The sequence below is a fragment of the Virgisporangium aurantiacum genome (genome assembly GCF_016863635.1).
GTDB lineage: Bacteria > Actinomycetota > Actinomycetes > Mycobacteriales > Micromonosporaceae > Virgisporangium > Virgisporangium aurantiacum.
This window is the reverse complement of record NZ_BOPG01000063.1, coordinates 1-55,617: the sequence shown is the minus strand read 5'-3', so window position 1 is coordinate 55,617 and position 55,617 is coordinate 1. Positions and strand designations below refer to the sequence as shown.

General features: G+C 72.3%; 58 protein-coding genes (1 of these 58 only partly in view). 21 read left to right on the top strand and 37 right to left on the bottom strand.

Annotated features, from left to right (window positions below; all coding sequences use genetic code 11):
- Positions 1-254 carry the start of a hypothetical protein gene (locus Vau01_RS42840; protein WP_204005788.1) on the bottom strand. Its footprint begins 1,000 nt before the window's first position, so only the first 254 of its 1,254 coding nucleotides appear in the window; its start codon is at positions 252-254; its stop codon lies off the left edge, out of view.
- Positions 251-709 (bottom strand): nuclear transport factor 2 family protein, encoded by a 459-nt coding sequence (locus Vau01_RS42835; RefSeq protein WP_204005786.1) that lies wholly within the window; start codon positions 707-709, stop codon positions 251-253. Before Vau01_RS42835 ends, Vau01_RS42840 begins: the two co-directional genes overlap by 4 nt.
- Positions 710-781: 72 nt before the next feature.
- Between Vau01_RS42835 and Vau01_RS42830 the strand changes: the two genes are divergently transcribed.
- Positions 782-1,315 (top strand): TetR/AcrR family transcriptional regulator, encoded by a 534-nt coding sequence (locus Vau01_RS42830; protein WP_204005784.1) that lies wholly within the window; start codon positions 782-784, stop codon positions 1,313-1,315.
- Here the strand turns inward: Vau01_RS42830 and Vau01_RS42825 are convergent.
- The 5 genes from Vau01_RS42825 to Vau01_RS42805 form a co-directional block, all read right to left on the bottom strand.
- Complete coding sequence (locus tag Vau01_RS42825) at positions 1,304-2,314, bottom strand: glycoside hydrolase family 26 protein (protein ID WP_204005782.1); 1,011 nt, start codon at positions 2,312-2,314, stop codon at positions 1,304-1,306. The two genes, Vau01_RS42830 and Vau01_RS42825, sit on opposite strands and share 12 nt — an antisense overlap.
- A 30-nt stretch (positions 2,315-2,344) precedes the next feature.
- The gene (locus tag Vau01_RS42820; protein ID WP_204005780.1) at positions 2,345-3,154 is read right to left on the bottom strand and encodes an SDR family oxidoreductase; all 810 of its coding nucleotides are present in this window, start codon (positions 3,152-3,154) and stop codon (positions 2,345-2,347) included.
- The gene (locus Vau01_RS42815) at positions 3,151-4,806 is read right to left on the bottom strand and encodes an FAD-binding dehydrogenase (RefSeq protein WP_204005779.1); all 1,656 of its coding nucleotides are present in this window, start codon (positions 4,804-4,806) and stop codon (positions 3,151-3,153) included. The genes Vau01_RS42820 and Vau01_RS42815 overlap by 4 nt, the downstream gene beginning before the upstream one ends.
- A 71-nt stretch (positions 4,807-4,877) precedes the next feature.
- Positions 4,878-6,245: a GGDEF domain-containing protein gene (locus Vau01_RS42810; RefSeq protein WP_204005778.1), complete on the bottom strand. Its 1,368-nt coding sequence runs from the start codon at positions 6,243-6,245 to the stop codon at positions 4,878-4,880.
- A 130-nt stretch (positions 6,246-6,375) separates the two neighbouring features.
- Positions 6,376-6,852 carry an NUDIX domain-containing protein gene (locus tag Vau01_RS42805; protein ID WP_204005777.1) on the bottom strand — a complete coding sequence of 159 codons (477 nt, stop codon included), beginning with the start codon at positions 6,850-6,852 and terminating at the stop codon, positions 6,376-6,378.
- Between the two features lie 60 nt (positions 6,853-6,912).
- Here Vau01_RS42805 and Vau01_RS42800 point away from each other — a divergent pair, with 60 nt between their 5' ends.
- Positions 6,913-7,263 (top strand): ribosomal protein bL12, encoded by a 351-nt coding sequence (locus Vau01_RS42800; RefSeq protein ID WP_239152303.1) that lies wholly within the window; start codon positions 6,913-6,915, stop codon positions 7,261-7,263.
- Between the two features lie 184 nt (positions 7,264-7,447).
- Here the strand turns inward: Vau01_RS42800 and Vau01_RS42795 are convergent, their stop codons facing one another.
- Positions 7,448-9,442 carry an AfsR/SARP family transcriptional regulator gene (locus Vau01_RS42795; RefSeq protein WP_204005776.1) on the bottom strand — a complete coding sequence of 665 codons (1,995 nt, stop codon included), beginning with the start codon at positions 9,440-9,442 and terminating at the stop codon, positions 7,448-7,450.
- 34 nt (positions 9,443-9,476) lie between these two features.
- Between Vau01_RS42795 and Vau01_RS42790 the strand changes: the two genes are divergently transcribed.
- Entirely contained in the window at positions 9,477-10,352 is an 876-nt protein-coding gene (locus Vau01_RS42790; RefSeq protein ID WP_204005775.1) for an alpha/beta fold hydrolase, read from the top strand.
- Here Vau01_RS42790 and Vau01_RS42785 read toward each other — a convergent pair.
- Positions 10,339-11,553 (bottom strand): NAD(P)-binding domain-containing protein, encoded by a 1,215-nt coding sequence (locus tag Vau01_RS42785; RefSeq protein WP_239152302.1) that lies wholly within the window; start codon positions 11,551-11,553, stop codon positions 10,339-10,341. The genes Vau01_RS42790 and Vau01_RS42785 overlap by 14 nt on opposite strands.
- Positions 11,546-12,097 (bottom strand): OsmC family protein, encoded by a 552-nt coding sequence (locus tag Vau01_RS42780; protein WP_204005774.1) that lies wholly within the window; start codon positions 12,095-12,097, stop codon positions 11,546-11,548. The genes Vau01_RS42785 and Vau01_RS42780 overlap by 8 nt, the downstream gene beginning before the upstream one ends.
- 80 nt (positions 12,098-12,177) lie before the next feature.
- Between Vau01_RS42780 and metX the strand changes: the two genes are divergently transcribed.
- Genes metX through Vau01_RS42765 form a run of 3 tightly spaced genes read left to right on the top strand, consistent with a single transcriptional unit; the run spans position 12,178 to position 15,147 of the window.
- Positions 12,178-13,353: a homoserine O-acetyltransferase MetX gene (gene metX / locus Vau01_RS42775; RefSeq protein WP_204005773.1), complete on the top strand. Its 1,176-nt coding sequence runs from the start codon at positions 12,178-12,180 to the stop codon at positions 13,351-13,353.
- A complete protein-coding gene (locus Vau01_RS42770; protein WP_204005772.1) occupies positions 13,350-14,666 on the top strand; it encodes an O-acetylhomoserine aminocarboxypropyltransferase/cysteine synthase family protein in 1,317 nt (438 codons plus the stop codon). Before metX ends, Vau01_RS42770 begins: the two co-directional genes overlap by 4 nt.
- A gap of 1 nt (position 14,667) precedes the next feature.
- A complete protein-coding gene (locus Vau01_RS42765) occupies positions 14,668-15,147 on the top strand; it encodes a CoA-binding protein (RefSeq protein WP_204005947.1) in 480 nt (159 codons plus the stop codon).
- On the opposite strand, the gene Vau01_RS42760 is transcribed toward Vau01_RS42765, so the two are convergent.
- Positions 15,119-15,817, bottom strand: a complete 699-nt coding sequence (locus Vau01_RS42760) for a hypothetical protein (protein ID WP_204005771.1) — start codon at positions 15,815-15,817, stop codon at positions 15,119-15,121. The two genes, Vau01_RS42765 and Vau01_RS42760, sit on opposite strands and share 29 nt — an antisense overlap.
- A 23-nt stretch (positions 15,818-15,840) precedes the next feature.
- On the opposite strand from Vau01_RS42760, the gene Vau01_RS42755 reads away from it, so the two are divergent.
- Positions 15,841-16,491, top strand: a complete 651-nt coding sequence (locus tag Vau01_RS42755) for an HAD hydrolase-like protein (RefSeq protein WP_204005770.1) — start codon at positions 15,841-15,843, stop codon at positions 16,489-16,491.
- Here Vau01_RS42755 and Vau01_RS42750 read toward each other — a convergent pair.
- Both Vau01_RS42750 and Vau01_RS63885 read right to left on the bottom strand, forming a co-directional pair.
- Positions 16,463-17,617, bottom strand: a complete 1,155-nt coding sequence (locus Vau01_RS42750) for an FAD-dependent monooxygenase (RefSeq protein ID WP_204005769.1) — start codon at positions 17,615-17,617, stop codon at positions 16,463-16,465. The two genes, Vau01_RS42755 and Vau01_RS42750, sit on opposite strands and share 29 nt — an antisense overlap.
- 244 nt (positions 17,618-17,861) lie before the next feature.
- Positions 17,862-18,257, bottom strand: coding sequence for a TFIIB-type zinc ribbon-containing protein (locus Vau01_RS63885; RefSeq protein ID WP_373320387.1), 396 nt, complete (start codon positions 18,255-18,257; stop codon positions 17,862-17,864).
- A 93-nt stretch (positions 18,258-18,350) separates the two neighbouring features.
- On the opposite strand from Vau01_RS63885, the gene Vau01_RS42740 reads away from it, so the two are divergent.
- Complete coding sequence (locus tag Vau01_RS42740; RefSeq protein ID WP_204005767.1) at positions 18,351-18,992, top strand: GntR family transcriptional regulator; 642 nt, start codon at positions 18,351-18,353, stop codon at positions 18,990-18,992.
- Between the two features lie 11 nt (positions 18,993-19,003).
- Entirely contained in the window at positions 19,004-20,008 is a 1,005-nt protein-coding gene (locus tag Vau01_RS42735) for a 1-aminocyclopropane-1-carboxylate deaminase (RefSeq protein WP_204005766.1), read from the top strand.
- Here the strand turns inward: Vau01_RS42735 and Vau01_RS42730 are convergent.
- Positions 19,990-20,379 (bottom strand): BlaI/MecI/CopY family transcriptional regulator, encoded by a 390-nt coding sequence (locus Vau01_RS42730; RefSeq protein ID WP_204005765.1) that lies wholly within the window; start codon positions 20,377-20,379, stop codon positions 19,990-19,992. The genes Vau01_RS42735 and Vau01_RS42730 overlap by 19 nt on opposite strands.
- Positions 20,380-20,435: 56 nt before the next feature.
- On the opposite strand from Vau01_RS42730, the gene Vau01_RS42725 reads away from it, so the two are divergent.
- Positions 20,436-21,353 carry a M48 family metalloprotease gene (locus tag Vau01_RS42725; RefSeq protein ID WP_204005764.1) on the top strand — a complete coding sequence of 306 codons (918 nt, stop codon included), beginning with the start codon at positions 20,436-20,438 and terminating at the stop codon, positions 21,351-21,353.
- Positions 21,354-21,358: 5 nt separating this feature from the next.
- On the opposite strand, the gene Vau01_RS42720 is transcribed toward Vau01_RS42725, so the two are convergent.
- The gene (locus Vau01_RS42720; RefSeq protein ID WP_204005763.1) at positions 21,359-22,117 is read right to left on the bottom strand and encodes a class I SAM-dependent methyltransferase; all 759 of its coding nucleotides are present in this window, start codon (positions 22,115-22,117) and stop codon (positions 21,359-21,361) included.
- A gap of 58 nt (positions 22,118-22,175) precedes the next feature.
- On the opposite strand from Vau01_RS42720, the gene Vau01_RS42715 reads away from it, so the two are divergent.
- Complete coding sequence (locus Vau01_RS42715) at positions 22,176-22,970, top strand: endonuclease/exonuclease/phosphatase family protein (RefSeq protein ID WP_204005762.1); 795 nt, start codon at positions 22,176-22,178, stop codon at positions 22,968-22,970.
- A 340-nt stretch (positions 22,971-23,310) separates the two neighbouring features.
- Here the strand turns inward: Vau01_RS42715 and Vau01_RS42710 are convergent, their stop codons facing one another.
- From Vau01_RS42710 to Vau01_RS42700, 3 genes are all read right to left on the bottom strand, one after another.
- A complete protein-coding gene (locus Vau01_RS42710; protein WP_204005761.1) occupies positions 23,311-23,796 on the bottom strand; it encodes a GNAT family N-acetyltransferase in 486 nt (161 codons plus the stop codon).
- Positions 23,797-23,904: 108 nt separating this feature from the next.
- Entirely contained in the window at positions 23,905-26,793 is a 2,889-nt protein-coding gene (locus tag Vau01_RS42705) for a hypothetical protein (RefSeq protein ID WP_204005760.1), read from the bottom strand.
- Positions 26,790-28,157: an SWIM zinc finger family protein gene (locus Vau01_RS42700; protein ID WP_204005758.1), complete on the bottom strand. Its 1,368-nt coding sequence runs from the start codon at positions 28,155-28,157 to the stop codon at positions 26,790-26,792. The genes Vau01_RS42705 and Vau01_RS42700 overlap by 4 nt, the downstream gene beginning before the upstream one ends.
- Before the next feature lie 76 nt (positions 28,158-28,233).
- On the opposite strand from Vau01_RS42700, the gene Vau01_RS42695 reads away from it, so the two are divergent.
- Together Vau01_RS42695 and Vau01_RS42690 are read left to right on the top strand one after the other, a co-directional pair.
- Complete coding sequence (locus Vau01_RS42695; protein WP_204005757.1) at positions 28,234-29,547, top strand: serine hydrolase domain-containing protein; 1,314 nt, start codon at positions 28,234-28,236, stop codon at positions 29,545-29,547.
- Between the two features lie 13 nt (positions 29,548-29,560).
- A complete protein-coding gene (locus Vau01_RS42690; RefSeq protein ID WP_239152301.1) occupies positions 29,561-30,310 on the top strand; it encodes a MerR family transcriptional regulator in 750 nt (249 codons plus the stop codon).
- On the opposite strand, the gene Vau01_RS42685 is transcribed toward Vau01_RS42690, so the two are convergent.
- Positions 30,283-30,798, bottom strand: coding sequence for an NUDIX domain-containing protein (locus tag Vau01_RS42685; protein ID WP_204005756.1), 516 nt, complete (start codon positions 30,796-30,798; stop codon positions 30,283-30,285). The two genes, Vau01_RS42690 and Vau01_RS42685, sit on opposite strands and share 28 nt — an antisense overlap.
- A gap of 9 nt (positions 30,799-30,807) precedes the next feature.
- Entirely contained in the window at positions 30,808-31,761 is a 954-nt protein-coding gene (locus tag Vau01_RS42680) for a GlxA family transcriptional regulator (RefSeq protein ID WP_204005755.1), read from the bottom strand.
- 93 nt (positions 31,762-31,854) lie between these two features.
- Here Vau01_RS42680 and Vau01_RS42675 point away from each other — a divergent pair, with 93 nt between their 5' ends.
- The 3 genes from Vau01_RS42675 to Vau01_RS42665 all read left to right on the top strand — a co-directional run bounded on the left by Vau01_RS42675 (position 31,855) and on the right by Vau01_RS42665 (position 33,200).
- Positions 31,855-32,304: a hypothetical protein gene (locus tag Vau01_RS42675; RefSeq protein WP_204005754.1), complete on the top strand. Its 450-nt coding sequence runs from the start codon at positions 31,855-31,857 to the stop codon at positions 32,302-32,304.
- A 5-nt stretch (positions 32,305-32,309) separates the two neighbouring features.
- Entirely contained in the window at positions 32,310-32,540 is a 231-nt protein-coding gene (locus Vau01_RS42670; RefSeq protein ID WP_239152300.1) for a DUF3817 domain-containing protein, read from the top strand.
- An 87-nt stretch (positions 32,541-32,627) separates the two neighbouring features.
- Positions 32,628-33,200, top strand: coding sequence for a dihydrofolate reductase family protein (locus Vau01_RS42665; protein ID WP_204005753.1), 573 nt, complete (start codon positions 32,628-32,630; stop codon positions 33,198-33,200).
- On the opposite strand, the gene Vau01_RS42660 is transcribed toward Vau01_RS42665, so the two are convergent.
- The gene (locus Vau01_RS42660) at positions 33,182-33,892 is read right to left on the bottom strand and encodes a helix-turn-helix domain-containing protein (protein ID WP_204005752.1); all 711 of its coding nucleotides are present in this window, start codon (positions 33,890-33,892) and stop codon (positions 33,182-33,184) included. The genes Vau01_RS42665 and Vau01_RS42660 overlap by 19 nt on opposite strands.
- Before the next feature lie 33 nt (positions 33,893-33,925).
- On the opposite strand from Vau01_RS42660, the gene Vau01_RS42655 reads away from it, so the two are divergent.
- Positions 33,926-34,570, top strand: coding sequence for a hypothetical protein (locus Vau01_RS42655; protein WP_204005749.1), 645 nt, complete (start codon positions 33,926-33,928; stop codon positions 34,568-34,570).
- Positions 34,571-34,591: 21 nt separating this feature from the next.
- Complete coding sequence (locus Vau01_RS42650; protein ID WP_204005747.1) at positions 34,592-35,551, top strand: FAD-dependent oxidoreductase; 960 nt, start codon at positions 34,592-34,594, stop codon at positions 35,549-35,551.
- Here Vau01_RS42650 and Vau01_RS42645 read toward each other — a convergent pair.
- The 4 genes from Vau01_RS42645 to Vau01_RS42630 are packed head-to-tail and all read right to left on the bottom strand — an operon-like array spanning position 35,526 to position 39,867.
- Positions 35,526-36,797: a DUF2786 domain-containing protein gene (locus Vau01_RS42645; protein WP_239152299.1), complete on the bottom strand. Its 1,272-nt coding sequence runs from the start codon at positions 36,795-36,797 to the stop codon at positions 35,526-35,528. The genes Vau01_RS42650 and Vau01_RS42645 overlap by 26 nt on opposite strands.
- Positions 36,680-37,825 (bottom strand): AI-2E family transporter, encoded by a 1,146-nt coding sequence (locus tag Vau01_RS42640; protein ID WP_204005746.1) that lies wholly within the window; start codon positions 37,823-37,825, stop codon positions 36,680-36,682. Before Vau01_RS42640 ends, Vau01_RS42645 begins: the two co-directional genes overlap by 118 nt.
- Before the next feature lie 18 nt (positions 37,826-37,843).
- Positions 37,844-38,686 carry an LLM class F420-dependent oxidoreductase gene (locus Vau01_RS42635; RefSeq protein WP_204005745.1) on the bottom strand — a complete coding sequence of 281 codons (843 nt, stop codon included), beginning with the start codon at positions 38,684-38,686 and terminating at the stop codon, positions 37,844-37,846.
- On the bottom strand, positions 38,683-39,867 hold the full coding sequence (locus tag Vau01_RS42630) for an MFS transporter (protein WP_204005744.1): 1,185 nt from the start codon (positions 39,865-39,867) through the stop codon (positions 38,683-38,685). Before Vau01_RS42630 ends, Vau01_RS42635 begins: the two co-directional genes overlap by 4 nt.
- Before the next feature lie 55 nt (positions 39,868-39,922).
- Between Vau01_RS42630 and Vau01_RS42625 the strand changes: the two genes are divergently transcribed.
- A complete protein-coding gene (locus Vau01_RS42625) occupies positions 39,923-40,678 on the top strand; it encodes an AraC family transcriptional regulator (protein WP_204005743.1) in 756 nt (251 codons plus the stop codon).
- 44 nt (positions 40,679-40,722) lie between these two features.
- On the opposite strand, the gene Vau01_RS42620 is transcribed toward Vau01_RS42625, so the two are convergent.
- Positions 40,723-41,436: an extensin family protein gene (locus tag Vau01_RS42620; RefSeq protein ID WP_204005742.1), complete on the bottom strand. Its 714-nt coding sequence runs from the start codon at positions 41,434-41,436 to the stop codon at positions 40,723-40,725.
- A gap of 13 nt (positions 41,437-41,449) precedes the next feature.
- Entirely contained in the window at positions 41,450-42,511 is a 1,062-nt protein-coding gene (locus tag Vau01_RS42615) for a hypothetical protein (protein ID WP_204005741.1), read from the bottom strand.
- Positions 42,512-42,794: 283 nt separating this feature from the next.
- Here Vau01_RS42615 and Vau01_RS42610 point away from each other — a divergent pair, with 283 nt between their 5' ends.
- Positions 42,795-42,986, top strand: a complete 192-nt coding sequence (locus tag Vau01_RS42610) for a hypothetical protein (protein WP_204005740.1) — start codon at positions 42,795-42,797, stop codon at positions 42,984-42,986.
- 33 nt (positions 42,987-43,019) lie between these two features.
- Complete coding sequence (locus Vau01_RS42605) at positions 43,020-43,823, top strand: DUF817 domain-containing protein (protein WP_204005738.1); 804 nt, start codon at positions 43,020-43,022, stop codon at positions 43,821-43,823.
- A 409-nt stretch (positions 43,824-44,232) separates the two neighbouring features.
- On the opposite strand, the gene Vau01_RS42600 is transcribed toward Vau01_RS42605, so the two are convergent.
- The 10 genes from Vau01_RS42600 to Vau01_RS42555 form a co-directional block, all read right to left on the bottom strand.
- Positions 44,233-45,123, bottom strand: a complete 891-nt coding sequence (locus Vau01_RS42600; RefSeq protein ID WP_204005731.1) for a hypothetical protein — start codon at positions 45,121-45,123, stop codon at positions 44,233-44,235.
- A gap of 70 nt (positions 45,124-45,193) precedes the next feature.
- Positions 45,194-46,180 (bottom strand): polysaccharide deacetylase family protein, encoded by a 987-nt coding sequence (locus tag Vau01_RS42595; protein WP_204005730.1) that lies wholly within the window; start codon positions 46,178-46,180, stop codon positions 45,194-45,196.
- 321 nt (positions 46,181-46,501) lie between these two features.
- Complete coding sequence (katG, locus tag Vau01_RS42590; protein WP_204005729.1) at positions 46,502-48,727, bottom strand: catalase/peroxidase HPI; 2,226 nt, start codon at positions 48,725-48,727, stop codon at positions 46,502-46,504.
- Positions 48,724-49,155, bottom strand: coding sequence for a Fur family transcriptional regulator (locus tag Vau01_RS42585; RefSeq protein WP_204005728.1), 432 nt, complete (start codon positions 49,153-49,155; stop codon positions 48,724-48,726). Before Vau01_RS42585 ends, katG begins: the two co-directional genes overlap by 4 nt.
- Before the next feature lie 48 nt (positions 49,156-49,203).
- Entirely contained in the window at positions 49,204-49,401 is a 198-nt protein-coding gene (locus Vau01_RS42580) for a DUF6186 family protein (protein WP_204005727.1), read from the bottom strand.
- Positions 49,401-49,745: a hypothetical protein gene (locus Vau01_RS42575; RefSeq protein ID WP_204005726.1), complete on the bottom strand. Its 345-nt coding sequence runs from the start codon at positions 49,743-49,745 to the stop codon at positions 49,401-49,403. The genes Vau01_RS42580 and Vau01_RS42575 overlap by 1 nt, the downstream gene beginning before the upstream one ends.
- A gap of 4 nt (positions 49,746-49,749) precedes the next feature.
- On the bottom strand, positions 49,750-50,097 hold the full coding sequence (locus tag Vau01_RS42570; RefSeq protein ID WP_239152298.1) for a DNA polymerase ligase N-terminal domain-containing protein: 348 nt from the start codon (positions 50,095-50,097) through the stop codon (positions 49,750-49,752).
- 29 nt (positions 50,098-50,126) lie between these two features.
- On the bottom strand, positions 50,127-50,795 hold the full coding sequence (locus tag Vau01_RS42565) for a response regulator (protein WP_204005725.1): 669 nt from the start codon (positions 50,793-50,795) through the stop codon (positions 50,127-50,129).
- Positions 50,792-51,976: a sensor histidine kinase gene (locus Vau01_RS42560; RefSeq protein WP_204005724.1), complete on the bottom strand. Its 1,185-nt coding sequence runs from the start codon at positions 51,974-51,976 to the stop codon at positions 50,792-50,794. The genes Vau01_RS42565 and Vau01_RS42560 overlap by 4 nt, the downstream gene beginning before the upstream one ends.
- A 10-nt stretch (positions 51,977-51,986) precedes the next feature.
- Entirely contained in the window at positions 51,987-55,130 is a 3,144-nt protein-coding gene (locus Vau01_RS42555) for an efflux RND transporter permease subunit (protein ID WP_204005723.1), read from the bottom strand.
- Between the last annotated feature and the right edge of the window lie 487 nt (positions 55,131-55,617).

The following is a 55,617-nucleotide window of genomic DNA, read 5'->3' as shown; positions in this document are numbered from 1 at the left end:
ACCCATCTGTCCCCGTCCGGCGGGTCGCCGCCGACCCGTGCCACCCAGGCCCCTTCCCGCGACCCCGAGCGGACGCTGACGTCGCGCCAGCCGCGGTCGACCAGTTCCCGTTCGACCCCCGCCGCGTCGTACGGCTCGTTCGCCCACAGCAACTGCGGAAGGTCGAACCCGTGCCGCTCGGGTTCCAGCACGCAGAGCGTCCAGTACCGCACACCGAGGACGCGCCTCAGCTCCTCCGGATACTCCTTGTTCATCCGGCCGTCAGGGCGGTGGCCAGGGTGCCGAGCGCGCCCAAGGCGCGGGCCGCGGCCACGTGGTCGGTGTAGTCGCGGGACTCGACGATGACGCCGTCGCGGACGCGGACGACGAAGACGCACGGGATCGTGAACGGGCGGCCGCCGGCCGAGCCCTCGTAGTCGAACTCGAACACGACCACCTCCGGGTCCGACGTTTCGTGGACGCTGCCCACCGGCTCGAAGCGGTCGAGGCCCCGCGGTGCGCCGGCGAAGTGGCGACGTAGCTCGGCGCGGGTGCGCAGGGGAGTGTCGCCCAGCGGGGCGAACGGGTGGCGGACGTCGGTGTGTTCGGCGTACAGGGCGGCGAGGTCGTCGAGCTGGGCTTCGGTCTGTTCCGCGGTGAGCCGGCCGGCGACCAGGTTGCTGACCCCGGCGGCGACGGCGCGCACGACGTCCGCTGGCTTCCGTGACATGGGTACCCCCTCGAAACGAAGTCTGGACTCCGGAAGTGTAAACGAAGTCGGGACTTCGGTTAAAGTGACCGGATGCGGCAGGACGCGCGGGAGAACCGGGAACGGATCCTCGCCGCGGCGGAGGTGGTCTTCGGCGACCACGGTGCGGCTGGGTCCACGGAGGACGTCGCCCGGCGCGCCGGCGTCGGCATCGCGACCGTCTTCCGCCACTTCCCGACGAAGGAGGCGCTGATCGAGGCCGCGCTCCTGCGTCACTTCGACCAGGTGGCCGGCCACGCCCGCGCCCTCGCCGACCACGCCGACCCCGGCGAAGCGTGGAACACCCTGGTGCGGGTGATGATCGAGACCGGCGCCACGAAGCTGACGCTGGCCTCCCTGCTCACCGAGCGGGAGAACGCGATCGCGGCGGCCAACCGGTTGAAGGCCACGGCGGCGGAGATCCTGCGACGCGCGCAGGACAGCGGCGCGGTCCGCCCGTCGGTGACGATCGAGGAGGTCTACCTGCTGATCCGCGGCCTGTCCCAGGCATCGGTGACGATGACCACCGACCGCGAGACCCTCGACCGCGCCATCGACATCGTCCTGTCCGGCCTCTCACCCACCTGACTGGATCAGCGAGCGGTACCGGGCCGCGGCGTTCGGGTTGGGCGTGGGCGGGAAGACGTTGCATTGGCAGTACCCGGCCGTCTCGTTGAACAGCGACACGAACGCGATCGAACCCGGGTTCTCGGCCGCCCGCGCGGCCAGCCAGGCGTAGACGTGCGTGAAGTAGCTCGGGTTGTCACCGCCCGACGCCGGTGAGCCGGTGGCGACGCTGAACTCGCCGAGCGCGAACGGCAGGCCCTTCGACCGGGCGAACGCGTACCACCAGTTCCAGCCGTGGCGCTTGGTGAAGTGCTGGTCGGCGTTCGCGGTGGTGGTGTACGCCGGGTACCAGTCGTAGGCGTCGATCGCCACGACGTCGACCAGCCCGTCGACGAACAGCGTCGACGGGTCGGCCACCGTGGCCGGCGCGGAGGTCGTGCCTTCGTTGGGGTTGAACACCAACCGCAGGCCCGGCGCCGCCTGCCGGATCAGCGTCGCCGCCCGCGTGTACTGGGCCCGCCACGTGGCCGCGTTCGTGGCGAACGAGAAGCAGCAGTTCATCTCCCAGCCCAGGCGCACGTACCCGTCGGGGTCGACGGCGGCGATCTTCCCGGCCAGCTCGCGCCACTGGTCGTCGGTCCCCGGGTCGCCGGTGTCGTGACCCGAACCCGTCCACAGTGGAACGGCGAGGATGAAGTCGTCGCGCGCCGGGTCGAAGCTCGCCGGCACCGAGCCGGCCCACCAGTCGTTCAGCTGCGCCGCCCAGCTCTCCCGGGCGGTGAACGCCAGGATGTTGTCGACCGGACGCCCGCGCCACGCGGCGAACGCGTCGGCCTGCGCCGGGTCGTGCTCGAAGTAGCCGCCGTCCGACCACGGCAACCCCGACGCCGGCGCGGCCCCGGCGGAAGCGGAAGCGGTGGTGGTGCTGGTGGTGAATGCCATGACGCCCGCGGTGACCGCCACGGCCGCTGCCACGGCCGCCGACAGGATCCGTCCCTTCACGACGAGTACCTCCCCCATGATCGGATACTCATCCTACATAGATCGGTATCAATCGCGAATGCGGAGGCCGTGTGACCGGGCCGTCACCGACTCGGCGACGGTCCGCGGGACCAGGCGGCGCAGGGCGAAGACCAGCGGGGCCCGGCTGCCGACCGCGTACAGGGGTTTCGGACGCGGTGACCGCACCGCCGCCACGATGGTCGCGGCCACCCGTTCGGGCGGCGTGCCGGTGGACGCGTTGCGGTCGAGCGCGTCGAGCATGGTCCGGAACCGCTGGCGGTGCGGGGAGTCGTCGGCGATGTAGGTGGTGCGGCGTTCGCTGATGCCGGTGTTGATCGCACCGGGCTCCACCGTCGTGATCCACACGCCGAACGGGGCGACCTCGCCGCGGGCGGCGGTGGCGAAGCCCTTGAGGGCGGCCTTCGCGGCCACGTACGAGGACCGGTACGCGAGCGGGAAACTGGCCAGCATCGAGCCGACCATGACGACGCGACCGTACCCGCGCGCCCGCATCCCCGGCAGCAGCAGTTGGGTGAGGCGCACGGGGGCGAACACGTTGAGCCGGAAGAGCCGTTCGATGACGTCGCCGGGCAGCTCCTCCAGCGGCCCGGACTGGCTTTCGCCGGCGTTGTTCACCAGCACGTCGACGTCGCCGAGGCCGGCGGCGAACGCGTCGACGGCGGGCGGGTCGAGCAGGTCGAGCGCCCGGTACTCGACGTCCGGGATCAGGGCCGAGGCAGGGATGGCGTCGGGGTCGCGGCTGGTGCCGATGACCCGGAAACCGCCGGCGACCAGCGCGACCGCCGTGGCGTGACCGATGCCGGACGACGCGCCGGTCACCAGCGCGGTGCGCATCATGAGACCGCCTTCGCGGCGGCCCTGCCGGCCACGCGTCCGGAGAACAGGCAGCCGCCGAGGAACGTCCCCTCCAGCGCGTTGTAGCCCATCATCCCGCCGCCGCCGAACCCGGCGACCTCGCCGGCCGCGTACAGGCCGGGTATCGCCGCACCGCCGGGAACCAGGCAGCGCCCGTCGAGGTCGGTCTCCAGGCCGCCGAGGGTCTTGCGGGACAGGATGTTGAGGCGCACGGCGATCAGCGGCCCGGCCTTCGGGTCCAGCAGCCGGTGCGGCGGGGCGACGCGCACCAGCTTGTCGCCGCGGTACGTCCGGGCCGACCGGATCGCCATGATCTGCAGGTCCTTGCTGAACGTGTTCGCCAGCTGCCGGTCGCGCTCGGTCATCACGGCGCGCAGCGCGTCGGCCTCCAGGGCGGGGACGTCCGGGTCGGCGATCTTGTTCATCCCGGCGACCAGTTCCTCGACGGTGACGGCGACCACGAAATCCTCGCCGTGCCGCTTGAACGCCTCGACCGGCCCCGGCGCACCGCCCCGGACCCGCGACAGCAGCAGCCGCACGTCCTTGCCGGTGAGGTCGGGGTTCTGCTCGGACCCGGAGAGCGCGAACTCCTTCTCGATGATCTTCTGGGTGAGGACGAACCAGGAGTAGTCGTAGCCGGTCTGCCGCAGGTGCCGCAGCGTGCCGAGGGTGTCGAACCCGGGAAAGCACGGCGCGGGCAGCCGCCGGCCGGTGGCGTCGAGCCACAGCGACGACGGCCCGGGCAGGATGCGGATGCCGTGGTTGTCCCAGATCGGGTCCCAGTTCCGCAGGCCCTCGACGTAGTGCCACATCCGGTCGGGGTTGATGACGTTCGCGCCCGCCGCCTGCGAGATGCCCAGCATGCGCCCGTCGACGTGGGCGGGCACGCCCGCCACCATCCGCTTCGGCGGCGCGCCGAGCCGCGCCGGCCAGGCCTTGCGGACCAGGTCGTGGTCGCCGCCGATGCCTCCGCTGGTGACGATCACCGCCTGCCCGCGCGCCTCGAACTCGCCGACGACCGTGCGGCTGCTCGCGCGTCCCCGATCGACCGTGCTCTCCTCCAGGACGCTCCCGCGGACCCCGACCACCGCGGACCCCTCGGTGATCAGCCCGTCGACGCGGTGGCGGAACGCGAAGCTCAGCCGGCCCGCCTCGGCGTGCGCCTTCACCCGGCGCTCGAACGGCGCCACCACGCCTGGGCCGGTGCCCCACGTGATGTGGAACCGCGGCACCGAGTTGCCGTGCCCGCCGGCGGTGCCGTCACCCCGCTCGGCCCACCCGACCACCGGGAACAGCCGATGCCCCTGCCCGCGCAGCCACGACCGCTTCTCGCCGGCCGCGAACTGCAGGTACGCCTCGGCCCAGGCGCGGGGCCAGTGGTCCTCCGGCCGGTCGAAGGCGGCGCTGCCGAACCAGTCCTGGCGGGCCAGGTCGAGGGAGTCCTTGACGCCCATGCGCCGTTGCTCGGGGCTGTCGACGAGGAAGAGGCCGCCGAGACTCCAGAAGGCCTGGCCGCCGAGACTCTGCGCGCCCTCCTGGTCGAGCAGCAGCACGCTCCGGCCGGCGTCGGCCGCCTCGGCCGCCGCGACCAGGCCGGCCAGTCCGGCCCCGACGACGATGATGTCCGCCTTCAACGGGCACCCCTCCTTCTCCTGCGGGTGCCTTAAGTTACCTGCCGGTTAACCTCGGCAGGTAGGCGGTGGGATCAATGCGCCACCATCGCGGTTTCGACCTCGACGCGGTTGCGACCGGCGGCCTTCGCCCGGTACATCGCCCGGTCGGCGTCGGCGAGGACGGCTTCGCCGGTCCCGTCGGGCGCGGTGAACGCGAGGCCGACGCTGCATCCGACGGTCACCGGAACGCCGGTGAGGTCGGTGGGCGCGCCGATCGCGTCGACCACCCGGCCGGCGATCACGCCGGCCCGATCGGCGCCGACCTCCGGCGTCAATAGGACGACGAACTCGTCACCGCCGAGCCGGGCGACCGTCGACCCGGCCGGCACCACGGCGCGCAGCCGGTGGGCGACCACCTGCAGCAACCGGTCACCGGCGGCGTGCCCGAGCCGGTCGTTCACCGGCTTGAAGCCGTCGAGATCCAGCAGGAGGAGCGCCGCCGGTCGCCCGGTGCGCCGGGTGTCCAGCACGGCGGCGGCCAGCACCTCGCCGAACCTCGCGCGGTTGGCGAGACCGGTGAGGGCATCGGTGTAGGCCTGCTCGCGCAGCTGCTCCCGGAGCTCCAGCCCGCGCGCGGCGAGGACGGCGGTGGTGGTCAGCGAGGCGAGCCGGCTCATCGCCGCCGCGGGGAGGCGCCGGCGGCTGGTGATCAGCAGTACCGGGCGCCCGGCGAGGTCGAGAAGCACCGCTTCGGCCGCACCGGCGGGCAGGTCGGCGGCCGCCCGCTCGGCCGGGCTGAGCCGGACCGGGTGGCCGGCGTTCAGGCGGTCCCGGCTCTCGGCGGTCAGCGTCGTGTGCTCCGGCGGGTCGGCCCGCGCGCCGGTGTCGGCCAGCAGGTCGGTGGCGGCCTCGCGCACCGTGCGGTCGATCTCGTCGCGCGTCGTGGCGGCGAGCAGCCGGACGCCGGCGGCGAGCATCACCTGGTCGCGTGCCACGTTCCGTTCGTGGCCGCGCAGGACGGCCGACAGCCCGATCCCGATGCCGCCGAACACGAGGAAGTTCGGCAGGTCGCGCCAGAGCAGCCCGGAAACCGCCACGGCGAGCTGGTCGTCCTGCGGCCCGCCCACGTTGTCACCGATCGTGACCGCCACGAGGTACGCGACCGCGGCCGCCAGCCCACCGCGCCAGCCGCCGTAGGTGCACCGCAGCATCAGCGCGATCGCGGCCAACGAGCCCACGGTGTCGTCGAGCAGCATGAAGCACGCCACGGCGAGCAGCGTCACCTCGACCGGAAGCAGGACCGGTGGGAACCGTTCGCGCCGGTACCCGACGAACCAGAGCGCCGCCAGCGCGGCGAGGCAGCCGAGCCCGGTCAGGCTGAACGCGCTGGTCAGGGTCGGCTGGGAGACCACGACGATGGCGCCGAAGAGGCACAGCACCGCGACCGCGATCCGTCGCATCCCCGCCACGGGACCGTGCTTACGACCCGTCACCGGGGACGCTGGTCGACGCGGCATGCCTACGAACTCGTCCGGCGGCGAACCCGCCTGAGGATTCCGCCGTGCCACGTTTCCGGGCTGGGACCGGTGGCTAGGACCGGAACATCGGCAGGTAGACGGTGCCGCCGTCGCGCCGGGCGGCGAGCGCGGCGGCCAGCCGGCCGGTCGCCCAGGCGGGGAACAGGCCGTCGGCCTCCGCCGGCTCGACGAACCGGTACTCGTCGAGCTCCTCGATCTGCAGCCGGATCGGCGTGCCCGCGGCGACCGTGCCGCAGTCGAAGAGGAACGACGCGAACGGGCGCGGCCGGCCGTCGCCCGCCGGCACCCAGTCGAGGACGAGCAGCCGGCCGGGCCGCACGGCGAGCCCGACCTCCTCCAGCACCTCGCGGGCGCAGCCGACCTCCGGCCGCTCGTCGTGCTCGAGGACGCCGCCCGGCAGCGACCAGCCGTCCCGGTAGTTCGGCTTGACCATCAGGATCCGCCCGGCCGGGTCGGTGATCAGACCGCTCGCGGCGCCGTAGAAGGTGGCCAACTGCTCGTACCAGAGCGCCGGGTCGACATAGGTCATGCGGAGACGCTACGCGCCGCGGTCACGTCGACCGGTTCCCGGTTCGGCGAGGGATCGGCCTTGTTGGATTTCCGTACTGTGCGTGGTGTGAACGCTTTCGTTGTCTGGATCCCGATCCTCCTCGCCCTCGTGTTCCTCGTGGGTTTGATGTCAGGCCCCCAGATGCTCGGCGGCCGCAATCGCGGCATCGAGAGGCGATTGACCGAGATCGACCGCCGGCTTCAGCTCGTCATGGACCACCTCGGCGTGACCGAGCCGGAACCTGAGGCGGTCGACGTCGTCGCGCACCTGGTGGCGGGCAACAAGATCCAGGCAATCAAGATCTACCGGGAGCGAACCGGTGTCGGCCTCAAGGAGGCCAAGGACGCCGTGGAGGACATCGCGCGCCGCCACGGCATCACCGGCCGGTGACGAACCGCCTCCACCATTCATGCGTCGGCCGCGCCGGATCTGGGCGGGCACGAGCGATGCGCGGTCGCATGCCGGATGGCCGTTTGTGGGAGACAAAGGTCGGTGCCGGCAAACCGTTGTCTCCCGGATCCGGAAGTGGACGCCCCCGCCGGTCGGCGCGGACCTCCAGTGTGGCGGCGACCGCTCACCGACCGAGCCGACGGAGGTGGTCGGCGACCGGCCCGACGGTCAGCAGGGCGCTGCCGGCGCCGGCCCACTCGCCCGCGGCCGGGGTCAGGGCCACCCGGGCGCGCGCCACCGTCGCCCGGTCGCCGGCGGCGAGGGCGGCGCGCCCGACCAGGCACCACAGCGCCTCGGTGAACAGCCCGGCGGGCGGGTCGGGGAGCGTGGCCAGCGTCGCCGGAGCGGGCCGGGCCCACGGTTCGTACGGCCCGCAGTCGGCGCCGTCGTCGGGTGCGTCGCGCCACACCCGCAGGCACCGCAGCGCCAGCGGGAGGAGGCCGTCGCTCAGGCCGGGCATTCCCGCGTCGTCGAGCAGCGTCGCCGCCGCCCGGTAGGCGCGTTCGACCACCGGGAGCGGTGCCGACTCCGCCACGGCCAGGCGGAGCACCCGGTACCACGCGGTGAAGACGCCGACCAGCGGCCGTTCGTGCCGGGCGGCCAGGTCCTCGGCGGCCGCGGCGTCGCGGTCGGCGGCGGCGAAGTCGGCGAGCCCGCTGCGGGCCTGCATCCGCACCAGGTGGCCGAGCACCTGGAAGCTGACAAGCCCGTGCCGCCCGGCGAGGTCGACCAGTTCCGTGCCGATGGCCGCGCGTCGCGGTGCGGTGCCGGTGCCGCGGCACGCCTGCATGAACGCGCCGTTGAGGGCGAAGGCGAGCAGCGCCGGGTCGTCCAGGCGCCGCGCGATCGCTTCCGCTTCGCGCGCGGCTTCGAGGGGACGCGGTGCGCCCGTGCCCCGCGACTCGACGGCGATCGTGGCCAGCAGGCGGGCCCGTGTCGCCTCGTGGTCGCCGGACGGGAGCCCGGCCAGGGCCCGCGTCGCCTCGTGGTCGCCCGACGGGAGCGCGGCCAGGGTCCGCGTCGTCTCGTGGTCGCCCGGCGGGAGCGCGGCCAGGGTCCGCTCGGTGGCGGCGACCACGGCGGCGGCGCGGGCCGGATCGTCGGACCGCGGCCAGAGCGCGGGGACGTCGTAGCCGCCGATCACCCGGGCGGTCAGCAGCGGATCGCCGAGCTGCTCGGCCGCCTCGATGGACGCCGTCCGCTGCTCGCGGGCCGCCGCCAGCCCGCCGCCGCCGGTCATCGCGAGGTCGCGCAGCAGCCCGACCGTCGACTCCAGCCGGGTCCGGGAACCGCCCGCGACGAGCCGGTCGTAGGTCGAGGCGGCCTCCGCCCAGACGCGTGCCGCCGGAGTGTCGAGATCGCCGGTCTGGTGCAGGATGTCCGTCTCCAGCCGGCGCAGCGCCGGTCCGGGATCGACCCCGAGCTGGTCGACCAGCAGCAGCCGGGCCCGGCGCAGCACGGCGAGCGCCTCGCCCTGCCGGCCGGACCGGTACAGCGCCAGGGCGAGCAGCCGCCAGCCCTCCTCGCGCCACGGGTGCCGGCCGGTGTGGGCGTCGAGGTCGGGCACCGCCTCGGCGGCCAGGCCGAGGTCGAGCCGGGCGGCGGCCCGCCGCTCGACGGCGTGCAGCCGCAACTCGGCGAGGCGGGCCCGGTCGGCGGCGGCCCACGGCGCGTCGGCGAAGTCGGCGTAGGCGGGGCCGCGCCACCAGCCCAGCGCCGTGTCGAGGCGGGACAGGGCGGCGGCCGGTGGCAGCGCTCCGGCGTCCGACACCGCCTGTTCGAACCGCCGGGCGTCGACGGCGGCGGGATCGGCGCGCAGCGCGTACCCCGGCCCCTCCGTGACGAGGACGGTCGCCGGCGCCCGGCGCGGCCGGTCGGGCTCCAGGGCGCGGCGCAGCGCCGCCACGAACGTCCTCACCGCGGCCACCGCGCCGGCGGGCGGCGCCACCCACAGGTCGTCGACGAGCGTGCCGACCGGTACGACGCGGCCCCGGGCCACCAGGAGTCGCGCCAGCACCGCCCGGTGCGACGGCCCCTTGAGCGCGATCCGGTCACCGGCGCCGTCCCACGCTCCTTTCCACGCGACCACCGGACCGAGGACGCCGAACGTCACGCTCATCCGTTGCTCATCCACACCACGAAGACTCGTCCGCATGATCCCCGGATTCGAGTACCAGCGCGTCCCGGTCGCCGACGGCGTGTCGTTGCACACCGCCGTCGGCGGGACGGGCCGTCCCGTCGTGCTGCTGCACGGCTTCCCGCAGACCCACCTGATGTGGCGGCACGTCGCCGCCGACCTGGCGGCCGACCACACCGTGATCTGCCCGGACCTGCGCGGCTACGGCGCCAGCGACAAGCCCGCCGAGGCCGCCGAGGCCGGCCCACTGACGTACGCCAAGCGCACCATGGGCGCCGACGTCGTCGCGCTGGCCCGCGCCCTCGGCCACGACCGGTTCGCGCTGGCCGGCCACGACCGCGGCGCGCTGGTGGCGATCCGCACCGCCCTGGACCACCCAGGCGTGGTCAGCCATCTGGTCTCCCTCGACGTGCTGCCCACGCTCGACATGTGGGACGTGATGCGCGGCACCGGCGCCGCCGTCGGCTTCCATCTGTACCTGATGGCGCAGCCGCCCGGGCTGCCGGAGCGGATGATCGCCGCGAGCGCCGACGCGTTCTTCGGGCACTTCCTCGACCTCTGGGCGAAGAGTCCGTTCCCCGCCGACATCCGGGCCGCCTACCTCGACGCGTGCCGGGAAGCGGTGCCGTCGATCGTCGCGGACTACCGGGCGTCGGCGGGCGTCGACCTCGACCACGACCGGGCCGACCGCGCCGCCGGCAACCGGCTCCGGATGCCGGTGACCGTGCTCCAGCAGAACTGGGGCGCCGCGCTCGGCTTCGACGCGGCGGCGCTCTGGCGGGCCTGGGCACCGGACCTGCGGCACGTGACCGTCGACCACGGCCACTTCATGGCCGAGGAGGCACCCGCCGAGGTGGCGAAGGAGATCCGGGACCTGCTCAACCGCGGATGAAGGCCGCCAGGTGGTCGATGACCTCGCGGGCGTCGCTTTCGATGCCGTGGATGAACGTGGACTTGCGCCGGCGGAGCACCGGCAACCCGAGCGCGTACAGCCCGGGACTGTCGACGACGCCGCCGTCGTGGCGCAGCCGGCCCTTCGCGTCGAGCACCGGGACGTCGAGCCAGGCGTAGTCGGGCCGGTAACCGGTGGCCCACACGATCGTGCGGATCTCGCCGCTGCGCAGGTCGAGCTTCCAGCGCGGGGAAGCGGGCGTGCGGGTGGGTGGCGGGCGCTCGGGGTCCGTGGCCGGATCAACGGCATCGAACGTGTCGAGCAGGCGCCGCAGCTTGAGGTCGGCGAGCGAGAACAGGTTGCGCAGGCCGCCGGAGAACAGGGCCTCGCCGTCGCGGACGGTGGCCCAGCGGCCGACCGGCTCGACGCCCGCGTCGATGAGGGCGTTGAGGTCGAGGGTGCGCCGCTCGGGCGTGCCGACCAGTTGCGGCGACGGCAGCCGGCGCGCCCGGTCGAGGTCGTCGACCTCGTCGTAGCGCTGGTCCCAGACGCCGGACGCGTCCATCCACCACAGCACGTCGCGACCGCGGTACGTGCGCGGCATCCGGACGTGCTCGCCGATCGACAGCGTCACCGGCCGGCCGGACTGCCGCAGTTCGTGCGCCAGTTGCACGCCGGTCGCCGAGCCGCCGACGACGAGGACGCCGCCGTCGGCGAGCTTGTCGGGCCCGCGGTAGTCGAACGGGGTCACCTGCTCGACGTCCGCGGGTACGCCGGCGCTCAGCGGCGGCACCACCGGCGTGTTGCAGGCGCCGCTGGCGATCACCACGGTCCGGCAGCGGATCTCACCGCTATCGGTGGTGACGAGATAGCCGTCGTCGGTGCGACGGACCGACGTGACCGTCGTCCCGGTGCGCACCGGCGCGGCCGTGACGAGGGCGAAGCGGTCGATGAACTCGATCACTTCGCCCATCGTCATGTAGCCGTCGGGGTCACCGCCGTCGTAGCCGTACCCGGGCAGGCGGGACTGCCAGTTGGGCGTCAGCAGGCGCAGGGAGTCCCAGCGCTCGGTCCGCCACGAGTTCGCGACCTCGCCGCGTTCGAGCACGACGTGGTCGATCGACCGCGCCGTGAGGAAATGACTGGCCGCGAGCCCGGCATGACCGGCCCCGATGACAACCGTGGTGAACCGCTCAGGCAACTTCGACCGTGACGTCCGTCGGGTTGGTGAGCGCGTCGAAGACGGCCGAGCGCTTCTGCGACTGGGCGACGATCGCCTCGATCTCCTGCTTCGACGCGTCGGCGTCGATGTGGAACGTCACCTTGATGTCGTTGAAACCGTTGCGGACGTCGCTGTCGGCACCGAGGATGCCGCGGATGTCGTGGTGACCCTCCAGGCTCGCCTCGACCGAGCGCAACTGGATGCCCCGGTTCTGCGCGACCGACGCCACACCGGCGGTGAGGCAGGAGGCGAGACCGACGAGGAGGTACTCGATCGGGGTGATGTCGTTGTCGGTGGCGGCGAAGATCTCGGGGTGGTCGGCGTCGAACGTGTGCTCGGCCTTGTGGGTCTGCTCCGCGCCGAGGCCGAAGAACTTCTGTACCTTCGTGGTGCTGTGAACACCGTTCTGCCACTTCGACTCGGCGCGCCACGTGAACTGGGCCGCCTCGGGAGCGCCCTTCAGCACCTCGCGGGCTTCGAGCAGTGCCTGAACGTTGACACCGTTGTCGGTGGAAGTGGTCATATGCTGCGCCTCACCTTTCATCACTACCCCCGTAAACCTACCGGGGTGGTAGACAATACATCGGAAGAACGGAAACGGAAATGGACTCAGTGGGCACGGTCGAGACGCGGTATCTCGATCTTCCCGTACCGGTCAGGCTGGACTGTAACCGGGAACTGGGCCATATCCGTATCGCCTATGAGACATACGGCACGCTGGCGCCGGCGCGCGACAATGTCATCCTTGTGTGTCACGCGCTGAGCGGTGACGCGCACGCGGCCGGTGTGTCGGCCGTTCCCCCCGAGGAGAGCACCCGCGACGGCTTCGCCGCGGAGGACCGCGACGGCACGGCCGGCCGCGGACTCGGGTGGTGGGACGGGATGATCGGTCCCGGAAAGGCGTTCGACACCGACCGGTATCACGTCATCTCGACCAATCTGCTCGGCGGTTGCAAGGGAACCACCGGCCCGTCGTCGATCGACCCCGCCACCGGAAAGCCGTACGGGTCGGACTTTCCGGTCCTCACCGTCGCCGACATGGTGCGTACACAGCGCGCGTTCCTGGACGAACTCGGCATCGACCGGCTCGCCGTGGTGGCCGGCGGATCGCTCGGCGGGATGCAGGCGCTCGAATGGGCGATCCTGTACCCCGATCGGGTCGACTCGATCGTGGTGATCGCCAGCACGCACGCCCTCCACCCGCAGGGCGTGGCGTGGAACGCGATCGCGCGCGACGCCATCATGCGCGACCCCGCGTGGCAGGGCGGCCACTACTACGGCACGGGTCGGAAACCCGACGGTGGCATGGGCGTGGGCCGGATGGTGGGCCACATCACGTACCTGTCGGGGCCGGCGCTCGACGACAAGTTCGGCCGGCGGCTGCAGTTCGCCGACGACATCCGGTACACCATCACCGAACCGGAGTTCGAGGTCGAGAACTACCTGCGCCACCAGGCCGACTCGTTCGTCAAACGGTTCGACGCCAACACGTACCTGTACCTGTCGCGCGCGCTGACCTACTTCGACCTCGGGCGCCAGTACGGCGGGTCGCTCGAAACGGCCCTCGCCCGGATCGAGGCCCGCACGCTGCTCATCGCGTTCAGCTCCGACTGGCTCTACCCGCCCGCCGCGTCCGAGGAGATCGAGGACGCGCTGCGTACACTCGGCAAGCCGGTCGAGTACCACCTGATCGAGGCGCCGTACGGCCACGACTGCTTCCTGTTGGAAGAGGCGCGCCAGACGCCGATCATCCAAGAGTTCCTGGAGAAGACAGCGTGACTGACGAACCGTTCCGCACCGAGGAAGACCGCGTGTTCGGCTTCGAGACCCGGCAGCTGCACGCCGGGCAGCGGCCCGACCCGAACACGGGCGCCCGCGCGGTGCCCATCTTCCAGACCACCAGCTACGTGTTCGAGGATCCCGAGTCGGCGGCGGCCTACTTCAACCTTCAGGAGTACGGCAACACGTACTCGCGCATCATGAACCCGACCGTCGCGGTGTTCGAGGAGCGGGTCGCGAACCTCGAGGGCGGGATGGGCGCGGTCGCGTTCTCCAGCGGCATCGCCGCGCAGGCGGCCTCGCTGTTCACGCTGCTGCAGCCGGGCGACCACGTGGTGTCGAGCTCGGCGCTCTACGGCGGAACCGTCAACCAGTTCAAGCACCTGCTGCGCAAGATGAACGTCGAACTGACGTGGGTCGACCCCGACGATCCCGACGCGTGGCGGAGCGCCGTGCGGGACAACACGAAGGCGTTCTTCGGCGAGACGATCGGCAACCCGGGCGGCAACGTCCTCGACATCGAGACCGTGGCGGGCATCGCGCACGAGCACGACCTGCCGCTGATGGTCGACAACACGTTCGCCACGCCGTACCTGTGCCGCCCGATCGAGTGGGGCGCCGACATCGTCATCCACTCGGCCACGAAGTTCATCGGCGGCCACGGCACGAGCATCGGCGGCGTGGTCGTCGAGGCGGGCACGTTCAACTGGTCCAACGGGCGGTTCCCGGTGATCGCCGAGCCGTCGCCGGCCTACCACGGCCTGCAGTTCCACGAGACGTTCGGCAGCTACGGCTACCTGATGAAGCTGCGCGCCGAGACGCTGCGCGACCTCGGTGGCGCCCTCTCGCCGTTCAACGCGTTCCTGTTCCTGCAGGGGCTGGAGACGCTGTCGTTGCGGATGGAGCGGCACGTCACCAACGCGCTCGCCGTCGCGGCATTTCTCGACGCGCACCCGCTGGCGTCGAACGTCACCTACGGCGGGCTGCCCGCGAGCAGGTACCGGCCGCTGGTCGAGAAGTACCTGCCGCTCGGCGCGGGCGCGGTGTTCTCGTTCGACTGCGCCGGCGGCCGCACCGGCGGGCAGGACCTCATCCGCGGCGTGTCGCTCTGGTCGCACCTCGCGAACGTCGGCGACGCGAAGAGCCTGATCATCCACCCGGCCAGCACCACGCACCGCCAACTCGGCGACGAGGAACTGGCCGCGGCGGGCGTCGGGCCCGGCACGGTGCGGTTGTCGGTGGGCACCGAGTCGGTCGACGATCTGATCTGGGACCTGGAGCAGGGCTTCGCGAAGGTGGCGGCGGGTGAGTGACATGGATGTGGCGAAGTACCAGGACGTGGCGACGATCCAGCGGGTGATCCACACCGCGAAGACGGTCGCGATCGTCGGCCTGTCGGGCAACGAACTGCGCGCGAGCAACTTCGTCGGCTACTACCTCAAGCGGCACGGCTACCGCGTCGTGCCGGTGAACCCGCGCGAGAAGACGATCCTCGGCGAGACCAGCTACCCGAGCCTGCTCGACGTCCCGGTTCCGGTCGACATCGTCAACGTCTTCCGCGCGCCCGACGCCCTACCGGGAATCGCCCGCGACGCTGTGACGATCAAGGCCGGCTCGCTCTGGTGCCAGTTCGGCGTGATCAACGCCGAGGGCACGAAGATCGCCGCGGACGACGGGCTCGACGTGGTGGTCGACCGCTGCCTCAAGATCGAGCACGCCCGCTACCGGGGCCGCATGCACTGGCTCGGGTTCAACACGCAGCGCATCACGTCGGTGCGATCCGGCCTTCAGTAGAGACCGACGCGCCGTCGCGGGGCAGCAGCGGGCGCAGCCACATCCAGGACCCGCCGCCGTCGCTGTTGAGCCGCGGCCGGCCGAGGAACAGCTCGATCGCGCCGGTGTGCGGGTCGATGCTGTGGGTGAGCACCGTGCTGACCACGGGGGAGCGGGCGTCGAGCAGGTCGCGCACGGTCACCGGGTCGAGGGCGTAACCGCCGGGCAGATCGAACATGCCCGGGAGCACGAACTGATCCGGGCTGCTGTCGCCGGTCTCCGCGGCGATCCTGCGCTTGGTCGGGCTCTTCCGGCCCCAGGAGATCTCGTGGACCCGGCCGTGCTCGAACGAGCTGACGAACCAGCGGTACTGGCGGAACTGCCACGCCGGCGAGCCGTTCAGGTCGGCCCGCTCCACGCCGGCGACGTTCGGCAGCGACTCCTGCTCGCTCGGCAGCAGCCCGGCCAGGAGCACCGCGTCGTTCTCGGCGTACTTCTCCAGCCGGAACACCCGGTCCTGCCGGTCGGCCAGCAGCGTGTGGGCGATGATCCCGAGGACCGTCTGGCTGTGCCCCGTGTCGGGGTCGAAGTCGGCCCACGCCCGCGTGTACGCGGACAGCGCCGCCCACCGGAGTGCCGCCAGCACCCCACCCTCGGTCATCTCGGCGATGACCTTCTCGTCCTCGCTCACCTGGCGAACCTTATCGTGCACCGGTGACAACGATCCTGTTCGACCTCGACGGCACCCTCATCGACTCGGCCGACGGCATCCTGAGTTCGATGCGCCTCGCGTTCGCGGAGCTGGGTGTCCCCGAACCGCCCGGTGGGCTGGGCCGCGACCTGCTCGGCCCGCCGCTGCACACGTCGCTGCCGCCGTTGGTCGGCGCCGCGACGGCCGAGGCGATCGTGCCGGTGTACCGGCGGATCTACGTCGAGCACGCGCTGCCCACCCACCGACCGTTCGCCGGGATCGACACCCTGCTGCGCGACCTGGCCGCCGCGGGCGTGGTGCTCGCCGTCGCGACCAGCAAGCTGGAGCGGTTCGCCGAGCAGATCGTCGCCGCGAACGGCTGGGCGTCGCTGTTCCACACGGTGTGCGGCGAGACGGTCGAGAAGACCCGGCCCACGAAGGCCGACGTGGTGCGGGTCGCGCTGGCCCGCCTCGGCGGTCCGGCCGACGCCGTGATGGTCGGCGACCGCTCGCACGACGTCGTCGGCGCCCGGGCCAACGGCCTGTCCTGCCTCGGCGTCGCCTGGGGCTACGCCGTGCCGGGCGAGCTCGCGACGGCGGGGGCGTCGACGATCTGCGCCGACGTCGACGCCCTCCGCGATGAGCTCACGACTCGTACCGGGCATAGTCGGTGAGCTCGATGTTCGTCGCGAACGAATCGGTCATCTTCATCATCATCGCGAGCAGCCGCGTCGATGTGAACATACGGTCGCGCATGGCGATGCGCAGCCGGCTCGGCGGCGCCAGGAACGGGCCGGCGTTCCCCTTCTGCGACACCTTCGAGTAGCGGCGGAACAGCTCGTCGTAGCGGGCGAACGCCGCCGTGTGGTCGCCACCGGCCGCCAGCAGTTCGCCCGCGAGCACGTACGCGCCGACGATCGCGAGCCCGGTACCGAACCCGCCGAGCGTGTTGCCGTACGCGGAGTCGCCGAGCAGCACGACGCGTCCCGTCGAGAACGTCGGCATGAACACCTTGCTGATCGAGTCGAGCGTCACGTCGGTGGCCTCCGGCAGCCGGGCCAGCAGGTCGGGCACCCGCCACTTCGCGCCGCGGTAGGTGTCGGCGAGGATCCGCTTCTGCTGCGCGGTGTCGAAGCGGTCGTACTCCAGCGGGGGAGCGGCGAACACGAAGAACGCCGGCGCCTTCGGCCCGCCGGTCGCGACCATCCGGCCGGGCTCGTTGTACATCTGCGATTCGCCGTTTTCGAGGCCGAGGTCGACCAGCGCGTAGTGGTAGCCGAGGTGGGTGACGAAGTCCTGTTCCGGCCCGAACGCCAGCCGGCGCACGTTCGAGTGGATGCCGTCGGCGCCGACCACCAGGTCGAACGTGCGCGGCGCGGCGTTCCGGAACGTGACGTCCACCCCGCCGGCCGTCTCGGTCAACGCGGTGACGGAATCGCCGAACAGGTACTCGCAGGAGCCGACCGTGCGTTCGTAGAGCAGCCGCGACAGGTCGCCGCGCCTGATCTCGATGTCGCCGCCGGTGAACGTGCCGGGGATGACCGCCCGGGTGCGGCCGTCGGCGTCGACGATCGCCATGTCGCGGCCGCCGGTGGCGTGCTTGCGGACGTCGTCGAGGATGCCCATCCGCGCCAGCACGGTGCGGTGGATCTCGCCCTTGAAGTCGACGGCCTGCCCGCCGGTGCGGAGCGCGGGCGCCCGCTCGACGACGGTGACGGTGTACCCGTAGCGGGTCAGCCAGTAGGCGAGGGCGGGGCCGGCGATGCTGGCGCCGGAGATGAGGACCGTGGTGTTCTTCATGTCCGGCAGCGTCGCGGCGCCCGCTGACGGGTCACGAACCGTCCGCTGACGCGATGACGTCAGCGGACGGTGCAAGCGCCTGTTTGGAAAGGGATGGCCGGCCTGCGGCGGGCCCAGCCGACGACCGGCGGCGTTACGGATTCGCCCCGATACAACACCGGTATCGGGACAAATCCGCGCCTTGCCGGATCGCCGCCTGGACCTCGCCTCGACTCGGCCCCCCTTTCCAAACAGGCGCTCGGTGCTAGCGCTCCTGCGGCGGTGGGTCGGGTGGGGGCGCCGGGTTGTCGGGGTCCATCGAGCCCCAGACCGGCCCCTGCGGTCCGTATCCGCCGGCGTAGCCGCCGCCGTATCCGTAGCCGGGGCCCGGACCGGGGCCGGGCCCGTATCCGCCGGGACCCTGGCCGTAGCCGCCGCCGTAACCGCCGTACCCGGGGCCGGGACCCGGGCCCGGGCCGGGGCCACCGGGCGGCATGCCGCCGGGACCCCACTGGGCCTCGTTGCGGCCCAACGTGGCCAGCTCCGCCTCGTCGAGGAAGATGCCGCGGCACTGGGTGCACTGCTCGATCTGTACGCCGCTGCGCGGGTAGGACTGCATCGGCCCGCGGCACCGCGGGCACTGCATGTAGGGATGGCTCACGACGGCTCCCTCGAAAAGTTTCCTGCCTGCACCTTACTCAGCCGGAACCACGCGAGCCTTTCCTCCTGCGATATATCGGATACCGTATTTTGCATGCCGGTCCCGCGCACGAGCGCACCGCCGCCCCGCACGCTGCTGCGCGAGCGCGCGTTCACCATGCTGCGCACCGCGATCGTCGACGGCACGCTCGAACCCGGCGAACGCCTGGTCGACGCCGACCTGTGCGCCTGGCTCGGCGTCAGCCGCACGCCGGTCCGCGAGGCGCTCGCCCACCTGGAGAAGACCGGCCTCGTGCAGATCCGGCCGGGCAGCCGCACCGTGGTCACCCCGCTCGACGTCCGGGCGGCGGCGGAGGCGCAGGCGGTCGCGGCGAGCATGCACGAGTTGGCCGCCCGTACGGCGGTTCCGCTGCTCACGGCGTCACATTGCCTTGAAATGGAAACGGCGAACCGCGCCTTCGCGACGGCCCTGACCACCGCAGACGTCGAGGCCGCGATCGCGGCCGACGATGCGTTCCACCGCGTGTTCGTCGGTCTCGCGGCCAACCGCCTCCTGGCCGCGATCCTCGACGACGTGACCCCGCTGCTGCGCCGCATGGAGCGGGTCCGCTTCGCCTCGCTGGTCGGCCGCGAATCGGTCGCGCAGCACGCCCGCATCGTCGAGTTCGCCCGCCGGGGCGACGCCGACGGTGCAGCCGCCGAGGTCCGCGCCAACTGGCTGACGCTCACGCCGTGAAGGGATCCCCGATGTCACTCGACGACTTCGACCGCTACCCGTTGCTGTTCGGGCCAAGCCCCGTGCACCGCCTCGACCGCCTCACCGCGCACCTGGGCGGCGCGCAGATCTGGGCGAAGCGGGAGGACTGCAACTCCGGGCTGGCCTACGGCGGCAACAAGACCCGCAAGCTCGAGTACATCGTGCCCGACGTCCTGGCCAGCGGCGCCGACACGCTCGTGTCGATCGGCGGGTACCAGTCCAACCACACCCGGCAGGTCGCGGCCGTCGCGGCGAAGCTCGGCCTCAAGGCGCGGCTCGTGCAGGAGAAGTGGGTCGACTGGCCCGACGCGGTCAACGACAAGGTCGGCAACATCCTGCTGTCCCGCATCATGGGCGCCGACGTGCGGCTCGACCCGGCCGGCTTCGACATCGGCATCCGCGACTCCTGGGAGCGCGCTCTCGACGAGGTGCGTGCCGCGGGCGGCACCCCGTACGGGATCCCGGCCGGTGCGTCCGAGCACCGGCTCGGCGGGCTCGGGTTCGCCAACTGGGCGCGCGAGGTCGAGGAGCAGGAAGCGGCGCTGGGCGTCTTCTTCGACACGATCGTCGTGTGCACCGTCACCGGGTCCACCCACGCCGGGATGATCGCGGGCTTCGCGACCCAGGACCGGCCCCGCCGCGTGATCGGCATCGACGCGTCGGCGACCTTGGAGAAGACAAAAACCCAGGTCGAGCGGATCGCCCGGCACACCGCCGACCTGATCGGCCTCAAGCGCGACCTGCGCGCCGACGAGATCACGGTGCTCGAAGGCTGGGCCGGCGACGTCTACGGCATCCCGGTGCGGTCGACCGTCGACGCGATCCGGCTCACCGGCCGGCTCGAAGGCATGATCATCGACCCGGTGTACGAGGGCAAGTCGATGGCCGGGCTGATCGACCTGGTGCGCACCGGCGACATCCCCGCCGGGTCCACTGTCCTTTACGCCCATCTCGGCGGGCAGCCCGCGCTGAACGCCTACTCGGGCATCTTCTGATCGGGGTGGTCTCTGAGGAGGTCGCGGAGGATCTGCTCGTCTCCGCTGTCGAGCGTGCTGACGAAGCGGCGCAGCACCGACGTCCGGTCGGGCTCGCCGGCCAGCAGGCGGCTCATGCGGTCGGCGACCAACCCGGCCGCGTTGCTGACCGCGCTGTACCGGAACGCCCGCCCGTCGCGGTGGCGCTGCAGCGCGCCGTTCTCGTACAGCCGGGTCAGCGTGGTGACGACGGTGCTGTAGGAGAGGGCTCCGGCGGGGTCGAGGCGGTCGCGGACCTCGCCGGGCGTCAGGGGTTCGGGTGACGCGCTGAGCACGGTGACGACCTGCGCCTCGAGTTGGCCCGGTCGCCGACGGCCCCCTGTCGCACCCATCGCGAGCGACTGTATCCGCTGTATCCGCCGCGGGGCGTCCCGGGCACACTGGGATCGTGTTCGACCATTTCCTGCTGTCCGTCGTGATCGTGCCGCCGGTGTTCGTCGCGGTGGTGCGGCTGCTCGCCGACCGGTTCGCGCCGTCGCTGGCCGCCGGCGTCCTGGCGTGGACGGCGGCCACGGCCGCGGTGGCGAGCATGGCGAACCTCGCGGTGTTCGCGCTGCACGCGGCGGCCGAGGTGCCCGTCGTCGGGCAGACGTTCGGCTGGTCGTCCCGGGTGGTCGCCGACGACACGGCGAACGTGGCGTGGGTACCGTGGCTGAGCGTCGCCCTGCTGGCCGCCGCCACCGGGTCGGTCGCGCACCGCTGGCGCGTCCACCGCGCCGCGCTGCGCCGGGCCCGCCGGCAGGCACCCGCCGCCGGGGGTCTGGTCCTGGTGCCCGACGACGCCGCGACGGCGTTCGCGGTGCCGGGCCGCCCGGGTCACGTCGTGGTGACCACCGGCATGCGCGCGACGCTGTCCGCCCGCCAGTTCGACGCGCTGCTGGCGCACGAGAACGCCCACCTGGCCGGCGGGCACCACCGGCTCGTCCGTGCGGCGGAACTCGCGGCCGCCGCGCACCCGGCGCTGCGCTGGGTCGCCCGCCACGTCGGCTATCTCGTCGAACGGGCGGCCGACGAGCAGGCCGCCGCCGCCGTCGGCAGCCGGCGCACGGTCGCACACGCGATCGGCGCCGCCGCCCTGGCGTCCGCCGGAACCGCCCCCGGCCTGAACGCCGGCGCCCCCGGTCTCAACGCCGCCGCGCCGGGCGGCGTCGTGCCGCGCCGCGTCGCCGAGCTGCTCCGCCCGCGCGCCCGCGCCAACCTGTGGGCGCTGAGCGCGTTACCGGTCGGCCTCGCGGTGTTCACGATCGCCTGGACCGGCGAGGCCATCTACGACCTCGGCGAACTGATCGGCCTCGCCCACCGGTAGGCGCCTCAGCGGCGCACCGCCGTCACCAGGTCGGTGACCATGGCCAGTTCGACGTCGTCGCCGTAGCCGGTGAGCGTCGCGGTGACCTCTCTTGTCAGGTCGGCGCGCACCTCGGGCGGCAGGATCAGGTGGGCCGACGAGGTGTTGACGCGCGCCACGAAGTCGGCCACCGGCATCCGGTGCGACCAGTGGTACCGGTGCGTGCGCAGGTCGGCGAAGTGCCGGTCGAGCCCCGCGCGCCACTCCTCGGGGAGGTCCCCGTCATCGGGTTGTTCCTCGACCGTGCGGACCTCGATGCCGTGCCGGTCGTAGGCGGCCGTGAACGCGGCACGGATCCGCTGGTCGACGTAGCGGTCGTCGTTCCAGAACAGGGCGAGCACCCCACCGGTGCGCACCGCGGCGGCGGCGTTGGCCCAGCGCGTTTCCGGATCGGTCCAGTGCCAGGCCTGCGCGCTGATCAGGCCGTCGAATCCGGACGCCGACCATTGCTCGAACGTGGTCACGTGCACGTCGGCGGCGCCGACCTTCGCGGTCAGCACGGCCGCCATCTCCGGGTCCGGCTCGACGCAGGTCAGGTCGACGCCGCGGGCCGCGAACGCCGCGGTGGCGATGCCCGTGCCGGCACCGACCTCGAGGACCCGCCGACCCGGCAGCAGGGCGACCACGTCGTCGACCAATCGGTCCGGATACCGCGGCCGGTAGGCGTCGTAGCTCGCGGCGACCGCGCCGAAGCTCCGCGCGCGAACGGCGTCGAGGTCGGCCATGCCGGCCATCCTCACACGCCGTTAAGATCATGTGGACCGGCTGGATGGGAGCCTCCGCGTGCGGATCGCGAGCGTGAACGCCTGGGGCGGCGCCATGGCCGACGCCCTTCTCGGCTGGCTGCCGGGCAGCGGCGCCCACGTCGTCTGCCTGCAGGAGGTCACCCGCACCCCGGGCCTGTCCGGCTGGACCCGTTTCGAGGACGGCGAACGGAGCCTCCCGCAACGCGCCGACCTGCTGGCCGACGTCGACGGCGCGCTACCGGGTCACCAGGCCGTCTTCGTCGCCAGCGACTCCGGCCCCGTCCACGACGAGGCCGGTACCCGCCACCGCCAGGACTTCGGCGTGGCGACGCTGGTTAGCGACGACCTGCCCGTCATCGCCGTCGAGTCCGCCTTCGTGCACGGGGATTTTGTCGACCACACCGAGTGGACGGTCGCCGACCGCCCGCGGGTCGCCCTGGCGATACGGACCCTCGACCGCGACTCCGGCCGGCCGGTCTGCGTGGTGCAGGTACACGGCCTCCGCGAGCCGGCCGGCAAGCACGACACCCCCGCCCGCCGCCACCAGGCCGAGCGGCTGGCCGACCTGACCCGCCGGATCCGGGCCCGCGACGATCTGGTGGTCGTCTGCGGCGACCTCAACCTGCTGCCCGACAGCGAGACCTTCGACATCCTGGCCGAGGCCGGCCTGACCGACCTGGTGGGCAAGGCCGACACCCGCACGTCCCACTACCGCAAGCCGGTACGGCACGCCAGCTACCTGCTGGTCTCCGACGTCGCCGCCGTCACGAGGTTCGAGATCCTCGACGAGCCGGAGGTCTCCGACCACCGCGCCCTCGTCCTCGACATCTAGTGTCCCGAGTCGTTGATTCGGCCGCAGCTGGCGAAGGTGAAATTCCGACGTTCGGGGTGACGCGGAAGTCGTCCGCCGGAAGCGGCCGGGAGGCAACACAGTTGGTGACGGATTCCGGCCCGCCCCTCGCCGCCGCCCTGTCCAAGATCTTCTTTTGAGGAAGAAAGCTCAAGTGAGACTGCACGTTTGTTCCTCAAAAGGTGATCTTGGAGGGTGTCACCGGCATTGATCGGCTCGGCCACGGAAGCGGAGGGTGACCTCGCCGGCCCGGCATGGCGAGAGCGGGGCATGAGAGAGCGGGACCCATCCTCAACCGCCACCGAACCAACGACTCAGGACACTAGGCGAGCCGGCGCACGCGCCACACCACGCCGCGGGCGGGATCGCCCGACGCGCTCGGCTCGATCCGGTCGACGGTGAAGCCCTCCCGCTCGTAGAACGCGCCCGCCCGCCCGTTGCCGACGAAGTGCTCGATGTACAACCGGTCGGCGTCCGACGGCAGGTGCCCGATCAGCGCGTCGATCAGGCGGGGACCGATCCCGCGGCTGCGGAACCCCGGATCGACGTACAGCTTGTAGACCACATGCTCGTCCCCCCGCCGCCCCCGCTGCCCGACACCGACCACCACCCCACCAACCTCGGCGACGACGACCAGACCCTCCGCCACCGCCCTGCCGATCTCCGCCGCGTTCCACCACCGCCGCACCTGCTCCGCCGCCGCCTCCGCGCCGATCAGTGGCGCATAGTGCGGCGGAACATGCTCCACCCCGAACCCGCACACCCCCCGCCACATCCCCGCCGAACGCTTCCCGAACCACCACCTCACCCACGCCGCCCCCTCTCACCCGTCGATCTTGCAGTTGTGGTGCCTCACGAAGCGTGTCGAATCCGGGCAACCCTGGCACCACAACTGCAAGATCGACTCCGGGGGGCGTCAGCGGAGGGCGCGGCACAGGCGGTTGGCCTCCGTTACCAGGCGGGAGGTGCCCTTGCGGGCGGCGACCGCCGTCACCAGGGCGCGGAGTTCGGGGTCGGGCCCGGCCGGGGTCGACTCGGCCGTCACCGCGGCCAGCGCCAGCAGGTCGGGGGTGCCGGACCTCGGCTTGTCCTGCGTCAGGAGGGCGGGCAGCATCGCGGCGGTGATGTGCCAGACCGTGCCGGCGGCGCCGGCACGGGCGGCCTCGCCGAGCGCGGCGACCACCCGGGAGAGGACGACCACGCCCTCACCGGTCAGCTCGCCGAGCGCTCGGCCGAGCAGCGGCCCGGCCAGGTCGCCGCGCCCGGCCATCGCGCCGGTCGCGCCCTGCCCGGCCATTGCGCGCGGCCCGGCCATTGCGCCCGGCCCGGCCATCGCGCCCGTGCCGGGCACTGCGCCGGGGCCGACCATCGCGCCCGGCACTGCGCCGGCCATCACGCCCGGGCCTGCCGTTGCGCCGGGCCCGGCCGTCGCGCCCAGGCCGGCCGTCGCGCCCGTGCCCGAGACTGCGCCGGCCGTCGTGCCCAGGCCGGCCATTGCGCCGGGGGCGGTCAGGTCGCCGCGGCCGGCGAGGTGGACCAGCGCGTCGACGGCCGGAAGCCGGTCGCGTTCGCGTTTGGCGGCGAGGCCGTAGGCGAGGGCGAGAGCCATCGCCGGGCCGAACGGGCCGGAGCACCGGGCCAGGGCGGGCAGGGTCTCGGTGCCACCGCTGCGGTCCTGGTCGGCGGCTCCGGTGATCATCGGCTGGATGTGTGCGGCGGCGATCTCCCGGTGCGACGGCGTCACGGACGGCCACCTCGTCATCGACGGCGCCCAGTGGTGGCCGTAGGCCCGTTGCCGTGCCGCCGGGCCGCCGGCCAGGTGCAGCAGGCGGGCGGGGACGGCGAGGTCGGCCGCCCGGTCGGGCGGTGGTGCGGGCACCTCCACCGTCAACCGGAACGCCGGCTGGCTCATGCAGTAGCACTGGTAGCCGTGGTAGTAGGACGTGTGGGAGTTGCGGCACTCCGGCTGGGGAACCCGCACCCGGGCGACCGCCGGATCGGCCAGGCCGCCGGCCGCCAGCCAGCGGTGGAACACGCGGCCCGCGGGGCTGCCGAGCGCGGCGGCGGCCGCGGTCACCGCCGGGTCGACGGTGCGGGGCAGCCGCAGCAGCGCCTGGGAGAGGTCGACCCGCCCGGGGTGGATCCCGTCGCGTTCGGCGCGGACCAGCAGGCTCAGCACCCGCTCCGGGTCGACGTGGCCGTCTTCGGTGGCCGGGGTGGACAGCAGCGCCGCGGGGGACGATCCGTCGGCCAGCCGTTCGGCGATCTCCGCCAGGCGTGCCGTCAGCAGTTCCTCGGGTGGCGCGGGGGTCTGGCTCCCGGCCTGGGGTGGGGGAGCCGGCAGGAGTTGCCCGCCGCCGGCGGCCCGCAGGACGTTGCACAGTTCGCCGTACCAGGATCCGCCGCCCCAGCCGGGCACCACCGGCGCGAGGACCGTGCCCAGGGCGGCCCGGTCGGTGTGGGCGAACCGCACCGCCGCGTCGAGGACCCGTTCCAGCGCGATCGGATCGGACATGTCGCGCATGATCCGCCGCACCTCGCCGACGAGTTCGCCCAGCGAGCCGATCGGCGGTGGCGCCGCGAGAACCGGCTCGCCGAGCGGGAGCAGGTCGGCCGGCCCGGCAGCGGCGTCGGCCGGAACACCGAGGAGGTCGGAGACCCGCCGGGCGAGGTCTCCGGACAGGTCGGGCAGGGCGTCGATCACCGCCTTGCGGACGTCGTCGCCGGCGGCGGGCAGGTGGCGCGCGATGACGTCGAGAGCGCGGTCGGCGAGGTCGGACGCCTCGTTGCCCAGGCCCGTCGCGGCCGCGCCGAGCAGCCGGGCCAGGTGCTCCGGGTTCCGGCTCGCCATGCTGGCAAGCCAGGTGAGCTGGGTGCGTACCAGCTTCTTCTCCCGGCGCAGCAGGATCGCGTGGCTGCTCTCGACCACCACGTCGACCAGCGCGTCGGCCGGTAGGCAGCCGGAGCCGTCGAGCTCGCGCAGCGCGTACTGGGCGTGGTCGGCGACGTAGCCGCTGGGGCTGGACAGCAGCCCCAGGTACTCCTGCCGGTGCGCGGCGATCTCGGTGGGCGTCACCTCGAGCAGCACGTGGATCTTCAGGATGTTGCCCATCGCCGTGACCCGGTCGCCGGCCCGCATCCGCCACAAACAGCCGGACAGCACCTGCTCGCGGTCGACCCGGCCCTCGGCGCACAGCGCGACCAGCTCCTCGGGCCAGTCTCCGGACAGCTCGGCGGCCAGCGTGTCGACCTCGAACATGCGGCCGACCATCGCCGTGAGCCACGGGTCGGCGCGCAGCGCGTCGGGCAACCGCCGCTGGATGTCGGTGGCGCGCCCCCCGAACCGGGCCCAACCGCGCACGAACACGTCGCCCATCGGCGGTTCGGCGCCGCCGGCCAGCACGAGCGCCGCGGCGATCCGCCAGTCGGACGCGATCGTGGTGGCCCGCATGCGGTCGGCGAGCTGGCGGCCGACCACGGCCAGTGCCGGCCGCCCCGGCGCGCCCAGGACACGCACCAGCGGCTCGGGGTCCTTGCCCCGCAGGTTCCACCGCAGGGTGCGATGCCGCAGCCAGCTGACCACGCCCGCCGCACCCGGGGCGCAACCGGCCCCGGCCACCGTCAGTGGCCACGCCTCGGTCTGGTGGCGTTGCCAGCCGCCGGCGCTGAGCTGATCGACGTGTTCGCGCAGCTCGGGGAAGAGCGCACGGCGGGTCTTCTCGTCGGCGGCCACGAGCGCGTCGACGATCTCGGTGACGGCGCCGGCCGCGATCAGCCCGGCCAGCCGCGGGTAGTCGAGGGTCACCGCGCACCTCCGGCCGCTCCGGCCGCTCCGGCCGCCAGGACGTGCGTACACGGCCCGCGTTCGCCCCGATGGTCGACCCACCAGCTGCAGGTGCAGCCGAGACCGCCGCCGGCCACCGGGTAGACCCGGTACGTCCGCTCGCCGGCGCGCACCTCGAACCCCTCGCCCGACGGCGTGACGTGCCCACCGTCGACGAGCGCGCGGGCCCCCGCCAACCGCGGGTTGAGCCCGGTGACGAGGGCGGGGTCGAAGGGCAGTTCGCGGTGGAAGTAGGCGGCCTCGGCCGGGTCGTAGCCGACGCGCCCGGAGGTGGCCAGCACGGCGAGCGCCGCCCGGACCCGTTGCGGCGCCAGGCCGCCCGCCGACGCGACGGCGTCGACGTCGACCACCTGCGCCCAGCCGAGCAACGGCGCGACCGTTTCGGCGTCGTCCGCGGCCGTCGGGTCGGCCAACGCCTCCAGCAGCCCGCCCTCGCCGGAGAAACCGCGGAACGTGCCGGGGGAGAGCAGCAGCAGGAACCGCATCGCGCCGAGGTCGAGCTCCCACCCGCTCGGCGCCGGCCCGCTGCCCGGCGCCACGGACGGGCCGAACACGCGCAACCCGCGGGCGAAGCGCAGCAACGGACGCAGCAGCGCCAGCCGGCCCGGGCCGGCCAGGCACACCGCGCCGCGGGCCGGAGCCGTCGCCACCCGCAGCGACCGGCCGACCTGGCTGACCCAGCGCACCTCGCGGCTCGCCGCCGACGGCAGCCGGTTGATGAACGCGGTGGTCTCCGCCGGGGTGAGCGCGGCCCGTGGCTCGAACCGGGCGGCGATCGCCGGCACCTCGGCCAGGCTCCGCAGCCACCGTTCGGGCAGCGGCACCTTCTTCTCGACGACCGCGCCGTCGAGGGTGGTGACCGTGAGATCGTCGGGACCCACCGACAACCGCAGCGGATCGCGCCCGCCGACGCGGGTGAGCGCCGCGTACAGCGGCGGATTGACGTCGACGTTGGTGGTGCCGTGGTCGAGCCGGTCACCGTCGAGCCCGGCGGGCAGGACGTCGAGCCGCGCGTACGCGCCGCAGCAGGCCGAGAACGACTCGAACCGCAACCGCTCGCCGCCGCAGGTGACGATCGGATCGCGGTAGCCGCCGAACGACCCGTCGAGCGGCTGGCCGGCGCGACGGAAGTCGGTGCGGGCGACGTCGGCCAGGGTGAGCAGGCCCACCGCGGCCGGCTCACCGGCGGTGAGGAAGCCGGTGAAGAACCGCGGATTGGCGAGCAGGCCGCGTTCGGTGCGGCCGCCGGACGTCTGCAGCGTCAGCCGCCGGTCGTGCAGCGCCGAGGCGGCCGGATACCGGTAACTCTGCGTCCCCGTGGTCATGCCAAGACCCTAAAGCCGGGCACCGACAAAAATGGTCCTTGACCCTGCCCCAGGGGCAAGGTTCGAGGATCGACGCATGACCATCACCGAGCGGATCACCGCCTTCTGCGAAGCCAACCGGATTCCCGGATTCCTCGCCGGCCTGCACCACAAGGGAGAGCGCACCGTCGTCGCGCACGGCACCGCGAACCTGGCCACGAACGCCCCGATGCGCGCGGACACCGGCTTCCTGTTCGGCTCCATCACCAAGATCATGACAACGACGCTCGTCCTGCAGCAGATGGAGAAGGGCGTCCTCGACCTCGACGCACCGGTCGCCGAATACCTGCCGGTCGACATCGAGGGGCTCCGGGTGCGTCACCTCCTCAACGCCACCAGCGGGATCGACGCCGACCTCTTCTTCCCGGACGCCGCCGGCCGCGACGCCCTCCGCGTCTACGTGGAGCGGCTCGGCCGCGAGTGCGGCCAGCTGTTCGCGCCGGGGGAGCACGTCAGCTACTCCAACGGCGGCATGATCGTCGCCGGGCGGTTGCTGGAGGTGGTGACCGGCCTGCCGTACCACGAACTCCTCGAGCGCGACGTGTTCGCCGTCGCCGGGATGGTGGACTCGTGCACGTCGGCCGAGCGGGCGATCCTGCGCTCCACCGCCGTCGGGCATTTCGCCGACCCGGAGACCGGCGACATCAGGCCGACCGGCATGTTCATGCTGCCGCAGACGTGGGGGCCGGCCGGCGGCACACCGATCGGCACCGTCGACGACCTGCTGGCCTTCGGCCGGGCATATCTCGATCGTCGGTTGCTGTCCGCGGCGTCGGTCGCGCTGATGGAGACGGTCACCGGAGATCCGGGGACGCCGAACGCGTCGCCGATCGGCCTCGGCTGGCTGGTGCGCTCGATGGCCGGCACGACCGTGCTGACCATGTCCGGCGCCTCGCCCGGCGGCGTGGCGGTGCTGGTGGTCATGCCGGAGCGCGACCTGGTGTTCGCCGCGTACGGCAACGACCCGCGGGCGCTCGAACTGCACGACGACCTGCTGGACCACCTCGCCAGCGACGTCGAGAAGCCGGTCTACACGCGGCAGGACATCGACCTGACGCCCTACGCGGGCACGTACCGCTCGAACCAGCTCCGGATCGACGTGCGCATCGCCGACGGCGAACTGGAGGAACAGGTGACGTACGAACCTGCCGACGCGTCCCAGAAAAAGATCTTCACCGGTTTCATCGGCGGCCCCTTCGAGGCGCCGCCGACCCGGTACGTGCCGATCGGTGAGGGTCTCTTCGCTCCGGCCGGGCTGCCGCTGGACACCCTGCCGCCGCACTATGTCGTCTCGTACCACGACGGCGCGGCGTTCCGGTGCTCCGGCGGCCGGATGACCCGGCGGGTCTGACACGATGCGCCCGGTGAACCACCTGTTGACGATCGGCCAGCTCGCCGCCTACGCCGGCGTCACCATCAAGGCGGTCCGGGTCTACCACGGGAAGGGGCTGCTGCCCGAGCCGCCCCGCGACTCCTCCGGCTACCGGCGCTACGGCGCGGAGCACGCGATCCAGCTCGTGAAGATCAAGACTCTGGTGGACGCCGGTGTGCCGCTGGCCCGCATCAAGGACGTCCTCGGCGCCGGCCCGGACCGGTTCGCCGCCGCGATCGACGAGATCGACGCGTCGCTGCGCAGGCGCGCCGAGGAGATCCGCCGGACCCGGCAACGGATCGCCCACCTGCGCAGCGGCGACCGCCTCTTCGTGTCGGAGGAGGTCGCCGGGTACCTGGACGTGTTGCGCGAGATCGGGGTCAGCGAGCGCAGCGTCCTCCTGGAGCGGGACCTGTGGGTCCTGCTGTCGTCGGCGGCGCCCGATCAGGCCGCGGCCTGGATCGCCGACAAGCTCGACGCGATCGCCGACCCCGAGTTCCGCGCGCTGAACCTCGCCTACGACGCCGCGTTCGACTGGTCACCGGACGACCCGCGCCTGCCCGCGCTGGCCGACCGGACGCGGAGGTGGCTCGCCGGGCGCGACGGCGGCGCGGAGGCCGCGATGCCGGACGACGACTCGATGGCCCGGCTGGCCGCCGCGACGGCGGGTGCTTCCTCGCCGGCCCTGCTCCGGATCGCCGAATTGATCAAAAGCTATGGAGACGCCCGCAGCCGCCGGTAGGCCTCGAAGCCGTCGGGCACCCACGGCCACTCGTCTTCGTCGATGCGGCGGCGCAACTCGTCCTCGGCGAGGAAGGCGTACCAGTCGACCTCCTCGGGCTGCGGGTGGACCGGTACGTCGCAGCGCACCTCGTAGACCGCCGACCACCAGGTGTGCTCGGGCGTCTCGTACAGGAAGCGGAACAGCGGCGTCGGCGCGGGCAGCGTCGGCACCCCCAACTCCTCGGCGGCCTCCCGCCGGGCCGCCTCGTCGTACGTCTCGCCGGTGCCGAGCACACCGCCGACGAACATGTCGTACCGCGACGGGAACACCAGTTTCCGCGCGGTGCGCCGGTGCACGAAGACGCGCCCGGCCGGGTCCCGGACGAGCACGAACGCCGCCCGGTGCCGCAACCGTTCGGCGTACACCCGATGCCGTGGCGCCTGCCCGACGACCCGGTCCTCCTCGTCGACGATGTCCAGAATCTCGTCCTGCGCCAGCGGTTCCACCCGACGAACCTAGCTCGCCGCGCTCGTGTGAAACGCGGCGCGGTACGTCTGCGGGCTCGTGCCGACGATGCGCTTGAAGCGGTCGCGGAACGCCGTCGGTGAACCGAATCCGACCTGTGCGGCGATGCGGTCGACCGGCTCATCGGTCGCTTCGAGCAGGTGCTGTGCCCGTCGGATGCGGCTGCGCAGCAGCCACTGCAGCGGCGTGGTGCCGGTCTGCTCGCGGAAGCGGCGGTTGAGCGTGCGGGTGCTCATGCCGGCGTGCGCGGCGATGTCGTCGAGGGTGAGGTCGCGGGCGGCGTTGTCCTGCATCCACCGCAGCACCGGTTCGAGTTCCGACCCGCGCGGGGCCGGCGGCCGGTCGTGGACGACGAACTGGGCCTGCCCGCCCTCGCGCTCCAGTGGCATCACCGCGAGCCGGGCGGATTCGGCGGCCACGGCGGAACCGTGGTCGCGGCGGATCAGGTACAGGCACAGGTCGAGACCGGCGGCGGCGCCGGCCGACGTCAGGAACTGGCCGTTGTCGACGTAGAGGACCCCCGGGTCGACCTCGATCTCCGGGTACCGCTCGGCGAGGACGCCGGCGGCGATCCAATGGGTGGTCGCGCGCTGCCCGTTGAGCAGGCCGGTGGCGGCGAGGATGAACGCGCCGACACAGATGGAGGCGATCCGGGCGCCGTCGGCGGCGGCCGTGCGGAGGGCGGCGATCACCTCGTCGGGGACCGGGGCGGTGGGGTCGGCGCAGCCGGGCAGGACGATCGTGTCCGCGCCGCGGAGACCGTCGAGCCCCCAGGGCGCGCGCAGCGTGAAGGCTCCGGCGTCGACCGTCGGCGCGGCGCCGCACACCCGCACCCGGTAGGCGGGACGGTCGCCCGGCAGCCGGATCCGGGTGAACACCTCGATCGGCGTGGCGAGGTCGAACGGGAGGACGCGGTCCAACGCGACCACGGCGACGGTGTGCATGGCTCGTCACCGTACGCCGGTTGGCGAGAATCCGTTGGAGGGTGGCAATCCAGCCACTTCCGGGCGTCACCCGCTGTCACTACCGTCGCCCGGGTGACCAAGATCCTGCTCTCGGTACACGTGCTCGCTGCCATCATCGCGATCGGACCGGTCACCGTCGCCGCCAGCATGTTCCCGGCGACCGCCCGGCGCGCCCTGGGCCCGGCCGGCACCGACCGCGACCTGGCCGTGCTCCGCTCGCTGTACCGGATCTGCCGCGTCTACGCGACGCTCGGCGTCGTGGTGCCCGTGTTCGGGCTGGCCACCGCCAGCAGCCTCGGCGTACTGGGCGACGCGTGGCTGATCGTCTCGATCGCGCTGACCGCCGCCGCCGCGGCCGTGCTCATCGCGGTGGTGCTTCCCCGCCAGGCGCGGTTGGCGGCCCCGGAACCGGACCGGCACGCGCTGGTCGGGCTGGCGATGGTCACCGGGACGTTCAACCTGTTGTGGGCGGTGGTCACGGTCCTGATGATCGTCCGCCCCGGCTCGACCACGGGGGTGTGACGCCGGTGCGGGCACTCCGGTTCGCCGCCGCCGCGGAAATCGTGACCCTGGTGGTCCTGCTGGCCAACCTCGTCACCGTGCACCACCCCGCGGTGTCGTCCGCGATCGGGCCCGTCCACGGATGCGCCTACCTGTTCGTCGTCATCCTGACCGTGCGCCTGAGCCGGGCCGCCCGCACCCGGGCGACGGCCCTGATCCCCGGAGTCGGCGGCCTCCTCGTCCTGCGTCGCCTGTGACGGCCGTCGTTTCCGTACAAGACCGGGGCTTCGAGCGTCTCCTAGCCTGGCGAAGCGTTTCAGCGGAGCGGATCGTGAGGAGACACCATGCGCGAGTTGGTCTACACCGGGTTCATGTCGCTCGACGGCGTCGTGGACTCGCCGGGCGGTGGGCCGGGCGAGGAGCACCGCGGCGGCGGCTGGGTGGCCCACGACTTTCTGCCCGAGGCCTTCGCGCTCAAGGGCGAGGAACTCGCCGACACCACGGCGCTGCTGTTCGGCCGGCGCAGCTACGAGCTGTTCGCACCGGTCTGGCGGGAGTCGGACGACCACGCGAGCTACAAGGACCTGCCCAAGTACGTCCTGTCGACCACGCTGCCCGACGACGCCCTCGTCGACGGGTGGGGGCCGACGACGATCCTGCGGTCGGACGACGACGTCGCCGAGCTGAAGAAGACCGAGGGCGGCGGGATCTTCATCCACGGCAGCGCCGAGGTCGCCCGGCGGCTGTCGGACGCGGGCCTGATCGACCGGTACAACCTGCTCGTCTTCCCGGTGCTGCTCGGCGCCGGCAAGAGCGTCTTCAGCACGACCGACCGCGACAAGCACCAACTGCGCCTGCGGGAGTCCCAGGCCTACAAGAACGGCGTCGTGAAGATGATCTACGAGGTGGTGCGCTGATCCAGGGCCAAGGCGATGGGACCGCCGGAGCGCTCGCGCAGTTGTCCGGCCGTCCGGCCGACGTAGCGGCGTAGCGCGCGGGCCAGGTGCGGCTCGTCGAAGTACGCCAGGCCCGACACGACGTCGGCGACCGGGGTGCCGGTGGCGAGCAGCGTCGAGGCGGTGCGGGCCCGCTCGATCTGCCGGACGGCGCCCCGGGTGAGCCCTGTCGCCGTCCGGAACCGGCGTTCGACGGTGCGTTCCGACACCCGCGGACGGTGCCCACCGCGGACCTCGGCGACCAGCGGGTCGCGGACGACCACCCCGGCGCGGACCAGCCGTCCGACGAGGGCCTCGGCGTCGTCGGGGCCCGGCGTCTCCCAGTGGGCGCCGTCCAGCACGAACGTGCGGCGGGTGGCGTCGGGGAGGTCGACGCCGCCGTCGACGAGCGACGCCGTGGGCACGACCCGCAACGACGTGCCGACGGCGAACTCGATGCCGACGAACGTGGCGCCCTCCGGAACCGGTGCGGTGCCGGTGGCCGTCTCGGGACCGGAGACCGAGGCGTGCGGCCGGCCCTCGTGCTGCCAGAACACCAGGCCCCAGGTCACCGCCGCCACCGACGTCATCGTCGAGACCCGGTCGCTGGTGCACGTCCACACCGTGTCGACCCACGGCGAGTCGGATCCACGAGTCCCGAACCGCAGTTCCACAAGCGGGCACGATACGTGGTCACAATGGAGTTCGTGGATCCGTACAGCTACCCGTTGATGCGGCGGCTCGTGCGGCCCGCCTCCATCGTCGTGGCCGGTGTGGCGATCTCCGTTGTCGGCGGGCTGGCCTGGCACGGCGGCAGGGTGTGGCTGGTCGTGCCGATCGGGATGACCGCGTTCGTCGCGGCCGTCATGGTTCTGCCGGCCTTCATCCGCGCGGGCGGGCCCGGCGGCGTCGACGTCGGTGACAGCTGGGGGTGGCTCACGGTCATGAGCGCCCTGCTGGTGAACATGGCGGCGTTGTTCGCGCTCCCGGCGTGGTACGACCAGGCCAACGCCCGGCCGGTGACGGCCTCGGTCGTCACCGCCGACAGCGACCGCGGACCGGGCCATCAGCTGGTCGGGCTGGAGGCCGGCCGGGACGACCTCGGGAACGTCTGGGTCGAGGACGACCGCGACCTGGCCGTGGGCGACCGGGTGGTGGTGTACGTCGACCGGTGGGGGTGGGCGCGGATCACCGACGGGTCGGAGGACCGGGCCACCACGCTGCTCGGATACGGGATGGGCGCCGTCGGGTTGGCGGGGTTCGTCGTGCTGCTGGCGGTACAGGCCCGCGTCGACCGGCGGGAGTTCGTCGGCCGCGAACGGCGGCGGGACGGCCGGACCGCCGTCCCATAGACGGATGCGATCATTGCCCCCGTGCGGGTGGTGGTGGTCGGTGGCGGGGTCAGCGGGCTGAGCTGTGCCCGGTTGCTGTTGCGGGCCGGCCACGACGTCACGGTGGTGAGCCGGGATCCGGTGCACCGGACCACGTCGCATCTCGCCGCGGCGGTGTGGTTTCCGACGGCGGTCGGGCCGCCGGACGCGGTCGCGCGGTGGAGCGCGGCCGCCTACGACGTCCTCGTCGACGAGGCCGCGGCCGGGGTGCCGGGCGTGGTCATGCGCGAGACGCTCGTGCTGTACCGCGACGCCGCCCGGGCCGGCCCGCCGCTGCCCGACTGGGCCGCCGCCGTGGGGCCGGTGCGTCCCGCCCGTCGCGACGAACTGCCCCCGGGGTACCCGGCCGGCCTACGGTTCGCGGTGCCGCTGGTGGAGATGCCCGCCTACCTGCCGCACCTGCAGGAGCGGGTGGTGCGGGCCGGCGCGAACCGCGTCACGCGTCACCTCACCGGCCTGCACGACGTCCTGGACCTGGAACCGGACCTGGTGGTGAACGCCGCCGGCCTCGCGGCCGGCGACCTGGTCGGCGACGCGACGGTTTTTCCGGTGCGCGGCCAGATCGTGCGGGTCCGCAACCCCGGGCTGAGCCTCTCGGTGCGCGACGAGGAGCACCCCGGCGGCCGGGCCTACGTGCACCCGCGCTCCGACGACTGCATCCTCGGCGGCACCCTCGAAGTGGGTCGCTGGAGCACCACGCCCGACCCGGAACAGACCGCCGCGATCCTCGCGCGCTGCGCCGACATCGCGCCCGCGGTGGCCGGTGCGACCGTCCTCGACACCGTCGTGGGGCTGCGGCCGGGGCGCTCCGAGGTGCGGGTCGAACTCGACCGGGACCTGTTGCCGGTGCCGGTCGTGCACAACTACGGCCACGGCGGCGCCGGCATCACGATCGGCTGGGGCTGCGCCGGGGACGTCACGTCGCTGGTTGCCCAGGTCTGATGCCGGCCTGTTCGGCGGCCTCGCGGCCGGCGTCCCAGCCCTCCATGCTGTCGACCCGGCCGCCGCGCGCCCGGGTCGTGCTGGGAAAGGCGCGGCGCATGGTCTCGCGGACCTGCTCGTCGCGGTCGGCCAGCACCGGGAGGAGGTCGGGGGTCCCGGCCACGGCGGCGCCCGCCGAGTCGGCCAGGCGCTCGCCGACCCGCACCGCGAACGCCACGAGGAACGACCGGCGGAACGTCTTCAGCCGGGCCCGGCCGGCCTTACCTCCAGCGGGTTCCGCGCGGGCCATCGCCCGGTTGGCCTGCACCAGCAGCGACGTGTAGAGCAGATCGACCGCGTCGAGGTCGGCGTCGAACCCGAACACCGTGCTGAAGGCGAGTTCCGGCGACCACACGCTGTGGCACCGGTTGGCGGCCGCGACCGCGTGCAGCAGCGACGCCTTCTCGGACTCGTACGGATGGTCGACGCCGATCCGGCGGGCGAACGGAACCACGGCGGGGCCGTCGGCGCCGTCGAGAAGCGCCTCGTCGATGCTGTGCCGGGCGATGAGCTCCTGCGCCTTCGCGGTGTAGGTCTCCGCCTCGGCCGGGAAGTCGGTCCGTTCGGCCTTGGCCAGCAGGGCGCGGACGCGGTTGAGCAGCCCCGCGTCGGTCGCCCTGGTGGCGTGGGCCCGGGGTGACGCGGTGCCCGGCGGCGGGATGAGCACCTCGATCGCCGGCAGGCTTTTGAGGACCGGGAGCAGCGTCAGCACGACGTCGAGCACCGCCGTGCGGTCGAGCCGGTGGGCCCGCGCGAACTCGGTGAGGTACCCGGCGTCGGACGACCACCACACCCGCGCGTCGAGCGCGGCGGCCTGGGCTTTCCAGCGTTCGTCGACTCCACGCCGGAACCCGCGCAGGTGCGCGGCGACCGCGTCGCGGACGAGGTCGGGCATCGGGGGACGGCCCTGCCGCCCGACGACGCGGTGCAGCTCCACCGGCTGCCAGCCGCCGCGCCACAGCCGGGCACACGATTCCCGGAGCATCGTGAGCAGCACCGCGTCGACCTCGGCGGCCGGCGCGACGGTGAGGGTGTCGAGCCCGGCCTCGTAGTCGGCCGTGCCGTCGACCAGCCCCTGGATGACCGCTTTCAGACCGCCGGCTCCGGGGGTGCGACGGGATCGGGGACGATCCCGGGATCGGGGTCCGGATCGGGGTCCGGCTGCGGCGCCGCCGGTTCGCTGAGCTGTTCCCGGACGTAGCGCCACACCACCGCGACGATCGCCGCGACCGGCACGGCCAGCAGGCTGCCCACGATGCCCGCCAGGCTCCCGCCGAGCGTCACCGCCAGCAGGACGACCGACGCGTGCAGGCCCAGCCCCCGGCTCTGCAGCATCGGTTGGAAGACGTTCCCCTCCAGCTGCTGCACCACGATGATGATCGCCAGCACGATCAGCGCGTCGGTCCACCCGTTCGACACCAGCGCGATGAGCACCGCGACGAACCCGGCGAACAACGCGCCGATGATGGGCACGAACGCCGACACGAACGTCAGCACGGCCAGCGGGATCACCAGCGGCACGCCCAGAACCCACAGGCCGATGCCGATGAAGACCGCGTCGAGGAGACCGACGAACGCCTGCGACCGCACGAACGAGCCGAGCGTGTCCCAGCTCCGGCTCGCGACCACGGGCACGTCGACGGCCAGGCGTCCGGGCAGTTGCGCGGTGAGCCACGGCAGGAACCGCGGGCCGTCCTTGAGGAAGAAGAACATCAGGAAGATCGCGAGGACGGTGGTGACCAGCCCGTTGAGCACGGTGGTGACGCCGGTGAGCGTGGCGGTCGCGATGGTGCCGACGCTGCTCTGCAGCCGGCCGACGGCCGCGTCGACCCCCTTGCTCACCTGGTCGTCGCCGACGTTCAGCGGTGGCCCGGACGCCCAGTCGCGCAGCTTCTGGATGCCGTTGACCACGCCGTCGACCAGTTCACCGGACTGCGACGCGACCGGCACCGAGATCAGCACGACGACACCGGCCGCCACCAGCAGCGCCGCGACCGTGACGACCGACGCGGCCAGGGCCGGCGGCCACCCCTTGCGGCGGAGGAACCGGGCCGGCGGCCAGGTGAGCGTGGTGAGCAGCAACGCGATCACGAGCGGCCAGAGCACCGACCACGCCTTGCCGAGCAGCCACAGCGTCACGCCGGCCATCAGCAGGACGAGGAGCATGTCCAGCGAGACGCGCGCCGACGTTCGCAGCGCCGCCCGGGTTTTCCCCGGACTCAACGGATCCGACATGCGATCACCTTAAGCGGCTCACGCCCGCAGCCCGAGGTCGGTGGCGATCGCGCGCAGCGCGGGGACGATGTCGCCGGTCGCCGGCTGGACCTGGACGCACACGTGGTCGGCGCCGGCGTCCAGATGTGCCCGTACCGCCGCCGCCAGGACGGGAGCGTCACCGTGGGCGACGATCCGGTCGACGAGGGTGTCGCTGCCGCCGCCGGCCACGTCGTCGTCGGTGAAGCCGCCGCGCTTCATGGAGGTGGTGTAGTTCGTCAGGGCGAGGTATCGGCCGAGGAACGCGCGGGCGGCGCGCCGGCCCGACTCCGGGTCGCCGTCGAGCACCACGGTCTGCTCGGGGGCGACGAGGGCGTCCGCGCCGAGCGCCGTTCTGGCCTCGCGGGTCTGCGCGGGGACGGTGAGGTACGGGTGGGTGCCGGCGCTGCGGTCGGCGGCCAGGGCGAGCATGCGCGGGCCGAGCGCCGACAGCACGCGGGCGTGGGCGGGCACGCCGCGCTCGTCGAGGACGTCGAGGTAACGCGCCATCGCGTCCACCGGACGGACCCGCTCGGGGCTGGCCTCGCGGTGCCCGGATCCGATGCCGAGGAGGAGCCGGCCGGGGTGCTTCGCCTCGATCCGGTGGTAGGAGTCGGCGAGCTCGTCCGGGTCGGACATCCAGATGTTGACGATGCCGGTGGCGACCCGCAGCGACGTGGTGGCGGCGAGCAGGTCGTCGGCCGGCCGGAGGTGCGAGCGCGGCGAGCTGCCCAGCCAGAGGGCGCCGTAGCCGAGGTTCTCGATCGTGGCGGCCAGCGCGGGGTCGACGTCGCCGACGCCGCGCCACACACCGACGGTGCCGAGCCGCTGGCTCCAGTTCACGGGCGTTCTCCTCCGGACGAAGGGACAGGCACCCCATCATCCTTGCCCACCGACAGCGTCGGCTCCGGGAGACGGCGGAACAGGAGCCAGCTCACGGCCGGCATCAGGATCAGGGGCGCCAGCGCGGTTTGCAATGACGCCGCGTCGGCGACGGCACCGATGAGGGGACTCGTGAGCCCGCCGACGCTCACCATGAGCCCGAGCGTGATCCCGCTGGCCGTGCCGACCCGCGTGGGCAGGTAGTCCTGCGCGAGCGTCACCTGGAGGGAGAACGGCACGTAGAGGCCCATCGCGGTCAGGGCCACGAACAGGTAGATCGCTGGTCCGGGGACGAACACGACGCCCGCGACCGCGCCGACCGTCAGGAGATACGACGTGCTCACGACCGTCACCCGCTTCCAGCGGTGGGCCAGCCGGCTGCCGACCACCGTGCCCACCGCGCCGCCGACGTAGAGGACGAACAGCGCGGCCGTCCCCGCGCCGACGCCCCACCCGGTCTGCTCCCGGACCTGGAACGCGACGAACGTGCTCAGGCCGACGAACGCGATCGACCGGAAGACCACCGCGAGCGACAGCCGCGTGAACGACGGCCAGTCGTCCCGTCCGGAGGTCGGCGAAAGACGCGGACCGCGTGGCGTCCGCGTCAGGGACCGCAGGACCGCGAGCGTCAGCACGCTGCCGGCCAGCGCGGGCATGATGAGAAGCGGCGTGAGGCGCAGGCCGCCGGTGGCGACGACCACGGTGACGAGCAGCGGCGCCGCCGAGAAGCCCACCGTGCCGCCGAGGGAGAACCAGCCCATCGCCCGGTGGCTGCCCCCGCTCGCCACGCGGGCGACGCGGGCGGACTCCGGGTGGTAGGCGGCGACCCCGATTCCGGACACCGCCATGAACACCAGCGTGAGCGCGTACGAGCCGCCGATGCCGCTCAGCGCGACGCCGAGCCCGCCGACCACCGTGCTGACCGGCAGCAGCCACGGCACCGCGCGCCGGTCGGTGACCGCGCCGAAGACGGGCTGCGTCACCGACGACAGCAGGCTCGCGGCGAGCACGATGCCCGACGCGGCGGCGTAGGTGTAGGACCGTTCGGCGACGAAGAACGGGACGAGGGACGCCACGGCGCCCTGGTACACGTCGACGCACGCGTGCCCGACGGACAGCAGCACGATGTTCTTCCGAGGCATGGGCGCCATCGTCGCCCGCGGTACAGCAGGCCGACTTCCGATATTCTGCCAACCGATGACGAAAATCCGCCACCGGACCGTCCGCCACCAGCCGGTGGCGCCGACCAGCATCCGGATCCTCCCGGCGGGCGCCAGCATCGACGCGCACCGGCACGACGACCACCAGATCGTCTACGCCGGCCGGGGCGTCGTCGCCGTCACCACCGACGCGGGCACCTGGGTCGCGCCCGCGACCCGCGCCATCTGGGTGCCGGCCGGCGCCGTCCACTCCCATCAGGCCCACGGGGACCTCGACCTGCACCTGGTCGGCCTGCCCGCGCACACCAACCCGCTCGGCCTGGCCGAGCCGACGGTGCTGGCGGTCGGCCCGCTGCTGCGCGAGCTGATCCTCGCCTGCACGGGCGACCCACCCGGGGACGGCCCCGAACGGGAGCGGCTGCTCGCCGTCCTCCTCGACCGGTTGCGGGCCTCGCCCCGGCAACCGCTGCACGTGCCCACGCCCACCGCGCCCGTGCTGACGGCCGTCTGCGCGATCCTGCTCGCCGATCCCGCCGACGGCCGGTCGCTGGCGGCCCTCGGCCGACAGGTCGGCGCGAGCGACCGGACGCTGTCCCGCCTGTTCCGGTCCGACCTCGGCATGACGTTCCCGCAGTGGCGGACGCAGGTGCGGCTCTCGCACGCGCTGGTGCTGCTCGCCGGGGACATGCCGGTCACCGTGGTCGCGCACCGGTGCGGTTGGTCGTCGGCGAGCGCCTTCATCGACGCGTTCCGGCGCGCGTTCGGCCACACGCCCGGCCGAACCGAGAGGTAGGTTGCGGGCGCTCCGCGACGAAGCGCCCGCCACCGGTCGATTTTTCAGCAGGTGCCGACGTACGCCCCGGCCACCTGTGCGTTCAGGCCCGTCTGCGCGATCAGCCCGAGGAACAGCGTCGCGTCGGCGGCGTTGGTCTTCGGGTTGGTGCAGCCCATCTTCAGCTTGGTGCGCAGCCGTCCGTAGGCCGCCTCGGTCAGCGGACCCCAGTCGCCGTCGATCGTCAACGCCTCGGCGTTGAGGATGTTGCACGTCGCCTGGATCAGCTTCGTGTCGCTCTCCACGGTGCGGATCGGCACGAAGCCCACGCCGTTGTCGACGTGGATGTGGTTCTGGTGGTCGGCGTTGTACCAGGCGGTCAGCACGGTGCCGACGACCATCCGGCACTGGGCGGCGAGCCCGATGTACCGCCGCTTGTCCGCGGCGGTGGCCCGCCACGACGCGTTGGTGTCGATGAGAGTGCCGTCGGCGTAACGGATCTGGCTGATGTCGAGCGCCCGGCCCGAGCCGTGGTAGCCGGACTTGCAGACGGCGGCGCCGATGTCGCCGATCCAGTCGACCGTCTTGCCGGCCCGGATCTCCAGCTGGCGGACGATCTCACCGCACCGGCCCCAGAACGTCTGGTTGAACTCCTCGTTGTGCTGGCCGGTGTGCACGCCGGTGAGGTCGGCGTTGTAGGCGGTGCGGTGGCGGATGTCGTGGGCGGTGTCCAAGAGGTAGTTGCGGGTGATGACGGTGTATCCCGAGCACGCTCCCATGCGGTGGCTCCGTTCAGGCTTCGGTGACGAGGCGGGCGTCGTTCTGGGTCACGGCGATCCACTCGGCGGGAGCGCCACCGATGGTCAGCACCGCGTGGACCTGCTGGCCCGCGAACCGGGCGTCGGTCGGCGCGCCGGTCCAGGCGGCGGCCTTCGTGCTCCACGGCCGCCGGCGGATGCGGTCGCCGTCGGCGTCGAACACGACGGCGCCGTCGCGACCGGCCACTGTGGACAGAATCTGGCCGTCGGTGCCCGCGTCGGCGGGCGTCCACGATTGGGCGGATCCGAGTGGACGCTGGAGGAACGTCCGCCGGTCGTCCTGTCCCACGGTCGTCGCGAGGAGCGCGTCACCCGTCACCGTGAGCGTGGCCGGCCACGACTCGCCGAGCCCGGCCGCGATCGTCGCGCCCGTCCACGACGCCCCGCCGTCGGCGGAGTCCGCGACCACGATGCGCTCGCCGTAGGCGCTTTCGAAACTGGTGGACCCCGAGACGAGCGCGACCAGCCCGGTCGACGACACCGACGCGATGTCGCCGACGTGGCCCCAGCCGAGCCCGTCGACCGCGGCGCCGAGGGGGAGCTCGCGCAGCTCCTTGCCGACGATCTCGAAGAGGGCCGGGCGCAGCGTCTTCATCGGCACCTCGACGACGCCGGAGTCGAGTTCCGGGCTGTACCCGACGAGGTACGGCGACGCGAGCACGGCGGGGTTCGCCGTGTAGTCGACGGTGACCCGGCCGGCCTCGGCCTCGAGGCCGCCACCGACCAGGAAATGGTCACCGAAGCCGAACACCTGCGACGGGTGGAACCCGGCGGGGAAGTTCACGGTGTACCGGGCGCCGACGGTGAGCCGCTTGTCGGCGGCCACGTCGAGGCCGCGGATCTCCAGCGTTCCGGCGTCGATGAGACCGGCGAGCGCGAGGTACTTCCCGCTGACCTTGGCCACCGACCAGACGCCCGACCACGAGGTCAGGCAGGCGCAGGTGGCGTCGTGGGCGGCGGCCGTGCGCGGACCGAACAGCGGGACGGCCGCGGCGCCGGCGGCGGCACCGGCCACCGCGAGCCCGGTGGCGGTCAAGAATGCGCGCCTCGGAATTTGATTAGAAATTGACATGCCTCACTTCCCAATCTGTGTGTTCAACAGCTGGTGTGCCCCGTATCAGGCGTGATGACGGCAATCGACAGCGTCGTACCCACCAATAGGCGAACCCCCGTTGCGCAAGCATTTCGGCCGATCGGAGGTTATACGTTTCCGTGTGGTTTAGACAATGCCGGTAATCGATGTCTTCGCGGGAAAATCCACACCTGTCGGCGTAACCGGCACGCGCCGGGGTAGAGGGCCGCCGGAAGGGGATGCCGACATGGCACACGACGAACCGGAAGCGGCCGACAAGCGCGGTCCCGGTCCCAGGCCCAGGCTCAGCGAGAGGCTGCGGGAGATCTTCGGCACCGGCAGCCGGACCGGCGGATCGGTCACCGGCGGCGCCGCCAGCGTCGGCGGCACCGACACCGGTGCCGGCGACATGAGCGGCGACCCCGACGCGTCCCGCTGACTTTCTTGACCGTCCGGGCTAGCGTGCCCGGGCGTGATCGTCGGTCGGTTCCTCGCCCAGTTGCTGCGCTTCGCGTGGCAGCAGGCGCGTAGCTGCGCGTTCGCCGTCGGGGTGTTCGCGCTGCTCGCGCTGTCGAACGTGGTGCCGCTGCCGATCGCCCGCTACGACGCCCTGCTCCTCGGCTGCCTCACCCTGACGGCCGTGCTCTGGCTCACCGGCGTGGAGACGCGCCGCGAGGTGCTCGTCATCTGCGTGTTCCACGCCGTCGGCCTGGCGCTCGAACTGTTCAAGATCCGCATGGGATCGTGGAGCTATCCCGAGCCGGCCCTGACCAAGGTCGCCGGCGTCCCCCTCTACAGCGGTTTCATGTACGCGGCCGTCGGCAGCTACATCTGCGCCGCGTGGCGGCACCTCCACCTGCGTCTGGTCAACTACCGCCCGGCCCTGACCGCCCTCGCGGCCGCGACCGTCTACCTGAACTTCTTCACCCACCACTGGCTGCCCGACCTGCGGCTGCTCGCCGCCGTCGGCCTCGTCGCCGCCACGTGGCGCACCTGGGTGCACTACACCGTCGGCGGCACGGAGTACCGGATGCCGCTGGCGCTGTCGTTCGGCCTGATCGGCACGTTCCTGTGGATCGCCGAGAACACCGCGACGTTCCTGGGCGCCTGGCGCTACCCCGACCAAATGGACGTGTGGCGCATGGTCCACCTCTCGAAGCTGACGTCGTGGACACTGCTGGTGAGCGTCAGCTTCGTCCTGGCCGCGGCTATCCGCCCCCGCACCGCCGCACTACTCCCGCCAAGATCAACACCGAGAGTCGCCCACCGAGGTTGATCTCGCGGTACGGCTTGCTCATGTCCGGTTTGCGGATCTTGGGGTGCTCGTCGAAGTCGGGCATGCGCAGGCACTGCGCGCCGGGGCGAGCGGCTTCCTCGGCAAGGGCGCGACCCCGACCCAGGTGCACGACGCCATCCGCGCCGTCGCCGGCCGCGAGAGCCCGCGACCGCGCCCAACTCGTCGTGATCGCCTACCAACCGGCCTCGTCCACCCGGCGACGCCTAAGAGACCCTTCGGGTGGCGCTTCTGGGAGACAAAGTTCGGTTGCAGCCGACCGTTGTCTCCCAGGTCCGGGCTCTGCCCGCCTCCCCTTTTGCGGATCTTGGACTGCGCGAGGTGCCAGGGGCCCCACAGGAGTCCAAGATCGGCAAGGTTGGGGCCACTGTGGACCGTGTTCTGCGAGCGCTCAGCGTTGGAGGGCGAGGTCGGCGCAGCCGGACTCGTCGGGGAGCAACGGGCGGAACCGCAGGCCCCACTGCTTGCCGCCGAAGGCCCAGGGCGTCGCGGCGTTCGCCTGGGCGGCCGTCGCCAGCAGGGCCTTCGCGGCGTCGCCGGTGACGGTGACGCAGCCGACCTGCCCACCCGGTCCGATCGGGTCGCCGGGCAGTGCCGGCCCGGACCAGGCCACCGGCGGCGGGGCGGGCAGGTCGGGCGCGTTCGGCCCGGTGTACGGGACGGACACGACGGCGAGCGACGTCGCCGCGTACGGCACGGAATCCCGGCCCGGCTCCCGCAGTTCGTCGAGCACGTACTTCAGCTCCCGCCGCGCGGAACTCTGCGCGACGCTCAGCGAGCGCAACAGCTCCTCCTCGACCAGGTCGAGCGCGTACACCGAGGTCTGCTTGACGCCCTGGGTGGTGGTGACGGTGAACCGCGTGTCGGGCTGGTCGGTGACACCCGGCCGACCGAAGTCGATCTCCGAGCCGACGCCCGCGGCGAGCGCCTTCCGCGCGAGGGCGACGACCTCGGTGGGCGCGATCCGCCACTGCTGGACGTTCGGCAGCGCCGGCCCGGGATAGATGGCCGGCACCGGGCCTTCGGCGATCGCGCGCCCGTCGCCGTAGACGGTGATCACGGGCAGGCGGGCCGCGATCTCGATCGCCGGCAGGTAGCCACCCACGGAATCCACGCGGATCGCCACCGCGTCGGCACCGACCGGTGCGGCGTCGGGGGACGCGACGGTCGTCGTGTCACCCGCGGCGGTGGGCGTGCGCGCGCACGCGGACGCGGCCAGCAGCACGGCGAGGGCGGCGAGGGCGGTGGCGCCCAGCCACGATCGTCGATGGATGTCTCTCATGGTCATGGGACGCGCGGGCAGCTCGCCCGGTTCCGGCGCGGCGGCCGGATGCCGCCGCGCCGACGATGGATCAGGTGGTGGAACAGCTGACCGTCGGCCAGGTCCAGTTGCCGTTGTGCTGGATGGTGATGCCGAAGTTGTTGCCGGCGCCGCTCGGCCTCGCGACCAGGGTCTGCTGGTTCGGGTAGCTGGCGGTGATGTTCCAGGTGTTGATGACCCGCGCCGGCGACGGGATGTTCAGCGTGACGGTCCAGGTGGTGGAGCCGGTGACCGAGACGTTCAGGTTGTAGCGGTCGCTCCAGCTCTGCCCGGCGGACAGCGACGCGGTGCACGATCCACCACCCGGATTGCCGGGGTTCGAGCCGCCGTCGGGAGCCACCGCGCGGCCGGTCGACGGGGAGATCATGCCGGGGCACAGGTTGCGGCTGGTGAGGCCGGACATGATCTGCGGGATCGCGTTGATCGTGTTCTGGATGCCGTCGTGCATCAGGATGACCTGGCCGTTGGTGAGGCGTCCGGCCGCCTGGACGATCGCGGCGGTGCTGGCGCCGTTCCAGTCCTGGGAGTCGACGTCCCAGATGACCTCGGTGAGGCCGAGCGACTGCTCCACGGAGCGGAGCGTGCCGTTGGTCTCCCCGTACGGCGGGCGGAACAGGCGGGGCGTGGTGCCGGTGGCCGAGCGGATGGCGTTCTGCGTCTGCGACAGCTCGGACTGCATCTGCGCCTGGCTCAGCTGGGTGAGGTGCGGATGGGTCCAGCTGTGGTTGCCCACCCACATCCCGGCCGAGATCTGGGCCTGGGCGGCGCCCGGATTCTGCTGGACCTTCTGGCCGATGTTGAACATCGTGGCCCGCGCGCCGTTGTTGCGCAGGGCGTTGAGCAGCGCGCTCGTGCTTCCGGTGGGCCCGTCGTCGTACGTGAGGCCGACGTAGCCGTTGCAGGTCGCGGCGGCCGCGGGCGCGGCGACGGTGGTGGCGCCGACCGTGGCGCCGACCGTGCCGGCCGCGACCACGGCGGCGACCGCGGTGGCCAGACTGATCAGGCGTGGGTAGGACATGGTGGACTCCTGGGGGTGTCGCACCCGCCGCCGCACGCGCGTCTGGAAACGACTATGCAGCCGTACCGATCCGCCGCACAAGAGTCAATTTTCCGAGACCCCGACAGAAACTTTCGAAACGGCGAGAGGTATTCGGCACCATCAATTCCGAAACAAGTCCGAAAGTCATTGACGGTCGGCGATCTAGCCTGCAAAGTTCGCAACTACACCGACAATGGTCACCCGCCGCCGACCGTCGTCCGCACGTCCCACAGCAACGGGCCCGGCCGATCGTCACCGATCGACCGGGCGACCGGGCCCGCCGATACCTCCGGGGCCGGATCAGGCCAGGTCGAACCTGTCCGCGTCCATGACCTTCACCCACGCGGCCACGAAGTCCGTCACGAACTTCTCGCGGGCGTCGTCGCTGGCGTAGACCTCGGCGAGCGCCCGCAGCTGCGAGTTCGAGCCGAAGATGAGGTCGACCGCGGTCGCGGTCCACTTCACCTCGTCGGTGGACACGTCGCGGATCTCGTACACGTGCTCGTCCGACGACGCCTTCCACCGGGTGCCCGGGGAGAGCAGGTTGGCGAAGAAGTCGTTGGAGAGCACGCCCGGCTTGTCGGTGAGGACACCGTGCTTGACCCCGCCGACGTTGTTCCCCAGCACGCGCAGGCCGCCGACGAGGACGGTCATCTCGGGCGCGGTGAGGTTCAGCATGTAGGCGCGGTCGACGAGCAGCACCTCCGGCTGGGTCTTCTCGCCGGGACGCAGGTAGTTGCGGAACGCCTCGGCGCGCGGTTCGAGGACCCGGAACGACTCGACGTCGGTCTGCTCCTGCGAGGCGTCGGTGCGCCCGGCGTGGAACGGCACGGTCACCTCGACGCCGGCGTCGCGCGCGGCCTTCTCGACGGCGGCCGAGCCGGCCAGCACGATGAGGTCGGCGAGCGAGATCGTCGCGCCGCCGGCCGCGTTGAACTCGCCGCGGATGGCCTCCAGCTTGTCGACGACCTCGGTCGACCCCGCGTTGACCTCCCAGCTGCGCTGCGGCTCCAGGCGGATCCGGGCACCGTTGGCGCCACCGCGCTTGTCGGTGTACCGGAAGCTCGCCGCCGAGGCCCACGCGGTGGAGACCAGCTGGGACGTCGTCAGGCCGGAGTCGAGCACCTTCGCCTTGAGCGCGGCGATGTCGGCGTCACCCACGAGGTCGTGGTCGACGGCCGGCACCGGGTCCTGCCACAGCTGGGGCTCGGCGACCCACGGCCCGAGGAAGCGGCTGACCGGACCCATGTCGCGGTGCAGCAGCTTGTACCAGGCCTTGGCGAAGGCGAGCGCGAACTCGTCGGGGTTCTCCAGGAACCGGCGCGAGATCTTCTCGTACGCCGGGTCGACCCGCAGCGACAGGTCGGTGGTGAGCATCGTCGGGCGGTGCTTCTTCGACGCGTCGTAGGCGTCCGGGATGATCTCCCCGGCGTCCTTGGCGACCCACTGCTTCGCGCCGCCGGGGCTCGTCGTGAGCTCCCACTCGTGGCCGAACAGGATCTCGAAGAACCGGTTGCTCCACTGCGTCGGCTTGTCGGTCCAGGTGACCTCGAGTCCGCTGGTGATCGTGTCGGCGCCCTTGCCGCTGCCGTGGCTGCTGAGCCAGCCCAGGCCCTGCGCCTCGATCTCGGCACCCTCCGGCTCCGGCCCGACGTGCCCGTCGGAGATGCCGGCGCCGTGGGTCTTGCCGAACGTGTGGCCGCCGGCGATGAGCGCGACGGTCTCCTCGTCGTTCATCGCCATCCGGCGGAACGTCTCGCGGATGAACCACGCAGCGGCCTTCGGGTCGGCGCTGCCGCGCGGGCCTTCCGGGTTGACGTAGATGAGGCCCATCTCGGCGGCGCCGACGTCGGCCGGCATCTCCTCGTCGCCCAGGTAGCGGGAGTCGCCCAGCCAGGCGTCCTCCGGTCCCCAGAAGATCTCCTCGGGCTCCCACACGTCCTCGCGGCCGAAGCCGAAGCCGAATGTCTTGAAGCCCATCGACTCCAGGGCCACGTTGCCGGCGAGCACCAGCAGGTCGGCCCACGAGACCTTCTGGCCGTACTTCTGCTTGACCGGCCACAGCAGGCGGCGGGCCTTGTCGAGGTTGGCATTGTCGGGCCAGCTGTTGAGCGGTGCGAACCGCTGGCCGCCGTCGCCGGCGCCGCCGCGACCGTCGTGAATGCGGTAGGTGCCCGCGGCGTGCCAGCTCAGCCGGATCATGAGGCCGCCGTAGTGGCCGAAGTCGGCCGGCCACCAGTCCTGCGAGGTGGTCAGAACCCCGGTGATGTCACGCTTGAGGGCCTCGACGTCGAGCTTGCCGAACTCCGAGGCGTAGTCGAAGTTCTCCCCCAGCGGGTTGCCCTTGTTCGAGTGGGCGTGCAGCACGGAGAGGTCGAGCTGGTTGGGCCACCAGTCCCGGTTGCTGCGCGGACGGCCGCCGGTCTTCGGCGTCGGAGAGTCGATCGCCGGGTTCTCGCTCTCGCTGCCGTTCGCGGTCACGGAGTCGTGCGCCACCGGGCAACCTTCCGTCTTTGCGTCTGTCATTCTGGTCCTTCCGGTTTTTCCGAACAGTCGGGGCACCTGCCCCAATAGACGACCTCCGCCTCGTCGATCACGAAGCCGTGATCCTCCGCGGCGGTGAGACAAGGGGCGTGGCCGACGGCGCAGTCGACGTCGGCGATCGCGCCGCAGTTGCGGCACACGACGTGGTGGTGGTTGTCGCGCACCCGGGACTCGTACCGGGCGGTCGCGCCGGTCGGCTGGATGCGGCGGATCAGACCGGCCTCGGTGAGCGCGCGCAGCACGTCGTACACGGTCTGATGGGACACCGTGGGATGATCGGCCCGTACCAGGGCGATCACGGCGTCGGTATCGATGTGCGGGTGGTCGCGCAGCGCGGTGAGCACCGCCAACCGGGGCCGGGTCACGCGCAGCGAGGCCGCCCGCAACTGCTCCTCGAAGTTGCCCCGCACCCGATCAACCTAGACCAGTTATCTGGAATAGTTCAAGTTTTCGGGAGATCACCGCGCCAGGAAATGCCACCCCAGCCACAGCCACGTTCCGAAAACGAGGACCCGGCCGGTGCGGGTACGCAGGGCCGCGGCCACGGTCGCCCCGAACGGCCGCACCGCGGAATCCGGGCGGCGCGCACGCGCGTCCACGATGATCGTCGCGGCCAGGACCGCGACGAACCCGGCCGTGACCGCGAGCCGCGACATCACCGCTCCTGTCCTTGCCGCACCAACCAGGCGCCGGCGCCGAGCCACAGCAGGTACCCGGCCACCCGCCCGGGATAGGTCTCCAGGAGCGGGTCGAGCAGCGTGCTCAGCGTCGGCCAGGCGGTGTTGTTCGGTCCGAGCCGAAGGGCAAGTTCCAGGGCGACGCCCACCGCGGCGACGCCGCTCCACACCGCCACGGTCCGGCCGCTCACGGCGGGCACCGCCGGCGCCCGGCGCACGCCCAGCCAGACCAGCGGCACCCCGACGAGCAGCACGGCGGCGAGCGCCGGCACGGTCAACGGCCGGCAGAACCCCGCGGCCAACGCATAGGCGACGATCACCATGCCGTCAGCTTTTCATGAGATGCAGCAGCCAGTCCTGATCCGTTCTGATCAGCGCGTAGGTCCGCGGCCCACCCCGGCCGTGGAGGGTGAAGACGAGGCGCTTGTCGGTGCGGTCGACCTGCTCCCACCAACCGGTGTCGGCGATACCTTTGTCGGCGTCGGTGTAGGTGAGATGGTCGAGATCATGGTCGGGCACGGCGACGGCCAGCCGGTTCCGTTTCGGATCGTCGGGCAGCCCGCGCGGCACCGCCCACGACCGGAGCACCCCGTCCTCCTCCAGGCGCAGGTCGAAGTGGTGCCGCGGCTTGTGGTGCTCGTGCAACACGAAGGTCGCCCGTCCCTGATCGTCCACGCCGTCCAGTCTGCCGTCGTGGCACCTGTTCAGGCGTCGCCGGGGCGGACGAGGCCGGTCTGGTAGGCGATCACCACGAGCTGGGCGCGGTCGCGGCAGCCGAGTTTGGTCATCGCGCGGTTGACGTGGGTCTTGGCGGTCGACGGCGACAGGTGCAGGCGGGCGGCGATGTCGTCGTTCGACTGGCCGAGGGCGACCAGGGCGAGCACCTCCCGTTCGCGGTCGGTCAGGGGGTCGAGCGGCGCGGTGTCCAGTGGCGGGCCGCCCTGCCCGGCGTTGAGGAACCGGCTGATCAGGGCGTGCGTCGCCCGGGGCGACAGCAGCGCCTCGCCGCCGGCGACGGTGCGGATGGCGTCGTGCAACTGGGTCGGGGTGGCGCCCTTGCCGAGGAAGCCGCTCGCCCCGGCGCGCAGCGCCTGCAGCACGTACTCGTCGAGCTCGAACGTGGTCAGGACGAGCACGCGCACGTCGGCGAGCCCGGGATCGGCGACGATCTCCCGGGTCGCCTGCAGCCCGTCGACGTCGGGCATGCGGATGTCCATCAGCACGACGTCGACGGCGGTGGTACGCAACAGGTCGACGGCGTCGCGTCCGGTGGTGGCCTCGGCGACCACCGCGAGGTCGGGCGCGGACTCGACGATGCCGCGCAGCCCGGTCCGGATGAGTGCCTGGTCGTCGGCGATCAGCACCCGGATCATGACGAAGCCGGCAGCACGGCGTGGACGCGGAACCGGGTGGGGCCGCTCGGTTGCGCGGTGAGCGTCCCGCCGACGGCCGTGGCGCGTTCGCGCATCCCGGTGAGGCCGTGGCCGCCGGTGTCGCGGCGCTCCGGTCCGGTGGGGTTGGTGATGTCGAGGACGACCGCGTCGGGCCGGTACTCGATGCGCAGGTCGGCGGAGTCGTCGACGCCGTGCTTGTGCGCGTTGGTCAGCGCCTCCTGCACGATCCGGTAGGCGGCCTGGTCGACGGCCTCGGGCAGCGGCCGGGCGACGCCGACCCGCCGGTGCTCGACCCGGTGCCCGGCGGCGGCGAGGGAGGTCAGCAGGTCGTCGAGCCGGTCGAGCCCGCGCACCGGGTCGGTCGGCGCACCGTCGTCGCCGTTCTGCCGGAGCACCGACAGGATCGTGGCCAGCTCGTCGAGCACCGTCTGCGCCGCGTCGCGGACGTGGACCAGCGACGCCTCGGCCTGGTCGGGCCGGGTGCGCAGGGTGTGCCCGGCCAGGCCGGCGTGCAGGTTGACCACCGCGATGTGGTGGGCGACGGCGTCGTGCAGGTCGCGGGCGATGCGCAGCCGCTCCTCGGCGACCCGCCGGCGCGCCTCCTCCTCCCGGGTCCGCTCGGCACGCACGGCCCGTTCCTCGACGGCGGCGACGTACGCCCGGCGGATGCGGGTGGCGTCGCCGACCGCCGTGGTCATGCCGATCCAGGCGATCACGCCGAGGGCCGGGCCGAACCAGTCCTCCTCCGACAGGACCACGGTCGCCAGGTAGCTGGCGAGCGCGGCACCGCCGCAGGTGAGCCAGGCGGTCCGCCGGTCGGTGCGGGTCGCGACCGTGTACGCGGCGACGGCCGTGGCCATGATGAACGGACCGGAGACGTTCTCGCTGCCGGCGGCGACGACGGCGAGCGTCGCGGCGACGCCGAGAACGACCAGTGGCCGCCACCGCCGCACGGCGACGAGGACGAACACCGCGCCGGCGACGACCACGTCGAGGGTCCGCAGCGGCCGCCCGGTGGCGCCCGGCCGCCCGTCGGGCCGCCCGGCGACGACGGCGATCAGCACCGCCGAGGCCAGGGCGGCGCCGACCGCGACGTCGAGCAGGACCCGCCGTGACGCCGCCCGCCGCACGAGATTCCGGGCGGCGGGCGGCGCGTACATGGCGATCACACTAACGATCGGCCGGTTCCAGCTCGTCGATCCGGTGCCGGCCGGTGTCGGGCTCGTCGACCGCGACCGGTGCGGCCTCCGGCTGGACGCGGCGCTTCAGGCGTTTCCGCTCCCGCCGGCCCTCGACCATCGTGTAGAGCGTGGGCACCAGCACCAGCGTCAGCAGCGTGGAGCTGACCAGGCCGCCGATCACCACCACCGCGAGCGGCTGCGAAATGAACCCGCCCTCGCCGGTGATGCCGAGCGCCATCGGCAACAACGCGCAGATCGTCGCCACGGCCGTCATGAGGATCGGACGCAGGCGGCGCCGGCCGCCCTCGACGACCGCGTCGCGCACGCTCATGCCCTGTTCCCGGTACTGGTTGATCAGGTCCATCAGCACGATGGCATTGGTGACCACGATGCCGATGAGCATGAGCACACCGATCAGCGCCGGCACACCCAGCGCGGTGTCGGTGATCAGCAGCAGCGCGATCGCGCCGGTCGCCGCGAACGGCACCGAGACCAGCAGGATCAGCGGTTGGACGAGGCTGCGGAACGTCGCCACCATGATGATGAACACGATCGCGATCGCGGCGAGCATCGCCAGACCCAGTTGCTGGAACGCCTCGTTCTGGTCCTCGGTCACGCCGCCGAGTTCCGCGGTGGCACCGGCCGGCAGCGCAAGCGCGTCCAATCGCTTTTGAAGTTCGGTGGACGTGGCACCGACGTCCGAGCCCGTCGCCCGGCCCGACACCGTGGCGCTGCGTTCGCCGTCGATGCGGGTGATCTGCTGCGGGCCGGCGGCCTCCTTGACGTCGGCCACGGCGTCGAGCCGCACGACCTCGCCGCCCGCCGGAATCTGGAGTGCCTTCAGGTCCTCGATGCTCGCCGGCGGCGCGCCGAACCGCAGCACCACGTCGCGCTGCTGCCCGTCGACGGTGAGCCGGGTGAGCGTCTGCCCGCGGTAGGCGGCGGCGACGATCTGCCCGATCGCGGCGTCGCTGAGGCCGTAGCGGGCGGCGACGTCGCGCCGGACCGCCACGTCGACCCGGGGCACGCTCGCGGCGAGGTTGCTCTCGACGTCGGCGATGCCGGTTGTGCCCGTCATCGCGTCCTGGACCAGCTTCGCCGCCGCCGTGAGGTCCTCGGTCCGGTTGGCCTGGACGACGACCTCCAGCCCGTCGGTCGACCCGCCCCCGCCGCCGGAGCTGTCGCCGACCTTGATGGTGCCGGCGTCCGTGAGAGCGCCCGTCTCCGACCGCAGGTCGGCCTTGAGCTTCTCGACGTCGGCGTCCTCCTTGGCGGTGACGCTGAAGTTGGCGGTGTTCGTCGACTGCGCGCCGCCCCAGCCCTGGCCCGCCGACGACCCGATCGTCACCTGGTACGCCTCGATCGTGTCGTGGCCGGCGAGGATCGTCTCGACCTTCTTCGCCGCCGCGTCGGTGGCCGCGAGGTTCGACCCGACCGCCAGTTCCTGCGCGATCGTGAACTCGCGCTGGCCGTCCTGGTCGATGAAGTTCGTCTTCAGGAACGTCGCGCCGAACAGCGTCAGCACGAAGACCACGAGACCGGCGGCGAGGGTGACCAGCCGGCGCTGCGTCGCGAACCGGATCACCGGCAGGTAGGCCCGCTGCAACGGGCTGCGCCGCTCCTTCTCCAGCGCCGTCGCCTCGATCTCCTCCGAACTGCGCCCGCCCGTCCTGGTCGGGCGCAGGAACCAGTACGACAGCACCGGCACGAGCGTCAACGAGACCACCAGCGACGCCACGAGGGCCACCGCCACGGTCACCGCGAACGGCCGGAACAGCTCGCCGACGAAGCCGCCCACGAGCGCGATCGGCGCGAACACCGCGACGGTGGTCAGGGTCGAGGCGACGACAGCGCCGGTCACCTCCTTCACGCCGGTGAGGATCGCGTGCTGTTTCTCCTCGCCGTAGCCGAGGTGGCGCTTGATGTTCTCCAGCACGACGATCGAGTCGTCGACGACGCGGCCGACCGCGATGGTCAGCGCGCCGAGGGTGAGCAGGTTGAGCGAGTAGTCGCCGACCCACAGCGCGATGAGCGCGACGACGACCGACATCGGGATCGACACGGCGGTCACCAGCGTCGAGCGGACCGACAACAGGAAGATCAGAATCACGAGGACCGCGAAGAGCAGGCCGAGCGCGCCCTCGGTGGTCAGGCTGCTGATCGACTTCTCCACCGACGGGGCCTGGTCGAAGACGGACACGAGCGCGGCGTCGCCGCCGAGGTCCTTCTCCAGGTCGGCGATCCGGTCACGGATCTCGTTGCTGATCTGCACCGCGTTGCCGTCCGGCGACGCGGTCACCTGGATGCCGAAGCTCGGGTTGCCGTTGGTGCGGGTGACCGAGGTCGCCGCCTCCGGCGTCAGCTCGACCGTGGCGACGTCGCCCAGCGTGCTGGTGGGCGTGACGGGCAGCTTCTTCAGGTCGTCGATGCCGGCGATCGCGCCGCCGACCTGTACCGACAGGGCGCGGCTTCCGTCGGTCACCGTGCCGGCCGGTATCGAGACGCCGTTGGCCTGCAGCGCCGCGGTGATGGTCTGTGCGGTGACGCCGGCCGGCCCGGCCCGGGCCTGGTCGAGCGTGATGACGAGGTTCTTGTCCTGGACGCCGGTCACCTCGACCGAGCGCACCCCTTCCATGCCCTGCAACGCGGGGACGACCACGGTGGTCAACTGGTTCGCGAACGCGTCCTGGTCGCCCGACTTCGTGGCGGCGAGCACGATGGCCGGCAGGTCGTCGGTGGAGCCGGCGATCACCTGCGGGTCGACGTCGGTGGGCAACTGGGCGGCGATCCGGTTGAGCGCGGTCTGGATCTTGTTCGTGATCTCGTCGATGGACGTGCCGAACGCGAACGAGACGGTGACCGTCGCCGACCCCTCGGCCGAGGTCGAGGTGATGTTCTCCAGTTCGGGGATCGCCTGCAACGCGTCCTCGATCGGTTTCGTCACCTGTTCCTCGACGAGGTCCGGGGCGACGCCCGGGTACGGCGCGACCACGAACGCCGCCGGGAACGACAGCGACGGAAGCAGTTGCTGCTTCAGCGACGGGATGGCGATCGCGCCGAAGCCCAGGATGATGATGGCGACCAGCGCCACCAGGCCCCGGTTCCGCAGACTCAGCCGGGCGAGGAATGACATGGGAACGTTCTCCTCCGCAAACGGTCGTGGTCGAGCGGGCAGCATGATGCGGCTCGATCGCGATGCAAGGGTCGCGCAGCCGCCGGGTCGCCGGCATCGGCCAACCGCGGTCCGTCGACTACCACGGCTGCGGTAGAAGCTCCTACTACCGTTACCGTACGCGTCCGGGCCGGCCGTTCAGCGTGGTTCGCCCACCTCAGGAAACCCGGCCGACCGTCGCGCCACAGGCGGACCAGAATCCATACCGGTTGGGATGTAAGAAAGTTTCTATTGCGGCGGAGATTCCGACGGTCCATCATATCGAGACATTCGAATACGGCGCTGAAGGGCGGCCGGCATGCGACTACGGGGATCGCGACGGCTCATGTTTCGCCGGGCAGGACGCTTGGCGTCGTTGACCGCGATACTGCTGGTCTTCTCCATTGTCATCGTTCCGTTGGACACGGTGTCCGGGTTCCCGGTGCCCGATGTGCTCTCGTGGCTGCCC

Excerpts from the sequence above, each read along its gene's own strand:
- Vau01_RS42835 (WP_204005786.1), bottom strand. The coding sequence starts at position 709 with ATGTCACGGAAGCCAGCGGACGTCGTGCGCGCCGTCGCCGCCGGGGTC.
- Vau01_RS42830 (WP_204005784.1), top strand. The coding sequence starts at position 782 with ATGCGGCAGGACGCGCGGGAGAACCGGGAACGGATCCTCGCCGCGGCG.
- Vau01_RS42825 (WP_204005782.1), bottom strand. The coding sequence starts at position 2,314 with ATGGGGGAGGTACTCGTCGTGAAGGGACGGATCCTGTCGGCGGCCGTG.
- Vau01_RS42820 (WP_204005780.1), bottom strand. The coding sequence starts at position 3,154 with ATGATGCGCACCGCGCTGGTGACCGGCGCGTCGTCCGGCATCGGTCAC.
- Vau01_RS42810 (WP_204005778.1), bottom strand. The coding sequence starts at position 6,245 with ATGCGACGGATCGCGGTCGCGGTGCTGTGCCTCTTCGGCGCCATCGTC.
- Vau01_RS42805 (WP_204005777.1), bottom strand. The coding sequence starts at position 6,852 with ATGACCTATGTCGACCCGGCGCTCTGGTACGAGCAGTTGGCCACCTTC.
- Vau01_RS42795 (WP_204005776.1), bottom strand. The coding sequence starts at position 9,442 with ATGAGCGTGACGTTCGGCGTCCTCGGTCCGGTGGTCGCGTGGAAAGGA.
- Vau01_RS42790 (WP_204005775.1), top strand. The coding sequence starts at position 9,477 with ATGATCCCCGGATTCGAGTACCAGCGCGTCCCGGTCGCCGACGGCGTG.
- Vau01_RS42780 (WP_204005774.1), bottom strand. The coding sequence starts at position 12,097 with ATGACCACTTCCACCGACAACGGTGTCAACGTTCAGGCACTGCTCGAA.
- metX (WP_204005773.1), top strand. The coding sequence starts at position 12,178 with ATGGACTCAGTGGGCACGGTCGAGACGCGGTATCTCGATCTTCCCGTA.
- Vau01_RS42765 (WP_204005947.1), top strand. The coding sequence starts at position 14,668 with ATGGATGTGGCGAAGTACCAGGACGTGGCGACGATCCAGCGGGTGATC.
- Vau01_RS42750 (WP_204005769.1), bottom strand. The coding sequence starts at position 17,617 with ATGAAGAACACCACGGTCCTCATCTCCGGCGCCAGCATCGCCGGCCCC.
- Vau01_RS42740 (WP_204005767.1), top strand. The coding sequence starts at position 18,351 with ATGCCGGTCCCGCGCACGAGCGCACCGCCGCCCCGCACGCTGCTGCGC.
- Vau01_RS42735 (WP_204005766.1), top strand. The coding sequence starts at position 19,004 with ATGTCACTCGACGACTTCGACCGCTACCCGTTGCTGTTCGGGCCAAGC.
- Vau01_RS42730 (WP_204005765.1), bottom strand. The coding sequence starts at position 20,379 with ATGGGTGCGACAGGGGGCCGTCGGCGACCGGGCCAACTCGAGGCGCAG.
- Vau01_RS42720 (WP_204005763.1), bottom strand. The coding sequence starts at position 22,117 with ATGGCCGACCTCGACGCCGTTCGCGCGCGGAGCTTCGGCGCGGTCGCC.
- Vau01_RS42700 (WP_204005758.1), bottom strand. The coding sequence starts at position 28,157 with ATGACCACGGGGACGCAGAGTTACCGGTATCCGGCCGCCTCGGCGCTG.
- Vau01_RS42695 (WP_204005757.1), top strand. The coding sequence starts at position 28,234 with ATGACCATCACCGAGCGGATCACCGCCTTCTGCGAAGCCAACCGGATT.
- Vau01_RS42680 (WP_204005755.1), bottom strand. The coding sequence starts at position 31,761 with ATGCACACCGTCGCCGTGGTCGCGTTGGACCGCGTCCTCCCGTTCGAC.
- Vau01_RS42665 (WP_204005753.1), top strand. The coding sequence starts at position 32,628 with ATGCGCGAGTTGGTCTACACCGGGTTCATGTCGCTCGACGGCGTCGTG.
- Vau01_RS42640 (WP_204005746.1), bottom strand. The coding sequence starts at position 37,825 with ATGTCGGATCCGTTGAGTCCGGGGAAAACCCGGGCGGCGCTGCGAACG.
- Vau01_RS42630 (WP_204005744.1), bottom strand. The coding sequence starts at position 39,867 with ATGCCTCGGAAGAACATCGTGCTGCTGTCCGTCGGGCACGCGTGCGTC.
- Vau01_RS42625 (WP_204005743.1), top strand. The coding sequence starts at position 39,923 with ATGACGAAAATCCGCCACCGGACCGTCCGCCACCAGCCGGTGGCGCCG.
- Vau01_RS42620 (WP_204005742.1), bottom strand. The coding sequence starts at position 41,436 with ATGGGAGCGTGCTCGGGATACACCGTCATCACCCGCAACTACCTCTTG.
- Vau01_RS42610 (WP_204005740.1), top strand. The coding sequence starts at position 42,795 with ATGGCACACGACGAACCGGAAGCGGCCGACAAGCGCGGTCCCGGTCCC.
- Vau01_RS42600 (WP_204005731.1), bottom strand. The coding sequence starts at position 45,123 with ATGAGAGACATCCATCGACGATCGTGGCTGGGCGCCACCGCCCTCGCC.
- Vau01_RS42595 (WP_204005730.1), bottom strand. The coding sequence starts at position 46,180 with ATGTCCTACCCACGCCTGATCAGTCTGGCCACCGCGGTCGCCGCCGTG.
- katG (WP_204005729.1), bottom strand. The coding sequence starts at position 48,727 with ATGACAGACGCAAAGACGGAAGGTTGCCCGGTGGCGCACGACTCCGTG.
- Vau01_RS42580 (WP_204005727.1), bottom strand. The coding sequence starts at position 49,401 with ATGTCGCGGCTCGCGGTCACGGCCGGGTTCGTCGCGGTCCTGGCCGCG.
- Vau01_RS42575 (WP_204005726.1), bottom strand. The coding sequence starts at position 49,745 with ATGGTGATCGTCGCCTATGCGTTGGCCGCGGGGTTCTGCCGGCCGTTG.
- Vau01_RS42565 (WP_204005725.1), bottom strand. The coding sequence starts at position 50,795 with ATGATCCGGGTGCTGATCGCCGACGACCAGGCACTCATCCGGACCGGG.
- Vau01_RS42560 (WP_204005724.1), bottom strand. The coding sequence starts at position 51,976 with ATGTACGCGCCGCCCGCCGCCCGGAATCTCGTGCGGCGGGCGGCGTCA.
- Vau01_RS42555 (WP_204005723.1), bottom strand. The coding sequence starts at position 55,130 with ATGTCATTCCTCGCCCGGCTGAGTCTGCGGAACCGGGGCCTGGTGGCG.